Here is a 43,521-nt window from a genome sequence, read left to right as displayed (position 1 = left end):
CGGCACAGTCGGCCCTGCCCTCCCCCAGGCCACGGCGCTGCTGCTCCTCCCCACTCGTGGGCCGTTTTCTCTGTTCGCCCCCCCCGCCCTCCCCCCCCCCCCCCCCCCCCGCCACTCTTCGGTATGGCGGCACAGGATCGCCTGAAGGTGCCGCAAACCGCCACCCCGGTCGCCGTCCGGCCGGCGTGAGCCCCACAGAACCCGATGCCCTGACACGACGGACCGCGTCGGGCTCACCGACGGTCAGGCCGCGAGAGAGGCCTCGATTGCCTGCGTGCCCTTCTCAAGGGCTTCCTCGAGCTGAGGAGAGGCCATGCCGTTGACCGAGATGATCTCCACGTCCGTGATGCCGACGAAGGCGAGCGCGCTGCGCAGGTAAGGAGCGTGGAAGTCCATAGCGGCGAGGGAAGGGTCGGTGAAGTCGCTGCCGGAGGCACGGATCACGACGGTCTTCTTGCCGGTCAGCAGACCTTCGGGGCCCTCGGAGCCGTAGGCGAAGGTGCGCCCCGCCATGAAGATCTGGTCGATCCAGGCCTTGAAGGCGGCCGTCGACCGGGCGCTCCGCCGCGGCAGCCGCTCAGTGATCAACCACTGCGCGAACCGGCCCCGGGGGCCAGACGGTCACCGTCGAAGAGGAGTTCCTTGAGCGCCCAGTCCAGTTCCTTGGGCGCCCAGGCGGATCATCCGCTCCTGGCGGCGCTGCTCGCGCCGTTCGCGGAGGGGTGCGAGGGGGTCTCTCACCACGGGGAAGGGAGCGCCGAGCAGCAGGAGGGGGGTGAGCAGCGCCGCCCCGGCCACCATCACGCACCACTGCCGGAGGGTGGGGGACTCCAACAGCCGGTCCACAGCCCGGTACCCGTCGCGCAGGGGCCCGAGCAGACGGGTCAGGGCGATCGATCATCCGGTGGCCGTACCCGGCTCACGCTCGCGCCGTCACCCGTCCGGCCGTCATGTCATTCTCCCTGGCCTGTGGGAGTGCGCACCGTCCATGGGCCGTGGACAACCGCCTGTCCGGCCGCCACGGCCCACCTACTGGAGGCGTCTACCCGCCTTGTTCGAATTGACGCCGGGCTGCGGCGGGCTCGTACTGAACACGACGGGCTCTTGGCAAAAGTTTCCCCGTCAACTTCCATCATCCGCAACTCTCCCCTCTCAGGAAGCCACCATGACGGTGCAGCAACAGACAGCGGCGATCCCGACGGTTCTGGTGTACGAGGACGACCCCGGATTTCCTCCCCGGGTCAACATGCCCGTACCGCATCCCGTTCCCCAGCTCGACACGCAGCCGTTCCCGACGGCCATCGCCGACCCCGCGCCGCAGCCGGACGGTGCCGGACCGGGCACCGAGGCGTTCCGCTACTGGGTGGCGGCCGATGCCCTCAGCAGGGCCGCCCAGACCTGGGGTCCGCTGGTTCCCACCGGAACCCAGTGGCGCCCCACGGTCGGCCGCGCCCTCACCGCGCACCTCAACGCGGGAGTCGACCTCAACGCCTTCTACGACCGCAAGGGCCTGTGGTTCTTCCGCAGCACGGTAGCAGGGGTCACCGTCGCCGCCTGCGAGAGTCCCGAGATCGTCGCGCACGAGATGGGGCACGGGGTCCTCGACGCCCTGCGCCCCCAGCTGTTCAACGCCGCGAGCGCGGAGACGGCCTCCCTGCACGAAGCCTTCGGCGACATCAGCGCACTGCTGGCCTCTCTCCGGCTGGAACCGCTGCGGATCGCGGTACTCGCCGAGACTCAGAGCGACCTTGAGCTGTCCTCGCGGGTGTCGAGGATGGCCGAGCAACTGGGCGCCGCGATCCGGCAGGGCCACCCGAACGCGGTCGATCCGGACTGCCTGCGCAACATGTCGAACAACTTCTTCTACCGCGACCCGGTCCATCTGCCGCCCAGCGGGCCCGCGAACACGCTGTCCAGCGAGCCGCACTCGTTCTCCCGAGTGTTCAGCGGCGCGTTCCTGAAGATCGTCGCCGGGGTCTTCCGCCAGCAGGACCTACAGGACCAGGCCGGCCTGGCCAGGGCGGCCGAGATCGCGGGCCAGCTGCTGGTGGACGCCGTCGTGGCCGCGCCCGTGGTGTCCGGGTACTACGCACAGGTCGCGGGTCACATGATCGCCGCGGACCAGCGCCGCAACGGCGGCACATACGGCCCGACCCTGCGCTCGGCGTTCATCCGCCACGGCATCCTCGCCCTGGAGGCCGCCACGGCCATCACCGAGCCGGAGGTGGCTCGCCGAGGCGCCGGCATGGCTGAGGCGACGCCGGGCGGCAGTGAGGAGGAGGGTCTGACGGCCGTCACCGTCCACGGGGCGATGTACGGCATCACCCAGCCCCTCACCCTGTCCGCCCCGGCGCAGGAACGACGCTTCGGCATCGCGAGCTCCGACCCCGCAGGCGGCTCGGTGCGGCCCGCCGACCCCGAGCAGGTCGCCACGTCGTACCTCGAGGACCTCTTCCGGCGGGGCCGCGTCCACGTGCCCGAGGAGCACCGGACCGCCGCGGCGATCGTCGACGACAGTCCCTCCCGGCTGAAGACCCACGAGATCGCCCAGAGCACGACCGGTGAGGGCCTCGCCCTGGTCCGGCGGTGCTTCGACTGAGTGATCGGCCGGGTCAACGAAAGCGCAGACGACGGGCGGTGAGCCGCCCGTCGTCCTCGCTCGTGACGATGTGCGTGGTACGCGGCGTCGGCTTCTCGCCCTCGTACACCGCCTCGCCCCGCGCCAGCAGATCACTGATGAATTTCTCGGACGCCCGGCGCTCGGCGTCGTCCATCGGTCCGCCGTCGACCAGTTCTTGCAGGTCCACCGGGAAACCGGCGCGTTCGAGTGCTTCGGTGCCCCGCGTGGTCACCATCGCGAGCACGAGCCGTTCGGAGACGCTCCGCACGACAACGGCCTCCGTGTCGTTCACCGCTGTGGTCAGCTCGGGCAGGCCCCGGCCGTCCGGCAGCTCGATCCACGCCCGGTGCACTGGACGGTTCTCCGTCGCGGCGCGCGCGAACACCGGGTCGGCCGCCGAGCGCATCCCCGCCTCGCGGGCGAACGCGCGCTCCCGGGCGTCATCGCCCACGAAGACACAGTCGCCGACCGTGGCCTCCCCCGCGCCGGCGACCGCCCGGTCGAAGATCCCGCGGCCGTCCTTCGCCCCCCAGTGCACCAGTGCCTCGTCCGTGAACCGGCCGGGGAACGCCTCACGCAGCGCGGCCGCGGCACGTGACGCGGCATCGGCGCCCGGCCCGGGGTCGGAAATGATGCCGGTGCGTACGTCGCGGAGGGCGTCGAGCACGGCCATGACGCGCGGTCGGGGGCGCAGTGTCAGAGAGCCGTCGGGTTCCACACGGGCGTCCGCCAGAGGCGCCCCGATGTCGAAGAAGATCACAGGCATGCGAAGTGCCTCCCCACGACGGCCGCTTCCGAGTCGGGCCCACCCGGGTGAGACGTCGTAGCGCGACTTCACCCGAACGGTGGTGTCGGTCTGCCCACGGGAGGCCTCCCCTGGAGCCGACGGCGAGATGCGCGGGGCGCAGCAGGAACGCGGGCAGGGTGTGGCGCAGCACGGCGGTGTGCAGGCTGAGCGGGAGGGTGGCGGTGTCCTCGTACTCGTGGCGCAGCCGATCGAGGGCGGCCTGGAGGCGGCGCGCCGGGCCGGGTCGGGGCGCGGCAGCGGCAGCGGCAGCGGCAGCGGCAGCGGCAGCGGCAGCGGCAGCGGCAGCGGCAGCGGCAGCGGCAGCGGCAGCGGCAGCGGCAGATCGTAGGGGTACAGGCCGGAGGCCTCGACGGTGGGCCGGGCAGGGTGACGTGTCCCGGGGCGCTCGGGGGCCGGGCCGGTGGGCTGGACGGCGGATGGCAGTCGCGGAACACCAGGGAGCGCCCATCAGCAGCAGACCCGGTCAGGTTTGCGCGGCCCGCCGGCCGCGTGGTCGACGAGACCGGTGACATTGCCGGTCCCGTCATGCCCGCCCGGCGTCGACAGTGGCACCGCCAGCCCAATGGCGGTGCCCTTCGGCGTCGGACGCATGTGCGTGCCTGCGAGGCCGAACGGGCAGCTCGCCGCGACAGAGAGGACGACTCGTCGTGCAGCACCCACACACCGGCACCACGTCACCGGCCCACCGTCCGCACCCGGCCCTTCCTGAACCGCGTACCAGCCGTCGTGGCCGTCGTACCGGACGGCTCGCGGCCCTCGCCGCCGCCGTCAGCGCCGTCTTCGGCCTGACCACACTCGGCGGGCCGGCGGCCCACGGTGCGGACAACCCCTTCGAGCGTGGTCCCGCGCCGACCGAATCGAGCATCGAGGCGCTCCGCGGACCGTACGCGGTGTCGGAGACGACCGTCTCCCGGCTCGCCGTCAGCGGATTCGGCGGGGGCACCATCTACTACCCGACCAGCACCGCCGACGGCACCTTCGGGGCCGTGGCCGTCTCGCCCGGCTACACCGGCACCCAGTCCTCCATCTCCTGGCTGGGCCCGCGTCTGGCGTCCCAGGGGTTCGTGGTCTTCACCATCGACACGCTCACCACGCTGGACCAGCCGGACTCCCGGGGGAACCAACTGCTCGCCGCGCTCGACTATCTGACGAAGAGCAGCTCGGTCCGCGGTCGTATCGACTCCACCCGTCTCGGCGTCATGGGTCACTCGATGGGCGGCGGCGGCAGTCTGGAGGCCGCGAAGTCGCGTCCCTCGTTGCAGGCGGCGATCCCGCTGACCCCGTGGAACCTCGACAAGACCTGGCCCGAGGTCAAGACACCCACTCTGATCTTCGGCGCCGACGGTGACACGATCGCTCCCGTCGCGACCCACGCCGAACCCTTCTACAACACGCTCCCCAGCTCCCTCGACCGCGCGTACCTGGAGCTGAACGGCGCCACCCACTTCACGCCCAACACCTCGAACACGACGATCGCGAAGTACAGCGTCTCGTGGCTGAAGCGGTTCATCGACAACGACACCCGATACGAGCAGTTCCTGTGTCCGCTGCCGCGGCCGAGCCTCACCATCGAGGAGTACCGGGGGAACTGCCCGCACACCAGCTGACCGCGTGTGCGTACCCATGGATTGATCGTCCGTCCGTGACCCGGCGGCGGTCGCCCGTGACGGCGGCCGCCGCCGGCGTTGTGCCGAAGCACCGTTCGGAGCCGCGCGCGGTGTGCCGCGGCACAAACCGCTCCCTGCCAACTCGCCGGGAACGCGCAGGTGACGGCCCTGAAGCCTGGGACGGGAGGCCCGGACGCACGGCTTCCACGCTTCCTTACGCGTCAGTAAGGTCGTGGGATGACCGGACAGACGCCCCTGGGACTCGCCTCACCGCGGTACCGGCCGGGTCCACAACGGCACGTGATGGCAGCGTTGTCGGACCGGCTGCGTGGCGGCGGTGCCTGTGTCGTGACCGGCGAGCCGGGGGGCGGTCGCTCGGCTTTCCTCGCCCACGCCGCCCGCGCCTTCACCGCCGGGCCCGTCGTGACCGTGCGCGCCAGGGCCGGGGAGTTCCGGGAGCCGCTGACCGGGATCCTCTCGTTGTGCAGCGCGGCGGGGGCACCCGTCGTCAGCGCCGCCGACCCGGTGCGGGAACTCGTCGGTGCGCTGGAGTCCACGGCCGCGCCCCGGACCGTTCTCCTGTGCGTCGACGACGCCCATCTGTGGGACGCCGCCTCCCGGTCCGCGCTCGGCCGACTCGCCGCTCACTTACCCGAAGGGGGCCGTGTCGCCCTCCTGTTCACCGTCGCCGGACACCGTCCCGTGGATCCCGAGTTCGCCGGCCTGCCGCTGCTGCGCCTGGCTCCCCTGTCCCCGCAGGACTCCGCCGCCCTGCTGGACGACATCGCACAGGACGGGCTCGACCCCGGGGTGCGCGACGAGATCTCAGCCGCGGCGGAGGGCAATCCCGCCCTCCTGCTGCGTGTGTTCCACCGCCTGACCCCGGCCCAGTTGCGCGGGCTCGCCCCCCTGCCGCGGCCCGTGGTCGATGCCGAGACGCTGACCGCGCTGGTCGGCGGCCACCTCACCGGGGCGCTTCCGGGACAACGCGACCTTCTGCTGGTGACCGCCGCTGCCTTACGGGTGTCGGGAGAGGCCACCGTCGACGCCGATCTCGCGCGGCGCGCAGCCGCGCGGCTTTCCGCGGGCGCGTCCCGCCTCGGGCCACCGCCGCGGCCACTGGCCGACAATAACCGTTCCGCGCCGGGCTCCGGCCCGCCGTCCTGGCGGTTCGACAGCTCCGAGGGACGGCGTGGTCCGCGACGCGTCGAGCTGTGTGGGCCGCATGCCGCCGACAGCGGTCGGCCGGTGTCGCACCTCGTCCCCGCCCCGTACGGCAGCGGTGAAAGCGGTGGCAGCCCGTTCTCACCGTACGTCGCCCCGCTGCCCGAGGTGCTCCATGCAATCGACGGTCGGATCGGTTTCCGCAGCACGTTGCTGTGCCACACGGTGTACGCCGACGCGTCGGCCGAGCGGCGCCGTGCCGCCCACGACGAGCTGGCGTGTGCGTTGCCCGACCGGCGCGGCCTCATGGCGATGCTGCACCACTCCTGGGCCATCGCGGCTCCGGCTCCGTCGCTCGCGGCCGACCTCGCCGCCGCCACGGCCCAGGCGGATCCGGCGGCGTCGCCCGTACTGCGCTGCACGGCCCTCACCCGCGCCGCCGACCTCACCGGGGACAGCACTCAGCAGGTCCGGTGGTACACGGCCGCCGCCGAACAGGCGCTGCTGGCCGGGCAGTCCGACCGGGCCCTGCGGCTGCTCCACACGGCCCGCGGTCGCCCGGCGCCCCCGACGGTACGCGCGCGTGCCGAGCTGCTGCGCGGAACGGTGCTGCGGTGGGACGGCCCCGTCGACGACGCCCGCGAGACCTTGCTGCTCGCCGCGGAGTTGTTCGCTCCGCACGACCCTGAGCGGTCCGCCGAGGCCGCCTTGGCCGCCGCGGACGCCGCCTGGTCGGCGGGCGACCTGGCTGCGTGCCTGCGCGCGCTGGCGGAGGAGGGCCCGGTCCGGGGCTGCTCGTGGTCCGGCGCTCACAGCGCGGGAGACGCGAGCGGCCCGGGTGGCGGGACGCAGTCACCTGGGGGCCTTCTCCCGTTCGCCGGTCCCCGCCTCGCCTCTGGGCCGGCCGACACCGTCGTACCGTCCGTGGCCCTGCGCGACCACCGGGCGGGCATGCGGGCCGTCCTGCAAGGCCGCTTCGACCTGGCCGCCGCGCCCCTGCGGCGGGTGGTGGACCGCGCGTGGACGGCGGCCGAACGTGAGCGGCTCGCGCACACGGCCGACGACCACGACCGGCTCCCGCACACGGCCGACGACCGCCATGACCAGCTCCCGCACACAACCGACGACTGCCACGAAGAGCCGCACACAGCCGGCGACAGCCCCGGGCAGGCGCACACCGCAGCCGGCGCCGAACAGCTTCCGCCCTCGACCGCCGACCACCCTCCACAAGCACACATCACACACGGCCCCGACCAGCTCCCCCACACGGCCGACGCCTCCCGGCAGCCCCCGCGCCCACCGAAGGCCCCCGACACGCTCCTGCGAGCGGCCGCCGCGGCCCTGCTGCTCGGCGACACCACCGCCGCCCGGCGGACCGCTGCGCGGGCGCTCGCGGTGGCTCGCGCGGACGGGTCCGCCGTGCACGAGGCGCGGGCTCTGGAGTTCCTGGCCTACGGCGAACTCCGGGCGGGACGGCATGCGTCGGCCCGGGCCCATGCCGAGGAAGGCCTCGGCAGCGCGTACCGCACCGGGCAGCGCAACACGGCCGCCCATCACCACGCCGTGCTGGCCCTGGCGGCGTCGATCGAGGGCGAGGCGCACACCGTCGCCGAGCATGTGACCGCCGCGCTGGCCACCGCCCGACGGCACGGGCTGGCGCAGGCCGCCGCGCTGGCCCAGTGGGCCGCCGCCCGCGCCGATCTGGGCCACGGCCGTCCGCGCGAGGCCGCCGAGCGACTGGGCCCCCTGGTCCGGCCCGGCTCGGGGCGCGGGCACTTCGCCGTCTGGATGCTCGCCGTGCCGTGCTACGTGGAGGCGTGCGCGCTGGCCGGGCAGCCGGACGAGGCCCGGGAGGCGGTCGAGGACTTCGCGCGCTGGGCGGCGTGTGGCGCCGACCGCCAGGCCCCGGCCCAGCTGTTGCGCTGTCGCGCCCTGCTGGCGCCGCCCGAGCCGGCCGACGCGCTGTACCGTGAGGCCCTGCGGCGGCACGGGGAGGCCGCCGGGGACTTCGAGCGGGCCCGCACCGAGTTGCTGTACGGCAAGTGGCTGCGCAGACGCCGCCGGCTGCGCGAGGCGCGCGGCCATCTGCGGGCCGCTCTGCTCGACTTCGAACGCTGCGGTGCTCGTCCGTGGGCACAGCAGGCGGCGGCCGAACTGCGGGCGAACGGGGTGGCCAGGACGGCGGGGATGATCCGGACGGCGGGGACGGCCGCAGCGGGCGCGGCGATGGGAGGGGCCGGCGCCTCGGCCTCGAGCGGGTTCCTGCCGGACGGGCTGGACCGGCTCACCCCGCAGCAGTTGCGCATCGCCCGCCGCGTCGCCCAGGGCCTCACCAACCGCGAGGTGGCCCTGAGCCTGTCGGTGAGCACCCGCACCATCGACTATCACCTGCGCAACGTCTTCGCCGCGCTCGGTGTCCGCTCCCGGGTGGAGCTGGCACGCCTGGTGGAGCAGGCGGAAAAGACCAGTGCACAACTCTAGGGACCGACCGGACGGTATGTCATTCTTCGGAGCACGACGCGTCAGCCGACCCTGGGGGAGACTTCCATGCGCCCTGCCGTACGGCCACGACCCGCGTTCCGCCCGGGACCCCAGCCGGCGCCCCGGCCGCGCGCACCGCATCCCCGGTCGCTGATCGACGCCGAGGCCCTGCGGGTGCTGCACCGCGCCGCCCGGGCGCTGCTGGACGACCTGCCCGGTCTCACCGACCGGCTGGTCTCCGCCCTGCGGGAGCGGGAACCGGCCTACCGGGCCGCGCTGGACGACGACCACCCGGGTGTCTGGCAGGAGGTGCACCGTTCGTTGCGGCACAGCGTCTCCTCGCTGATCGACCCGCGCGGTACCCGCGAGGCCGCACACCGCTGCTCCTGGCGTATCGGTGTCGGCCGTGCCGAACAGGGGTTGCCCCTGGACGCGCTGCTGCACGCCTTCCGGCTGGGCGGCTCGCTGGTGTGGCAGGAACTCGTCGACGTCACCTCCCGCACCGCTCCGGAGGACGTACGGCTGCTGGTGCATGTGGCCGGTGACGTCTGGGACTTCGTCGACGAACACTGCACGCTCGTCGCGGACGCCTACCGGCAGACCGAACGACGGCTCGCGTGGCGGCGCGAGAACCGGGTGCGGCTGCTCGCCGCCGCGCTGCTGGACGGTACCGGCCGCATCGCCGACCTGCCGGAGACCGCGCAGGCCCTCGGTCTGCCCGAGCAGGGGCGGTACGTCGTCGTCGCGGTCGCGGGTGTGCGGTCCGCCGATGCCGTACGGGCCCTGTTGCCCCCGAGTGTGCGGGTCCACTGGCACACCGGTCCCGAGACGGACCATGGCATCGTCCTGGCCGAAGACGGCGTCGTGCCGGCGCCGGACCAGCCGCCGCCCGGGCTGCGCGTCGGGATCGGCCTCCCCTTCGACGGACTGGCCGGCGTCGGCGAGGCGCGCCGGCTGGCGGACACCGCCCTGCGGCTGTGCGGCGACAGGGGCGGCACGGTGCGGCTCGACGACCATCTCCCCGAGGCACTCGTCGTGTCCTGCCCGGAACTCGCCGGCCTGCTCGTCGAGCGCGCGTTCGGCCCGCTCGCCCGGCTGGAACCGGCGGACGCGGACGTGCTGCTCGACACACTGGCCGTCTGGCTGGCCTGCGACGGCTCCGCCCAGCGGGCGAGCGGACGGCTGTACTGCCACCGCAACACCGTTCTGAACCGCCTGCGCCGCTACGAGCAGCTGACCGGCCGTTCCCTGTCCCGCCCCGCCGACCTGGTCGAGATCGCCCTGGCCCTGACCGCCCGCCGACTCGGCCCTCGGCGGCCAACCTCCTGACCACCCGGCGACTCCACCGTCAACAGCCAACCCCGGCTCGCGTGAAGCCCTGCCTGGACCGGCCCGCCCCCCTGCCCCGCTACTGCGCCCGGACCGGCCGCTCCCCTGCCCCGCGTACCGCGCTCGGGCCAGTCGCCTCCGACCGCTCGCCGGGCCCGTGCCGACCGGGTGCGGTCGTACCTGGTCCACCGCCCCCGCAGCGACTGGCACGCCGCCACCACCAACCCAGCGCTCCGCCGGCCCGCCCGGAGCGTCCGGAGCGCCGACCCCTGCCCCGCCCGCCGACTCCGCCCGGACGGGCCCCCAACCACCCGCCGGCTCCAGCACCACCCGCCGGCCCACACGCACGCCACCGCCCCAACCGCTGGGCACCCGCACAACTCCCCCGGGTGCGCACTGGGCCGCCGCACCGACCGCGCCCGCGTGCCTGTCCCCGCTTCGGCCACCCGTGGTCTCGTGAGCTTCCTCCCCAGCGCAAGGACCAAGCACCGAGAACCAAGGACCAAGCCCGGGCCGTGCGCCGGTCCGGCCCAGAGGAGCCGCGATGCCCGAAGCACCACCGGACGACCTGCCCGCCCTGCGCGTCGAGCATGTGGACGTGACGTACGGGCGTGCCGTCTCCGCTCTGCGTGACGTGTCCCTGACCGTGCCGCACGACAGTGTGGTCGCGTTGCTCGGCGCCAACGGCGCCGGGAAGACCACGCTGCTGCGCGCCCTGTCGGGCACGCTCCGCCTGCACCGGGGCACGATCAGCGCCGGCCGCGTCCGCTACGGCGGCACCGACCTCGACGGCCGCGACCCCGTCGCCGCCGTACGGGCCGGGGTGGTGCAGGTGCCTGAGGGGCGGCGGGTCTTCACCGGCCTCACCGTCGACGACAACCTGCGCAGCGGCGGCCTCGGTCTCAGCCGTCGCGGCTCCGCGCAGGTGGCCGAGGCCCGCGACCGCGTCTTCACGCTGTTCCCGCGGCTGGCCGAACGCCGCCGGCAGGCCGCGGGGCTGCTGTCCGGCGGTGAGCAGCAGATGCTGGCCATCGGCCGCGCCCTCATGGCCGCCCCGCGTCTGCTGCTGCTGGACGAGCCGTCGCTCGGCCTCGCCCCGCTCATGGTGGACCGGATCGCCGAGGTGGTCCGCGAGATCCACGCCCAGGGCACCGCCGTGCTGCTGGTGGAGCAGAACGCCGGGATGGCCCTGTCCCTCGCCGACCACGCCCATGTCCTGGAGACCGGGGAGGTACGGCTGTCCGGCCCCGCCGCCGCTCTCGCCGGCACGGACGCGGTACGCCGCCTCTACCTGGGCGAGGAGGGGGCCGCATGACCGTTCCCGTTCTGAGCGTGCGGGACGTCACGGTCCGGTTCACCGGTCTCACCGCCCTGGACGGCGTCTCCTTCACCGTCGCACCCCACACGGTGCACGCCCTCATCGGGCCCAACGGCGCCGGCAAGTCCACCTGTTTCAACGTGCTGTCCGGTCTCGCCCGCCCCGCGAGCGGCACGGTCCGGCTCGGCGGCACGGACCTGACCCGGCTCGCCCCGCACCGCATCGCCGCGCTCGGCGTGGCCCGCACGTTCCAGAACATCGTCACCACCGCGGGCACGGTCGCCGACAATCTGATGCTCGGCCGGCACCTCCACGCGCGGTCCGGTTTCCTGGCGAGCGCGCTGCGTCTGCCGTGGGCGGTGCGCGAAGAGCGCGACCACCTCTCCCACGCCCGGCGGATCGCCGAACTGACCGGCCTGGGGGCGCACTTCGACAGCCCGGTGGGCCTGCTGTCCTACGGCGACCGCAAACGGGTGGAGCTGGCCCGCGCGCTGTGCCTGGAGCCGCGCGTGCTGCTTCTGGACGAGCCGGTGGCCGGCATGAACGCCGCCGAACGCGTCCGCACCGCCGAGGTGATCGGGCGGATCCGCGCCGAACTCGACCTGTCCGTCCTGCTGGTGGAGCACGACATGGGCCTGGTGATGCGCCTCGCCGACGAGGTGACGGTCCTCGACTTCGGCCGTCGTATCGCCCACGGCACGCCGGACGAGGTCCGCCGCGATCCCGAGGTGCTGCGCGCCTACCTCGGCACGCCACAGGAGGGAGCCGCGTGACCGGTCTTCTCGACGACCTGCTCGGCGGGCTCGCCCTCGGCGCGGTCTACGCCCTGGTCGCACTCGGCTTCGTCGTCATCTTCAAGGCGTCGGGCGTCCTGAACTTCGCCCACGGTTCCCTGCTCCTGCTCGGCGGCTACCTCACCGCCGTCCTGCACGACGACCTCGGCTTCGCCGGGGCCCTCGCGGTGGGCGTCCTCGCCACCGCCGTCGTCGCCGGCGTCATCGACCGGCTGCTGCTGCGACGCGGAGATCCCGACCCGCACACCGCGCACGTCCAGACGATCGTCACGATCGGTGTCGACATCGTGCTGCTCACCGACCTGTCCCGGCGCATCGGGGGCGACCTGCTGTCGCTGGGCGATCCGTGGGGCGACGCGGTGACCAGGGTCGGGCCGGTGACGGTCGCCGACAGCAGGCTCGCCGCGATCGCGGTGTCCGCGGTGGCCATCGCGGTCGTCTTCGGCCTGTTCCGGTACACCCGCTGGGGGTTGTCCCTGCGGGCCGCCGGCGAGGACCTGGAGGCGGCCGCGCTCATGGGCGTACGCCTGTCCCGGGTGCGTACGCTCGCCTGGTGTCTGGCGGGTGCGCTGGCCGCGCTGGCGGCGGTGTTCCTCGCCGCGTTCCCCGCGCCGGGCCTGGAGCGGACCACCGGTCAGATCGCGCTGAAGGCGTTCCCGGCCGCCATCCTCGGCGGCATGGCCTCGCCGCCCGGCGCGCTCGCCGGCAGCCTGCTCATCGGGCTGACGGAGGCACTGGTCGCCGGCCATCAGTCGGAACTGCACGGGCTGGGCGAGGGGTTCGGCGATGTCGCCCCGTACGCCGTGATGATCCTGGTCCTGCTGGTCAGGCCCACCGGACTGTTCGGCACGAGGGGAGCGGCCCGTGTCTGACCGCCGTCTGCCGAAGCCCGTCCGGACGCTCCTGGTCGCCCTCGTCCTGTGCGTTCCTCCGTTCTACCTGGACGCCTTCTGGCTGCGCATCGGTCTGTTCTCGGTGGCCGCAGCCATCGGCGCCGTCGGGCTGTCGCTGCTCAGCGGCACGGCCGGCCAGCTCTCCCTCGGCCACGCCTTCTTCCTCGCGGTCGGCGCCTACGGCTACACCTGGCTGGCCGGCGAGCCGGGCCCGGGGTTGCCGACGGCCGTCGCCGCCGTCCTCGCCGTACTGCTGGCCGGCGCCGCGGGCGGTCTGTTCAGCCCCGTCGCGGGCCGGGTGCGCGGCATCTATCTGGGCGTCGCCACGCTCGCCCTGGTCTTCCTCGGTCACCATCTGCTGCTCACCGCGGACTCCGTCACCGGCGGCTTCAACGGCCGCTCCGTGCCGCCGCTCCGTCTCGGCGGTTTCGGCTTCACGGCGGACGAGCCCGAACTGACGGTGCTGGGAGTGCCGTTCGGTGCCGAGGAGCGCCTGTGGTTCCTGGCCGTGGCCCTGTTGGGGCTGACCTGGTTCACCGGCCGGGGCCTGGTGCGCTCCCGACCCGGCCGGGCCCTCGCGGCGCTGCGGGACAGCGAGATCGCGGCCTCCGTGATGGGCGTGGACGTGGCCCGCCACCGCGCGGCGGCCTTCGTGGTGTCGTCGATGTACGCGGGGACGGCCGGCGTCCTGCTGGCCCTGGCCTTCCGGCGGATCGTCCCCGACTACTTCTCCCTCGCCCTCTCGGTCGACTACCTCGCCATGATCGTGCTCGGCGGCCTGGGCTCGGTCGCCGGGGCCACGGCGGGCGCGGTCTTCGTCACCGCGCTGCCCCTGCTGCTGACCCGGTACGCCGACCAGTTGCCCCTGGTGGCCGTCCCGGGCTCCGCCGACGGCACGGTCGGCCCGACGGAAGCGGCCCGCTACCTCTACGGCGCCGCCATCGTCGTCGTCCTGCTCTACGCCCCCGACGGCCTGCACGGCCTCACCCGCCGCCTGCGCGCCCGCGTCCGGCCCGGCCGACGGCCCGGCCCGCATGCCCGCCCGTCCGCGCGTCCGTCCGGACATCCTTCCCCTCATCCGTCCACGCGTCCCTCCGGACGTCCGTCCCCTCATCCGTCCACGCGTGCCTCCGGGCATCCGCCCGCCCCTCCGTCCGCGCACCCCGTCGCACCTGTACGACCCGAGGAGCAGACCCCGTGAACACCCCGCACCCCAGACGCCGTGTCACCACGGCCGTCATAGCCGGAGCCCTGGCCCTGCTGGTCGCCGCCACCGGATGCAGCGCCAAGGCGGGCGGCAAGAGCGGCACCGAAGGCGCCGACGGCGTCCGCACCGGCCCCGGAGTCTCCGCCGAGACCATCCGGCTGGGCGCCCTCACCGACCTGACCGGCCCCTACGCGACCCTCGGCAAGAGCATCGTCCAGGCCCAGCAGATGTGGGCCGACGAGACCAACGCGGCCGGCGGCATCTGCGGCCGCAAGGTGGAGATCATCGTCAAGGACCACGGTTACGACGTCCAGAAGGCGGTCACCGCCTACGCCGACATCTCCCCCGACGTCGTCGCCCTGCCCCAGGTCATCGGCTCGCCCGTGGTCGCCGCCCTGCTCGACGACGTCCAGCGCGACCACCTGCTCACCTTTCCGCAGGCCTGGGCCGCCTCCCTGCTCGGAAAGGACTCCGTCCAGGTCCTCGGCACCACCTACGACCTCGACATGATCGCCGCCGTCGACTTCCTCACCCGCACGAAGAAACTGCGGAAGGGCGACACCATCGGCCACGTCTACTTCGAGGGCGACTACGGCGCCAACGCCCTGGAGGGATCCACCTGGGCGGCGAGGAAGGCGGGCGTGAAGGTCGTCGGACAGAAGATCAAGGCGACCGACACCGACCTGTCCGCCCAGGTTTCCGCGCTGCGCAAGGAGGGGGTGAAGGCGATCCTGGTCAGCGCCGGGCCCGCGCAGACCGCGTCCCTCGTCGGTGTCGCCGCCTCCCGGGGCCTGCGCGTCCCCGTCGTCAGCAGCGCGCCGGGCTTCGCCCCGCAGCTGATGAAGACCCCGGCCGCCCCGGCCCTGAAGGCGATGCTCCACGTGGTCAGCTCCGCCCCCGCGGTCAGCTCCGACCTCCCGGGCGTACGAAAGATGGTGACGGCCTATCAGGACAAGTATCCCGGCTCCCCCGTCGACTCGGGTGTGCTGTCCGGCTACAACGCCGCCAAGCTGCTCGGCGCCGACCTGAAGAAGGCCTGCGCCGCGGGAAGTCTCGCCCGCGAGGACGTCGTGAAGGCACACCGCTCGCAGCGTGACGCGGACACCGGTCTAGGCGTCCCGCAGGACTTCTCCGACGTGCACCGTCCCGCGAGCCTCTCCGCGTACACGCTCAAGCCGGACGCGGACGCGCCGGGCGGCCTGGTGGACGCGGAGGACACGCATCGGATACCGGGCGCGGAGGAGTACCTGGCCGATCACGGATCCGCGGCGCCGCAGGCAGGGTGATGCCGAACCCCGGGTGAACGAAGGCACTGTGGAGCACCCCTGGTGGCCGTCTTCGCCACCGGGCAGGTGCTCCACGGTTGTTCGAGGCCGCTTCCACCACCGGTGAGCGGCCTCGAACACCGGTCCCCCACCGAACGCGGCGCCCGCCTTCTGGCAGACCGGCCCACGCGGCAGAGGTCCCGGCAACCGTCAACCGCCGCAGGCGCAGGTCCGCTGTCGAGGGATCTGCCGACGCCGAGGACACTTACGGATGGCGCACCGTGTGCCAGGCTGCCGCTCGGGCGCATGCCCCCGCTTCTCCCGAGGCTCCGCCATCTTGGAGTGGCTTGCCAGGGGGATGGGGTGACCTCCTTTCGGGGTGCTCGCGCTGGTCGTGGCCGGCAGTCTGTGTCGTGGATCGTCGGGCGGAGTGGTTTGCCGATGAGTTCACCGTCCTCGAACGGTCTACCCAGCGACCCGACCGTTCTCGACAGGAGTGCCATGTCCACCATCCAGCCAGTGATCGTGACTGCCGACCAGAACGTTCTGCTCGGCTTCTATACGAAGTTGTTCGGCGCTGAGGAGATCTTCCGGGTACCGGCGGAAGGCCCGGCCTTCTACCTCGGCTTGCGCATCGGCGACACCGACCTCGGGTTGGTGGCCAAGGCGGACCCGGGGACTGGGGCGGCGTCGCGGATCCTGCTCAGCATCGGTGTCGACGACGTCGACGAGACGCTCGGCCGGGTGGAGGCGCTGGGCGGCTCGGTCCGCGGCGGCGCCAACGACATGCCGTGGGGACAGCGCGTCGCCCACATCCAGGACCCCGACGGCAACCCGGTGAACCTCACTCAGCCGATACCGGCCCGGTGACGCTGTTCCGGGGGCATGGGCTGATCACGGGCTACCTGCGGTAGACATCAATCGCCGGTAGTGGCCTCGATGTTCGTCAGAACGAGCAACGCGCGAAACAGGTGGGTGGCGCGGCGGGGTCAGTACGGAGCTTGGTGGGGATCCGCCAGTTCTTCATTCAGGTAGACAAAGCCGCGTGCGACGGGGACGCGTCCGGCGGCCAGGGCCCGGTCGGCCTCCTTCTCGGTGGTTGCGAGCCTGCGGGCGCGGGTGGCCTTGAAGCCGGTGACGACCACGGGATCGTCCCCGTCGCCGTCCAGGCCGACGAAGCCCGGGTGGTGCGGGGCGCCGAGGCCGGCAGCAGGCAGGTGGGCATGGATGCGGTCGCGGCGGGCGGCGATGACGTCGTGGGCGCGGCCGGGCCGAGCGGCCGAACACCTTTGGCCGGGGCGAGGGCAAGTACCGGATGGTGCCAGGCTGGCCGTACTCGATCGTGGCCGCGCTGGAGACAGCCCGCCTCCTGGTCGTGCTGGGCGCCGGATACGACGCACGCCGCATCGCCCACCTGCTCAACGACCTGCCCATCGAGATCCTCGGCCGGCTCCGCTCCGACCGTGTCAGCGACGGCCGACGCCGCCGTGGGTCTACCGGCGCCACCACAGACGACGTGGACCGCCGCTGGCAGTCCTTCCTCGCCGTTTCGACCTGGAGCACACGTTCCACCTGTTCCAGCAGACCCTTGGGTCTCGGGCGGCCACCCGGCTCGAAAAACCGCCGCCCGGCCGTCGCTCACCATGTGGGCTGGGTCCTACAGGTGAGACGTCGGCAGCGTTTCTCCTCGGCAGAATGAGCCACATGGCCGTAGACAAGGACGCAGCGTTCACACTGCCGCGAGGCGCCACGGGCTTCTTCCAGCCGAAGGACGGGCCGCTACCGGAAACCGACCAGCGGACGTTCCGGGCAGCGCTGTATGCAGCAGCCCGGGCGGCCAAAGGCCATGTGGGCGAGATAGAGGAACAGACGTACCCTCGTACGTTCCACACCGCGACGGTCATCGAGGGCACAGGCGAGTGCGTCATCCTGTGTCACGCCTACCACCCCTGGATCGCATTCGCTCAGGAACGCCGGGACTGGTACACCGAGGAGTTCCTCGCACCACCACCGTGGGCCCATACCTTTACGGAGCTGGGCTTTGTAGTGCTTGATCGCGCGCAGCTCACTCTGTCGCTCTCGGACATCGACACCTCGGTCCTAACGGAGGACGAGTGGCGGGAAGTTCGCCTCTACGGCATCACCACATTGGGCGGAGTGCTCTTCAACGCGTGGGACTGACGTCCAAGCGAGACTCCGTGCTCGACGCTGGACGTTCACGGGGCAGCGCACCGCGCCGGACGCGACCGAGTGGCTCGCCCTCCGGCTCCGGAACGGCCACCCGGCGCCGGCCACGCCTCGCGCCGGACCAAGACCACCGCGATCGACTCCTCGCGGCTGGCGTCCACGCCGCCAAGCCGACATCCAGCTACACAGTGCCGCGGACCGACGCGGCGGCCGCACTGCCGGTCGCCGCAGAGGACCGTACCGGCTACGACCGCGAGCCGTCGTTCGGAGACTGAGTCGACGCCGACCACGCCGTACAGCTCGCCGAGGCATGGGACTCCGGCGCCAAGTACTGGTCCCAGCAGGATCGCGTCGGGTACGCCAACTACCTGGGCGCTGATCCACTTCAAGCCTCTCGACCTGCCCGAGTGATGGCTACAGGCCGGCGATGTCGCCGGCCTGCCGTCCATGCGCGCGGCTGCTTTACGGGCGGATGCCGAAGGGGCCGAGGAGGCCGCCGTCGATCCTCTGGGATTCCAGCAGCGCATAGGCGTTGTCGACGGTGAAGACGTCGGCCGGGCGTCGGGTCCACCGTTGCCGAGGCATTGCGGACGGCTTCGTCGAGGTCGGCCATGTACTGCATCTGGAGCCGGCCGTCGGCCCGGACGCCGAGGCGCCCGAGGTGGCCGCCGACCAGCGTCTGCCAGGGGTAGTCCATCGCCACGTCGTGCGCCTTCACCCAGGCGGGGATGTCCTGGGAGACGGCCAGGTTCTTGAACGGCACCCAACCCGGGTAGAGCACGTCCACGACCATGAGCGTCTCGTGCGCTGGGGCATGGATGAAGATGTTGTCGGGCGAGTGGTTCGGGCCGTGGTAGGCGAGTTCGAGCCGTTCGCCGCCGACCCGGAGGACGTAGCGGTCGTCGAACGTCTCCGTCGGGACGGGCCGGTTGGGGTCGCGGTCCAGGCGGAGCAGACGACGGTTCTCGGTGTGCCCGATGCGCACCACGTCCTTGCCCAGCAGGACCGAGGCTCCGAGGTGGTCGGCGTGGGAGTGGGAGTAGATCAGGTGTGTCACCTTGCGCGGCATGCCGTTGGCCCTGGTGACCTGTTCGATGGCCCGCAGGAGGTTGTGTCCGATCGTGGGTGGCGCATCGACGAGCACGACGCCTTCCACGGTGGTGAGGAACATGGCCTGGTAGTAGGCGTCGGTCACCCAGTAGAGATTGCCCCGGATCCGGCCGACGTAGTAGCCGTCCGCGTTCAGGGCCGGACCGGCCGCGGCCGCGGGGACCGGCGCGAAGTCCGGTAGCGCGTCCGCCTCGCTCGCGTGAGCAGATCCCGCTGTGGCCGCGCCCAGCAGCCCCAGCGCCGCTGGGGTACCAGCCACAAGTGCCGCGCCCTTCAGCAGAGTTCGACGTCTGCTGGGCTCAGGGCCTTCAAAGCTGGTCGTCATGGCACTCCCTTTCGAAGCAGGAGGTACGGGTCCGCACCGCGGCGCACATGCCACGGTTCCTCCCGCAGATGCAGTAAGTTGAACAGTAAACTATCTCGGTCTCTGTGAGGAGTAGCTCGTGAAGTAGCGTCTGCTGGGCCGTACCGCGGTCTGGGTCTCTGAGGTCTCCCTGGGGGCGATGCCCTTCGGGGGCAAGGGGCAGCGGGTGTACGCCACTCGATGACGCGGTGCGGCAGGGAGCAGCAAGGCACTCGGCATCTCCGCGCTGCACACCCAGGCCAGGTTTGTCGCCCACCAGATCCACTACTCGCTCCTGTCGCGCGACGCCGAACGCGACTCGGCATCCCTGGCCGAGAACGCGGGAGTCAGTCTCACCGCACCGAACAGGACTCCCGACCGGTGCCGACGGGCTCATCCCGGCCGCTCTCCAGTCGTCGCTCCGGGAAGCCGGTGCACGATGGTCGGAGGCGGGGTGCCGGGGAGTGTCGTCGGCCCAGTCGAGGTGGGCCGATTCGCTGGGGCGGGTCGTAGAGCGAGTCGGCCCAGTCGAGGTGGGCCGATTCGCTGGGGCGGGTCGTAGAGCGCCCGACCGCCGCCGCGAACTGCCCCACCTCGGTACGGTGGACAACGCGACGCCGATGTCGACCGAGTAGTCGTCAAGACCTGTGGATCGTGATCGTGCGGTCAGCTGATGGCCAGCTGCCACCTGATCTCTCCGTCGTGCCAGTGGTCGGTGGGAGTGAGTCCGGCTGCGGTGGCGACGGCACTGGACGCCTCGTGATCGGGGTGGATGTGGGCGACGACCGTGTGCACCGGCTGCTGCCGGAGCCAGGTGACAAGGCCTTGGGCCGCCTCGGTGGCGATGCCGCGCCGCTGCCAGGGGATTCCCACCACCCAGGCGATCTCCGCGGCGGCTCCGCGGTCGTCGGTGGTGATCGTCGCCTGCATCGTGCCGGCCAGGCAGGCAGCGTCGCGGAGCTGGATCACCCAGTTGCACCAGGATTCGTCGGGCTCGGGCGACCGGCGGCCCAGCGTTCGTAGCGGGCGCGCAGAGCCTGGGCGGTGTCCGGAGTGCCGCCGATGAAGGTGTGCAGGCCGGGGTCGGACAACACGACGGCCATCTCGTCGGCGTGCTCGACCTGCACGGGCAGCAGGGTCAGCCGGTCGGTGTGGATCGTTTCGGGCTTGAAGGCGCTCACACTGCCTCCTGATGGGAGCGTTCGACGAGTATGCCGCGTGCGAAGCGGGCGCCGGCCTGGACCAGGGCGACCAGGTGGGGTACGTGCGAAGGCGTCGGTCCTGCGGTGGAGTGCCGGCGCGGAGCCGAGAGCCGGATACGCGGCCGGCACTGCATCCCGCCTGAAATCACTGTGCAGCCTCTCGACGAACACGGCCAGGATCAGAGGGAGGTACAGGCTGCGTGGGTGGCAGCCGAGGTGCTCTGGACGGCTTCCGATGGCTGTGCCCGAGCGCCGCCTACGACAGCGTGATCGCGTACACCTCGACCCGCGGATCGTCCGGCAGTGTCAATGAGCGGATCACCTTGGCGTCGTCCAGCTCGATGGAATGGCCGAACAGCCGGACCGGCGGCCCGTCGACGCCTTGGCCCGCCTTGATGCGGTGGGGCATGTCGAGGACGACGGTACTGCCGTCGGGGGCCGGTCCGGCCCAGTCGCCGACCTTGAGCGGAACCTCGGAGGTGTCGCCGTCGGCGTATCGGACGGTCAGCCCGGTCGTCACCGGCCCGTTGTGCGATGCCGCCACAAGGCGCAGGGTTTTGTGGCTGCGGGCGGGCAGCAAGAGTGTCTGGCCGCGGGCCTCGACGAAGTTCGCCGCGGTCCCGGTCGGATCCGGTGCCTCGTACCTCACGTCGCCCCAGGTGACAGGACCGGCGGCCGGAAGCAGGCCGGCGTCGTAACTCCAGCCGGATCCGTCGAAGTCGCCCTGGCCGGGCTCATCCGCGGTGGCCGTGCCGTCGCGCGACATGTCCCTGCTCAGGTCCACTGCGCACTCCTTGTCCGTGGCTGTCGCACATTCCGCGGCCGGACGCACCTCTACGGTGGCGTCCAGGATGACGCGGCCTGCTCCCTTCGCCTCGACCGTGACGCGCACCGGGTAGGACCCGGCGGCGGTGCCGGGGGGCACGGTCACCTCCGCGGACACCGTCTTCTGCACGGGGAGGTGCAGGGACCGGATCCGCAGCGGCGAGCGCGGCTTTGTCGTCACCTGCCAGCCGGTGGGTTCCTGCGCCGTCACCGACGCCCGCAGCTCACCAGGGGCCTGACCGAGGACGTCCAGGGTCAGGTGGGCGGTTTGCTCCCTGTCCCCGACCGGGACGACGTCGGAGGAGCCGCGCAAGGACGCGTCCAGGTGCCGTCGGCCGTCGGCGTCCGCCCGGTTGACCGACGGCGGCTGGGCACCCGCATCGGTGCCCCAGTCCGACGGCGTCGCACCGAGCCGGTGGACCAGGGTGCCGCCGTGCGCGACCCTGGCCCAGTCCAGCCATGTGCGCCGTACGTCCCGCCCGTCGAACGACACGTGTCGTACAGACCGGTTGGTGTCACTCGCGCCCGGCGCGTTGATCGTCAGTGTGCCGCCCTGCCGCTTCCCGTACCCGCCGATCGTGATGACAGCCGACTCGAACTGCGGGCTGGACAGCGCCAGGAAGTCTCCGCCGCTCATCGTCGGGTACAGGCCGAGCGAGGAGAACACGTACCAGGCCGACATGGTGCCCAGATCGTCGTTGCCGGTCATGCCGTCCGGACCGTTGGAGAACAGGGTCATCGCGGCGCGCACGACGGTCGCCGTCTTCGCCGGCGCGCCCGCCCACAGATACATGTAGGGCGCGAGCAGGTCGGGTTCGTTGTTGGGGTTGTAGGTCGGCTTGCCGTAGTAGTCGTACGGCTGGGAGATCCAGTCCTCGCGCGCCGTGCCGGCCGGGTCGGTGAGCAGCTTGTCGTAGGCGAAGAAGGAGTCGAGGCGCTTCTCGGTGGCTTTCCGGCCGCCCATGAGACCGATGAGACCGTCGGGGTCCTGCGGCACGAGCCACTGGTACTGGTGCGCGCCGCCCTCGTGGAACTGGTGGCCCGCTTCGACCGGGTCGTACGGTGTCATCCACGTCCCGGCGGTCGTGCGGGGCCGGAACTGGCCGATCGAGGGGTCCCACAGGTTGCGGTACCACTGGCCGCGGGCAGCGAGCTTCCGCGCATCGGAGTCGTGCCCGAGCCCCTTGGCCATCAGGGCCAGTGACGCGTCCGCCGCCGCGTACTCCAGGGTCGCCGAGGCCGGGTGTGCGCAGTCGTTGTCGCCGCCCTTGTCCGCGCAGTCCTTGTTCAGCTCCAGGCCGGACGGGATGTATCCGCGCGTGCTGTACTGGTCCACGGCGGAGCGGCCGTTGTACGGGGAGGCCGCGGGCGGGGCGCTGGTCGCGTTCTTCTTCAGCAGCGCGTAGGCCTCGTTCTCGTGCCCGGCCAGCAGGCCCTTCGACCATGCCTCGACGAGGAACGGCGTCACCGGGTCGCCGGTCATGATGTTGGTCTCGCTGTTGGCGAGCGCCCACCGGGGCAGCCACCCGCCGTCCTTGCCGATCGCGACGACCGACAACGCGACGTCCCGGGCGACACGTGGCTCCAGCATCTCCAGAAGCTGGTTCTGTGGCCGGTAGGTGTCCCACAGCGACAGGTTCTGATACGGCGTGAAGTCGGCGGCTGTGTGCACCGCGCCGTCGAACCCCATGTAGCGGCCGTCGACGTCACCGGCCAGGTTCGGGTGCAACTGGGCGTGGTAGAGGGCGGTGTAGAACACCTTCTGGCGGTCCGGAGCCCCGCCGCCGACCTTGATCGAGGAGAGCTGTTTCTCCCAGGTGGCGCGTAGCGCCGCGCGCGTGGCATCGAAGTCGTACGAGTCGCCGGTTTCCTCCGCGAGATTTCTGCGGGCTCCGTCCATGCCGGTGTACGACAGCCCCACCTTCAGGACGACGTCCCGGTCGTCCGTGGTGTCGAAGGTCACCCAGGCGCCGTTGCCGCTCTCTCCTTCGGCGTCGCGCGTGCCGGGGCTGCGTGTGGAACCGCGCCAGGTGCCGTGGTCCTTGAAGGGCCGGTCGAAGGTGGCGGTGAAGTAGACGGTGTGCTTGTCGTGTCCGGCGCAGAACTCTCCGGCACGCACCCGCCCCTCCACCGTGCGGTCGCCGACCACGTGAACTTCGGAGTCGAACACCTTCTGGTTGGCCCTGCCGGTGTTGAACAGCACATTCGCCGCGCCGGTGGACGGGAAGGTGTACCGCTGCCAGCCGGTGCGCCGCGTGGCGGTCAGCTCGGCATCGATGTCGTACGTCGACAGCCCCACCCGGTAGTAGCCAGGGCTGGCTTCCTCGTCGTCGTGGGTGTACGTGGACCGGTACGTGTCGGGGTTCACGCTGTCGACCGCTCCGGTGGTCGGCATGACGGGCAGTTCGCCGGAGACGCCACAGCCGACTCCTGAGAGGTGGGTCTGGCTGAACCCGAGGATTTTGTCCTGCTGATAGTCGTATCCGCCCTGCCCGCCCGTGTCCGGGCTGACCTGGACCATGCCGAACGGGGCGGCGGCACCGGGGAAGGTGTTCCCGAAGTTCTGGGTGCCGACGAAGGGATTCACCAGCGCGGCAGGATCGGAAGCCGGCTCCGCAGCCGCCACGACAGGCGGAAGCACACCTCCGAACAGCAGACCTGGTATGAGCGCGCTGACGCCCACAGCGGTTGCGCGGGCCGTTATCCGTCTGACGGACAGCCGCATAGGGCACACCTCCGTGACAACGTTGTCTCGGCTGGGGCAGATTGAGAACGTGTCATGCCGACCGGATCGCTGTCAATGACCCAAGCACCGTCGCACGCCGCTGAGTTCGCCTTCCCGAGGCGCATGCGACGCTCAGGACGAGGCGCTGTCGTCCCCGTCCGCAGGCGGGATGAAGGCACGTAGCCACGGCTCAGTCCGGCCGGCATGGGCCTGAGCGGCGCCGGCGGCCACGACGGGACGCGGACGGCGGTGGCCGTCACCAAGACCTCGACCTATCGGGGCAACGCACCCACCCTGACGTCACGCCGTCAGCCTTCCGCGCCCGCTTCCGCAAGGCGAGCGCCGTGGGCGCGGACGGCCTCCAGGTCCACGCGGTGCCCTGCACAAGGAGTTCGCGAATGAACTCGGCGAGGGCCACGAACACGTGGAAGACCGGGCGCCCGCCGAACGTGGTCATGTCGAGCCCCTCCCGCATCCGGGTGAGGCCAAGTCCGCGCTTGCCAGGCGGACATGATCGCCACGAGATTCTGGAGGGAGCGGCCGACGGGTTCGGCGACGGACCGACGAGCATGCCGCTCTCGCGGACGAAGTCGGCCGATGGACCCCAGCCTCTCACCACGACGCTTGCCGATGATGCCGCCGATGTGGAACCGCGCGCCCGGCGGCACCCAGCGGCAGGACACCCGGCGGCATCCAGCGGCAGGACAAGCCGGGGATCATCTCTCGGGCGCGCCGCGCACTGCCATGGCCATTTGCAGCGGCAGTTGCACAACGTCTTTACCGGAGGCGGGTCCGGAGATAACGTCACGTCGTACACCGGGAATGAATCGTTTCAATCCAGCCATGAGGGATGGGACACTCCATGACGTCGAGCGGTACTCCCGAGAACACTCCCCCGTCAGGACCCAGTCGGCGCGCCATCGTCGCTGCCGGGTCAGGCGCTGTGGCCCTGTCCGCAACCGGCCTTCCGCTCGCGCACGCGTCCACACCGCCGACAGCAGGAGAGGCAAACCCCGCGGCAGCGACTTCGAGGCCGCCCCGGATGGGGCGAGGGTGGCAGCGCTACGTACAGGCCCCCTCTTCCGCCACCGTGCGGCCGATCGGAGTACTTGCCACCTCGGGCGATGTCCGAAACGCCGAAGCGCTGCTGAGAGCCGGCGGCCCTCGCACGATTCTCCACCGCGAGGAGCCTTCACCACCGCCCCGCTGGCCCGACGGAACCACGGCACAGGCCTCGTCGTCGCACGCGGGCAACAACGGCAACGACGGACAGCCACGCACCTACGACGCCGGCAACGCCATCGACGGCGACCCCGACACCTTCTGGAACGACGACACGGTGGCTGCCTATCCGGACACGCTGACCATCACCCTTCCTGCCGCCAGAGAACTGAGGGGGATCACGCTCGTCTCCAACAGCGACGGCGTTCCTGCCGACTTCACGGTCGACGTCTGGCGGGGCGACTCCTGGCAGAACGTCGCAGCGGTCGAGGACAACGATGTCATCCAGTGTGCTGTTCCCTTCACGACGCCGGTGAGCACCACCAGGGTCCGTATCACCGTGACGGACGTGCAGGACACTCCCCGAGGAGCCTTCACCCGCGTCAACGAAGTGTGGCCCGAGCCCATCGCCCCGGTCGCGGCGCCGAGTGTCACAGTGGACTTCGGCAAAGTCGTCGTGGGGTTCCCGCGGATCCGTTTCACCTCGGCCTCTGACAACTCCCCAGGTGTGAGACTCGCCTTCTCCGAGACCAGGCAGTTTCTGACCGACCGGTCCGACTTCACCCGCTCCGACCAGGCCGGCGGGGCCGGCCAGGGAACCGACCAGTTCGCCGTGCCGGCCGCGGGCGCCGACTGGGTCGACCGCAAGGGCTTCCAGCACGGGGACAAGGTCTATGCGGACGGCCTGCACGGCTTCCGCTATCTCAAGATCACGCTTGACGCGTTGGCGACCGATGCTCCCGCTGCGCAGGCCTGGGGCACGGTGGAGATCGACTCCGTCAGTCTCGATTTCAGTGGCTACCTGGGCACGCCCAGCACCTACCGCGGATGGTTCCTGTGCTCCGACGACGATCTCAACCGTTACTGGTACGGCGCTTCCTACACCAACGAACTGGTCACCGACACCTTCCGCCAAGACGATGTCGATCCCCGCAACGCCTGGAGCCGGTCGCTCGAGGGCAAACTGGTGCTGCACGACGGGGCCAAGCGCGACCGGGACCCCTACGTCGGCGACCTGGCCGTGTCGGCGCGGACTCTGTACCTGACCCACGACGAGGCGGCTGCCGCGGCGCGGGATGTCCTGGCCGATCTGGCCGAGCACCAGCGTGCCGACGGGTGGATACCTCCGGCGTCCATAGCCGACTACACACTCCCGTTGTTCGACTATCCGCTGTGGTGGGTGACCTGTAGCTGGGATTACGTGCTGTACACCGGGGACCGTGCCTACGCGGCCCGCTACTACCCGCATCTGATCAAGGTGCTTGATGTCTGGTATCCGAGTGTGACCGACGACGCCGGGCTGCTCAGCAAGGGCCTCAACAACACAGGCGGGTACGGCGACTACGCCTTCCTGGGCCGCACGGGAAGAATCACCTATTACAACGCCGCCTACGTCCAGGCCCTCAACGACGCGGCACGGCTGGCACGCTGGCTGGGCCATGCGGCCGATGCGGATCGCTGGACTCGTCGGGCAGACAGAGTGAAGGAGGCGATCAACGCCCACCTGTGGGACGACGACGCCGGCGCCTACCTCGATTCAGCGACCGGGCCGGTGCGTCATGCACAGGACGGCAACGCCCTCGCCATCACCGCAGGCGTCACCGACAGCGCCCGCGCCGCATCGGCCCTGTCGCACCTCGATGCCACCACCCAACGGCCCTACGGCAACGCCTTCATGGACAACGACACCCTCTTCGGCGATGCCTCACAGCGCGTGTACGCCTTCACGTCGTACCCCGAGATCGTGGCGCGGTTCGAGACCGGTCGGGCAGAGTCCGCCCTCGATCAGATCCGGCGGACCTACGGCTGGATGGACAGCCATGATCCCGGCATCACGCACTGGGAAGGCATCGGCCCCGGCGGGTCGTTGTACGAGGGCGCCTACACCAGCATGGCCCACGGATGGTCCACAGGTGTCTTGCCGGCTCTGACGCATCAACTGCTCGGAGCCAGGCCGACTTCACCTGGCTATGCCACGTGGGAAGTGCGGCCTCATCCGGGGGATGTGGCCTGGGCTCAGGGCCAACTGCCCACTCCGCAGGGGCCGCTGAGGGTCTCGTGGGAGGCTTCCGAGAGGACCTTCCAGCTGACCGTTCTCGTGCCTGCCGGAACTCGGGGCACCGTCGCGCTCCCAGGAGACAGCCGCCAGATGATGGTCCGGAGCCGAGGGCGCGTCCTCTGGGACGGGTCCAAGGCGTTGGAGGGTGACGTTCGGGTGGCGAACGGCCGCGTCACCGTCTCGGATCTGGGCGCGGGTACCTACCGGTTCACCACCGTTCGCAACGGATAGCGCATCCTCGCCATGCCCGGCCGTGGCCGGCAGCGCCCCCGACGAGCGGCGAAGCACCCGCTGGTGGTGGTCACCACTCGTCGGGGGCCGCGATGCTGCATCTCGTCCTGGCGGGACGGGCCGGCCCACTCGGAAAAGGGCTGCGGGGTATGAACGCCTGGTCTGCTTCACACCATCCGCAGCACCGAACCTGACCGTCCCTGTCCGCAGTCCATTTCGCAACAGACCCCAGGCGAGTGGCTCCGTGGCTTCCGGCCACGGAGCCTCCGCAAAAACCCGTTGGCGGACCACGGCGACCACTGCTACTTTTCCGGAGGCCGTGCGAGAGACCGAGGAGGTGGTACCCGTGAACGTATCGACATGGGTGCTCCCCTGCGGGGTCACGGTCGGGCGATAGGTCGTCCGGGAGCGCCGTTCAAGAGCACTCCCGAAAGGCACGACCATGCGATTCACTTCTGAGCAGCGCCTCGACGACGGCCTGCTCGAGCGCGAATTCACCCTCGGCGAGATCCCCGGCACCCTGTGGACGTCCGGGTCCGAACCGGCCCCGCTGATCCTGATCGGCCACAACGGCGGCCTGCACAGGCGGGAGCCGCGGCTGGTGGCCCGGGCCCGGCAGTCCGCGGCGTACGGCTACGCGGTGGCCGCCATCGACCACCCCGGGCACGGGGACCGGCCCCGTTCCGCCGCCGATGAGCAGGCGCGCGCCGACCTCCGCCGGGCTATGGCGGCCGGCGAGCCGGTCGACGAGATCTTCGAGTCCTTCGTCGGCCCGCTGGTCGAGAAGGCGGTCCCGGAATGGCAGACCACTCTGGACGCCCTCCTTTCGCTGCCCGAGATCGGCGGCCCGGTCGGCTACTCGGGGATGACCGCCATCGGCATTCGGCTGGCGGTGGTCGAACCGCGCATCGCGGCCGCCGGCTTCTTCGCCGGGGGCTACGTGCCCCGCGCCCAGCGCGAGGAGGCCCGGCAGGTCACCATTCCGCTGCTGTTCCTGCTCCAGTGGGACGACGAAGGGAACCCCCGGCAGCGGGCCCTGGACCTGTTCGACGCCTTCGGCACCAAGGAGAAGACGCTGCACGCCAACATGGGCGGGCACGCCGGCACCCCGTGGTTCGAGGTGGACGACGGGGACCGGTTCTTCGGCCGGCACCTGAAGTGAGGCCGGGCCGTCAGGCCGGTCGCTAGACGCTAGGCGGGGTCGGCCAGGATGCCGCTTATCGAGGGCAGGCCGCGGCCCTCCTCGATGGGCGGTGTCGGCCAGGCCGCCGCCCATCGCGGGCAGGCCGCGGCCTTCCTCGACAGCGGTGGCCGGCGGATGCGCGACCGCGCCGATCGCGGCGGTACCGGCCATCGGCGGGCGCCGGCCGGTCAACCGGCCGGTCGGGGCGGTGCTCGGCCACCAGCGCCTCCGGCATCGCCATCGTCGCCGACCGTGAAGCCGCCCAGAAGATGTGCGCCCTCATGCACGACTTCGCCGCCGACCCCGCCGGTGCCTACCAGCTCATCGTCAGCGACCACGCCGACTTGCCCGACCAGTGGTAGCAAGAATGCGTCCGGTACAGCGGGCGCGACGGCGAAGCTCTCATCCCGGAAACCCGGATCACTGAACACGGCAGAGGCTGGCCCCATGTCGGTCTCTGCCGTCCGTGTGGGCTCGGCCCGCCGGAAGACCATCAGTCGTCAGAACGGCAACAGCGCGACATCGTGCTCCGCTACGGCAAGGACGGCACCCTAACCGGCCCGGACAAGGAGCACGCCGAGAGCTTGATGCCCACCCTGCACCTGCTCCAGTCCGCGTTGTGCAGGTCAGCCCCAACCCGGACACACAGAGTGTGCAGTCGGTACCGCTGGTGAGCGGATACGGACAGGGTTCCGGTGTCTGAAATATCCCGTAAGTGTGCGGGGTATGAAGAACGGGTATGCGCGCCGTCTGGCCGCACTGCACCACTGCCGGGAACACGTGTCACGCGTTGTCCCGCCGAGATGGACAGGGCGTGGCGGCCCGGTAAGAAGGAGAAAATCATGCACATGACCGGACGGATCGCGATCGTCGGCGCTTCCACGGTGCTCGCCGCAGGCGCCATGGCGATCGGCAGCGGTCCCGCGACGGCGACCACGTCCCAGACACCCGAGCACCATCCGACTGTCGGCGTACCGGGTGGCACTCAGCACTTCGCCGACTGCCACCATGCCGCCCGGCAGCCCACGGACCCGTGGATCGAGGACCAGCTGGCGACCTTCTACCCGTCGTCCAAGCAGCGACTCGCGGTGTTCGACCCCTGGGTCAAGGACCAGCTCGCGCTGTCCCAGAAGACCGGTCGGTGAGTGGGGCGACGGCCGCTGTTGAGGCTCGGCGGCGGCAGGGGCTGGAAGCTCAGAGCCGCTTCCCCCTCCCCGGCAGCTGAGTATCGGCCGTCAGCGCCAACGCGGTGGCTGCTTTCACGGGTGATTGCCAGCGGCGGGTAGTCAGAATCGACCCGGTGGGTGCGTCATCTGGCCATGCCCGGAACCGTTCGATGAAGTGCACATGCCGGAGCCGGGCTGATCGTCGCGGACGTCGCGGCCGGCGACGATGAGACGGCCCTAGTGTCTCAGGAGGCGATCGCAGCGCGGTGGGCGACCTCGGTCACGGATCCCCCCCCGGGGAGCCGGGGCGGCCCGGTGTGCGGCTGCGCTGCTACGTCGACCTGCGCGAAACGCTCGACAACCAGGCGCCCGAAACCGTCTGGCCCACTGCCGGCCTGCCGAGATTGGGGCTTCGTCGGCACATGGCCAGGTCAGTTCATGTCACTCGCTTGGTTCATGGTCTGCGTGGAAGGCATGGGCGGTGACGTGGACGCTGCCGGAGTCGATGCCGAGCACTCCCGCGCCCGCGCCAGATCTGCCGCCGGGCGGGGCGGCCGAACCGAAGCGGGACGGATTCCGGGCCCTCGTCTGCGTGGAGGCGGGATGGGTGACGCTGCGCTCCAGGCGCGGCACCGAGATGACGGCCTCACGGGTGTCTCACGTGCGCGGCGTCTCAGACCAGCAGGGATCAGGGGCGACTTCTTCGCCAGTGTGATCGCTTATAACTGCAGATACCTGGAGCGGGGATGCGGTGCGCCGGAGCGCCCGGACCTGGGGTGACGCCAGGGCAGCAACAGTGGCGAGTACGACGACAGCTGCGCAACCGGCCAGCGCCGTGCCCGAACCGACACCTTGAGCAACAGGGCCAGCGGCGAGCAGGCCAAGCGGGGCGAAAGCCAGAGATCCGAACAGGTCATAGGAACTGACGCGAGAAAGAACCCGTTCAGGAATCTCGCGTTGCAAAGTGCTGGCCCAGAGAACATTGAAGACGTCGCTGGCCACACCTGCGCAGAACATGGCGGCGGCGATCAGCCAGACCGGTGCCGAGGTACTCAGGAACACCATGGGCAGAGCTGCCGGGAACGTGGCGATGACCGCGACCAGAATCGGTCGGCTGACCCGGACCCGCACAGCCAGTCCGGCCCCGGCGATGGCTCCCAGAGCCTGGGCGGCCACGATGATCGACCAGGACTTGGCCCCACCCAGATGCTGCTGGGCCTCCAACGGCCCCAGAACTCCGAGAGTCGCGCTGAAGACGGCCACCACGGCCGTGCACTGGACGACCACCACCCACAGCCACTGCCGCGAGGCAAACTCCTGCCAGCCCTCACTCAGGTCCGTCCACACGGACGACGTCTTGACCGGCCTTGCGGGCAACCGCAGGCGGCCCGTTAGGACCGCACTGACCACGAACGAGACGGCGTTCAGGGCCAAGGCCCAACCTGCACCGACCCACGCGACGACCACACCCGACAGCGCCAGCCCGAGAAAGAGGCAAGTGTTCGTGCTCATCCGCAGAAGACCGTTGGCCTGCTGCAAACGGTCCGCAGGGACCACGAGCGGCACGACACCGTCCATCGCCGGCGCGAAGAGAGCGGTCGCCAGCCCCGCCATCACCGCCAGCGCGCACATCAGAGCCAAGGGTGCATGCCCGGTCAAGGCCATTGCGGCCAGTCCCGCATAGGCGAACGCCCCGACGCCATCGGCGATGGCCATGAGGCGAGATCGTGACATCCGGTCAGCGATCACACCGCCGAGCAGGATGAACACCAGTTGGGGCAGCGATTGGCAGGCGAGCACCAGCGACAGCCTCCCGGGGCTGGCTCCGGGAAGTGCCAGCACAGAGAAGGCCAAGGCCACCCGAGCGAACCCATTGCCCAGAACCGAGATGGTCCGAGCCGAAGCAAGCAGAACAAACCGCTGGTCAAGCCACAGCGCTGACCTTCCCGAAGTGATCACCATGAAAATGAACTCTAGGACGCCAAGCAGATGACACATACTCAACCAGCCACCGGCTGAAGGAGACTGAGCGATCAGTGATCTCAAAGCTCTTGGCATCAGCCCCGTAACCGCCGCCCGCTGGGGACAGCTCGCAGGCGAGAACTGGTCCGTCGTCGTGGTGGCCGCTACGCCTGCTCTACCGTGCGATGCCCGTTTGTGGCTCTCGGCTGATCGTCTGGTGTCAGTCGGTTGATGCGATACACGTCCGGGACGCAGAGGTTCAGGACGGTCGCAGCAGCGATCATTCCCGCGCAGGTCAGCAGTACTGCCTGGCTGCTCCATGAGTGGGCCGCAAGGGCGGTGATGAGGTAACCGACGGGGATGGCGAGGCGTTCCCCGACACCGTTGAAGGCACTCATGCGGCCCTGTTCCGCCTGAGGCACACGCTGTTGAAACGCAGTGGTCCAGGCGACGATCGCGACATCCAGCCCGACCCCGGCCAGTGCGGCGGCCAGCAGGACGAGAACCAGTGGCACCGTGCAGGCCATGGCCGCCAAGGGGAGCGCCAGAGCACCACCGGCGACGACCGCGACCGTGAGCAGTCGGTACGGCTTCCAGCGCAGGCAGAGGAGGGTCCCCGCCAGCAGACCACACGTGAAGGCCGCCTGAATCAGGCCCCAGTCGCGGGCCCCGGCGTACTCCCCCGCGGCCACGAGCGGGCCGAGAAGCTGGAAACCCGCCAACCAAGCAGCGACCAGGACCGCGCCTGCGGCCGTGTAGGTCGACAGCCAGGTACGCGACCAGAAGCCCGCCCAGCCCACCCGCAGGTCGCTCAGGAAACCGCCAGGTGCAACGAGCGGGGCATCCAATCGCAGGCCGAGAAGCAGGACGGCCGCGGCGGCGAACGTGAACGCGTCCCAAGCCAGTGCCCATGCCGCGCCGCTGGCAGCGACGATGACACCGCCGACGACCGGCCCCAGCACCTTGACCGCGTTGCTCGGCAGCCTGAGCAACGCGTTGGCCTGCTGCAAATGCTGCTCCGGAACGATCTGTGCGACGGCGCCCTGCGCAGCCGGCACGATGAACGACGCCGCCGTTCCCGAGACGAAGGCGCACGCTGCGATCGACACTGTCGTCGCATGTCCGGTGGCCACGGTGACGGCCAGCGCACCCTGTGCCCCGGCGGCCAGCAGATTCCCCACGAAGAGGAGCCGACTGCGGGACAGGCGGTCCGCGAACAAGCCGCCCGCGAGCAGGAACACGATCGTGGGGACGGTGTTCGTGGCGAGCACCAGCCCGAGGGACCCCGCTCCTCCGCCCTGCTCAATCACAGAGTAGGCCAGGGCGAGAGGGGCCATCGCAGACCCTGTGGCCGAGATGAGATTGGCCGACACGAACCGCCGGAAACTCGCGATCTTCAACAGCGTGCTGATCGGCGTCGGTGACTCGTCGGCGGCTTTCATGATCTCCCTAGGGCTCAGCGCAGCGAGCACCCTAGTGCAGAAGTAGCCGCGCGCCGAACGGCAGTGACCGGAGTCGGCCGACACCTCGACCTCCCCGAAGACCAATCACCACGCGTCAGCCAACGGGGAGTTCGGCCACCAGCACGCAAGGGCGGGGCCTGCCCCAACGATGAAGAGCGCACTGCTCGAATACCGCCCCGACCTCTCCCCCACCTGACGTCACCGGCCGCACGTGCGCCCCTGGGTTCGCAAGCGGTCGACGGTGTGAGCGGCGGTCACTCACCAGAGGTGACCGAAAGACGCACGCCGGGGCGGTTTCAGAAGGGACCCTCGCCCCCTCGGCCGCGCCGCCCCGCCCACCCTGCCCACCGTGGCCCCGGCAGCGAAGCGGCAGGTGCTGGGTCGACGGCACTGCCGACGCCGGCCAACGAACTACCTCTCACCTCGCTGCTACTCTTTGCGGGTTCAAGTGACTGAGGGGGAAGTCCGTGTTCACGTCGGTCACCACGGATTGGCCGTGGCTGTTGGCTGTCGCTGCCCTGGTGATCCACTGCGCCGCCATGGCGAAATGGATACCGATCCAGAGGTTCTGGGCCGTTTACCCCTTCATCTGGGTGGTGTGCGGCACTGGAGCAGTGGCGTTCGGATCCTGGCGCGGTTTCCCCCTGGCAGACATGCTCGTCCTGTGCTCGTTCGCGCTCATCGGGCTGACCATCGGCATGTACCCGACTCGCAAGCTGTTCGCGGTGTGGGCGCAGGAGATCAACAACGGAGTGACGCGCGAGCGGTACGACTATCCGCGCTCACACCTCGCATTCTGTGGCGCCTCCGTGCTCGTCACGCTGGCCGCCGCGGTCCTGTTGGCCCACTGATACGCCGTAGCGGGGGACCGGCCGTTTCCGGCACACGTGTCACCGCCTGTTCGACACGGCCGCGCCCCCGTGTCCCGCCTGCACTCCGGCCGCCACGCGACGTGGCCGTGCGCTGCTCCCCAGGTGCCGGCCACCACGTTCGCCAGGCCGCGTGTCCACGTGAGGGTGGACGGGCTGCGCCCCAGAGGCAGTACCCCGAGCCTGCGACCTTCCTCTGGACGCTCCTTGGGTCGCAGGGCGGCGACCGTGGCCGTAGACCGGACCCAGCGAGCTGCGATTCCCGGTGACGCCGATGCGGGGATCAGTTGCCCGCGCGCGGCGCGCTACCCGGCGACCTCGCCTTCGAGTTGAAGCTGGACGGGCACCCCGGGCGCTGGACCTCACCCCCGACGGTGGCCCTGAGCCAGTGTAGGCTCAGTCCCGGCGCGGCGCGCTGATCCAGGACCGCTTCCCGGACCTGGTGGCAGTCGCGAAGCGTCTTCCCGGCGGCCTGATGGTCGCATGCGTAGGCATGTGGGACCTCGTCAGCGACGCCATCCAGAAGCGGGGCGCCTTCCGGGCACAGGTATGTGACCTGGTGTGGCGCGAGACGGAGACGCGCATGAGCTTCCTGGGCTTCAGCGAGCGGCAGTGCCGCCACCCCGAATGCGCCCGCACCCACTTCCGCAGCCGCCAAGGCGGTGCACCTGATGTATGCGGAGGTCATCAGGTAAGTCGGTGACGCTGCGCGGGACCGCGGCTGCCGAGACCGCTGTCAGCACCCAATGGGCGCTCTACCTCCTGACCGGCCAGAGCCGCCCGCCCGCACGGCATGGCCGTCCAGGTGCTCCGCAGCACGGCGATCGAGACGGGACGCACCACAGTGGACGAAGGCGCCCTCGCCGACGGCGGTGCCGTGAGTGCCGTCGTCATCGACTCCGCCCGCCAGGTCGTATGGACCTGCTACTTCAGCGACGGCACGTACACGCCCGAAGAGATCACCCTCCCCGAGGACCTTGACACCGCCCCCTCGCCCCGGCGACGAAGGGCACAGCGACTGGGCTGCACCGTGGGAACGGCACATCACCCGCCTGCTCTGAGCTTGTCTCCTAACCTCTGTCCGCTTGGGTCTGCGGGCGCCTCCGCAAGGCGGTTTCTGATCATGCGAAAGGGGGGAGCTGTTCGCGCACCCATTCGGGATCGGGGTTGGTGTGTGGCTGGCCCGCCACGACGACGGTCGGCACAGTCTCGTTGCCTTCGTTGGCTGCCCTCACCGCTACAGCTCCTGCCGGGTCAAGCCAGATGTTGACCCAATGCAACTGGCGGGCGCTGCGGCCCAGCCGGATACGCAGTCGCATGCAGTATTTGCAGCCCGGACGCCAGAAGACGACTGGCCGACCGTCGGCCACGCTGCGACGTTGTGCCTCCCGCGCACCGATCGACCTCGGGAAGATCAAGGGCGAGTTCACGCCTGCGAGCGCCAGGAATGCCAGCAGGAGTGCTACGGCTGTACCGGGATTCCCCTTGAATACCAGCCCAGTTGCGACGGCTGAGCCGCAGAGCACAAGCAGCATCGGCAGGATCCAAGCGCGCATCATGATGACAAAGGCTATCGATGAGTCGAGACGCTCCTCTAGCCAGGCCGCTCACCTGGGTGTTCGCATGAGTCTGCTGCCTGATCATGGTCCAGGGGAAGCGCTCGTGAAAGCGTCAGGCTTCCGGGAGGACTTATGCAACTGTCTGACCGCTCGCGTCAATGAACTGTTCGACCTCATGGATGCGTTGCTGTTTGCGGACGGGCCGGTGAGGGCGCCGGTGGACCTGACGTCGGTGGCCGAGCACCGGCGCGGGCACGGCGCGATGTACGACGCCATGAACAGCGGGAACATCGACGTGCCCCGGCTGCGGCAGGTGTTGGCCGGCCTGCCCGTGCCGCAGGCCGCCGGCGGCCGCCTGGTCCTCGCGGTCGACATCAGCAACTGGCTCCGCCCCGACGCTTCCCCCCAGCGCCGACCGCCTGTTCTGCCACGTCTACGGCCACATCGGACGGTCTTCGGACCAGCTCATACCCGGCTGGCCGTACTCGTTCGTAGCCGCCCTGGAATCGGGCCCGCACGTCCTGGTGTCGGCTCCTGGACGCCATCCGTCTCAGCCCGGCCGGCGACATCGCCGAGGCCACCGCCGCCCAGGTCCGCCGGGTGGTCGAAAGTCGGCCGCCTCCCCGGCCGAGCCGCGCCCGGCGGTGTGCACGGGACAGGCCGAGCGGGACGCTGGGCCGTGCGATCCACCTGGTCGGCCGGACGGGCCGGCTACCGCGCTTCGCGCAATCGCAGTTACTCAGCGCGGCCGCCCCCGGCGTGCCCAGGACGGGCGGGCGAGAGGATGCGACGCTGGAGTGAGGGGCCCGCGAGTGGAGGTCCGAGTGTGTCTCATCCGGTCCGGGACTCTCTCCTTCGGCCTGGCGGCCTTACCTCGTGGATCCGGCCGCCGTGACCAGGACCGCGCGACCAACCCGGAAGGCAGGTGCGTCCCATGCGCACGTCGACGCGTATCGCCGGTGCCCTCACCGGCCTGACCCTCACCCTCGGCGGTGCGGTCCTCGCCGCTCCCGCGGTCCGGGCGGACATCCCCGCCTGCACACAGATGGCCGAACTGGCCGGTGCCACCGCTTCCGACTCCGTCACAGCGGCCTGCACCCGTGGCGTGGTCGGAGACCTGCAGAGTTGTGTGACCGGGCTGACCGAGGCCGGAGTGGCGGGCGGCGCCGCGACCGGTGCCTGCCGGGCGGCGGCCCACGAACCGCGTTAGAGGACCGCGCGCGGCAGCCGCCCGCCGGCACCGGTCGGAGGCAGGTACAGCCCGTCTCCTCCTCGACCTCCCGGCCTGCCCGGACACAACGCGGCCTCGGTGGGCAGTCTCGACGCCAAGGACATCGACGTCGCCCCGCTCCTACCGACGCGCACGCGACGTACCGATGCGGCCGGTCGAGGTCGGTGACATCATGCCTCTCCGGGAGGCCGGGCAGTCACCGCCCGGGCGGCACCCCAGCCTCGCCTCGCGGGCCTCATGCGGAGCGTCCATGCTGAGTAAGAGGGCGCCGTCGTCTTGAGACTTGTCCTTCCCGAAGGCCGAACGAAGGCGCCTGAGAGGAGGAGGAAGTCATGCGCATGCGAAGAATCCTGGGCCTCGCCCTGGCCGCGGCAACCCTTGCCGGCGTGAGCGCCGTCGGCGCTGTCAGCGCCGAGGCCGCCTCGTCTCCGAACATCTCCAGAGACGACTGCACGGCCGCCGGCGGACAGATCGTTTCACGCCCCTACGCCGGCGACGCCTGCGCGCTGCCTGACGGGACCAGGCCGGCGATCACTTGACCGGTCGACGCACGGCTGGGCAACCAGTCCGGCCGGTGCACCCGGCGCGGTGGGTATGGGGTGACGGCACCCGGTCCACCGTTGGGTGGATCGCCGCGCCCGTCTCGACATCGCGGGACTCGCGGTGATGGACACCCTCTCCTGGCTGACCGGCTACCGCCGGTTCAACCACCGCTACGAGCGCCATCCCCGCAACTACCTCGCCTTTCCCGCGCTCGCCGCAGCCATCTGCTGCTACAAGCGACTCCTCCGCCTCACCACATAGGACGCGGTCTTGGTCAGTCCGCATTCTTCTTCCGGGCCATCTTCTGACGAACCTCGTCAGCGTTCCGGGACTTGTCGGATCGCTCGCTGGAGGGGGGCGCTCCGCTCTTGCCACGCGATGCCGTATCGGACGTTCGGGCGACCCCACTGGCTGGTGTGCCCTGTGCGGTGTTGCCTGCGGGTGGGCCCGTGGTGCCGTGGGCGCCTGTGTCGGCTGCCGGCTCCCGGCTCGGGACAGTGGGGGCGGGGCCGGAGGCTTGCTCGGGACTGGGGTCGTGAAGCTGCCCGGCGGGGACGTCGCGAGGGGAGGGCTTGGCAGGGACAGATCCCGCCTCGTCGCTGGGAGCGGACGCGCCTGGTGCGTCGGCTTTCGCGGAGGGGCTGCTCACCGCGCGTGTCGCTTCGTGGTGCGCAGATCCGTCGGATACGGCAACAGTGGCGGCCACGGCAGCCGCCAGCGCGGCGGCCGTACCGGCGATCAGGTGGCGTCCGCGCGCGGGCGCGGCCTTCGGTGCGACCGTGCCATCGACGTCCGGCGCGTGCGGGTGTGTGAGGTCGGCCCACGCCGGTACCTGCTCGGGAACCAGGCTCGTGACGTCAGCCGGAGGTGGGACGGGCCTGCGACCGATGGTGTCGGCCAGGGTGGCCAGAACCCGGGCGCAGTCGTCGGCTGATGGGCGGGCCTGGGCTTCCAGGGCGGTCATCTCCCCCAGCAGGGCTGCGAACTCCTCCGGCAGGGACTCGGGAAGTTCGGGCCGCCGGTGGAGCCGCGCGATCGCGGCCTCCAACGGGGCACCGTCATATTCGAGTCGGCTCGTGACGCATTCGAGGAGCACCAGCCCGAGGGCGTAGACATCGGCGGACGGGCCGACGGGCCGGCCGAGCACCTGCTCGGGAGACAGGTAGGCGGCCGTGCCGATGAGAGTGCCGGTGGTGGTACGGGTGGTGGCGTCAAGGAGCCGGGAGATGCCGAAGTCGGTCAGGTGGGGGCGGCCGGACGCGTCCAGGATGATGTTCGAGGGCTTCACGTCACGGTGAACGATCCCTGCCTCGTGCGCGTGGGCCAGAGCACGCGCGAGGTCGGCCCCGAGGGCAGCGGTCTCCCCGGGCGCCAGGGGACCCGCGGCGATGCGCGCCTTCAACGTAGGGCCTTCGATCAGCTCCATCACCAGGTAGGTACGTCCGTCATGCCGACCGGCATCGTAGACGGTGACCAGCCCGGGGTGCCGCAACCGGGCAAGGATCACCGCCTCGTTGTGGAAGCCGTCCTCAATGTCGCCACCGGTACCGGCGCGGAAGACCTTGACGGCCACCGGTCGTTGCAGACGCAGATCGAAGCCACGGTGGACATCGCCGGCGCCACCCGAACCGATGACCGTGTCCAGGCGATAGCGCCCGCCCAGCACTTGTGCGGAACACCGGAACGGCGCCAGAGCCGACTGGCGGAGCCTCATCTCATCTCCCACTGCTTCTCCAGGTGCTGCCCACAGGTGCGCCCACAAGGGGGCACTGCACCCGCGTACCCCTGAGGTGCTGGAGTACCCCTGCACCAAGTCCCGCTGGAACAGGTAGCCCAGGATGACGCCCACGTCTCTCGTTCTCTGCGCGGCGGCCGGGAGACGATCCGGGCGGGTGACGGCAGCACCATCCGCAGCAGGCCTTCCATGCACTCGCGAAGGACCGGCTCGTCGGCATCCGGGAGCGGGGCTCAGCACTGGGCGGCCAGGACATCACCGTCACCGCCTGTCGGACGGTAGGCCCGGTACGCCGGGAAACCCGCACGCACGCCGAGGACGGCACCGACCAAGGTCGCTACCGTTGCCGCCGCTGCGGCCGGTCGACGGCCATGAAGACTTCCCCACCCGACGGCTGGCTATGTACCCGACTACCGGTTCTGGCTCAGCTTGTGTGGTGTGGCTACGCTGGATGATCAGCGGATGCATGGGGGCACTGCGTGACCCTTTAGCACGACAACGACACTTCGTGATGGCCGCGTCTTCGGTGGTGGCTGATGCGGGCCCTCACGCTGCTTCTTCGTCGCCAGACCGACCATTTCTCTGCCCGTTTCGGTGAAACCTTCGGCTCCTGCACGATACGGTTCCAGATCTTCCGGACTTCATTCACCGTGAGGGGAAGGGAAGCCGGTCTCTCGCCGGATTCGGAGCCCCCTTTTGGGAGGCGCGGCGGAGGATGACGAGGAAAGCAGCGGCGGTCATGGACAGGGTGATGTGTCGGTACCAAGCTTCGTAGCCGCGGACCTGGTAGTGGTCCAGCCCGGTCTCGTTCTTCGCGGTCTGGAAACATTCCTCCACCGACCAGCGGGAGCCGGCGACGCGGATCAACTCCTCGAAGGCGGTGCCTTCGGGGGCGAAACAGATGTAGTAAGCGATCTCCGAGGGCTTCGACCGGCTCCGGCGAGCCAGTAGCCAGTGGTCCCAGCCTGAACGGCGCAGGGGCCGAATGGGCTCGGCCACCCAATCGTAGATGCGCGGACCTCGGACACCGTTCCCGCAGCTCAGCGATCTCCAGGCGCCATCAGGCACCCGTGCGATGAGGTGGTGGGCCCGCTCCTTGAGCAACCCCATCGAGACGACCGCCTGCGACTTCGTCACTGCCAAGACATGGGGTATGTCCCGCGATTCGAGCCACAGACGAAACCGCCCGTCGCCTCCGTATACCGCGTCAGCGGTCACCCAGCCGAACGGAACCCCCGCTGCCAGAGCGCGTTCGACCATGCGACGAGCGAGGGCAGGTTTTGTGGCGAACTCGACACCGTCCGGAATGCCGGCCGCGCGACACCGCTCACGATCGGAGGTCCATCCTTTCGGGAGATACAACTCCCGGTCCACCAGGGCCCGTCCATGTCGAGAGGCATAGGCAAGGAAAACGCCGATCTGAGAATTCTCGATCCGTCCGGCCGTGCCTGAGTACTGGCGAGCCACACCGGCGGACTTGTGGCCCTTCTTCAGGAAGCCCGTCTCGTCTACGACCAAAACGCCGTCGTCCCCGTCTTCCAGCTCTTCTACCGCGAGGGCGCGTGCGTCATCCCGGACACCATCGACATCCCAGCAGTACGAGTTCAGCAGACGCTGCATTCCCTGCGGACCGGCGTCACCCACCGCCTCGGCCAGCGTCCAGCCGTTCTTCCGCTCAACCTCGCTGAGCAGTCCCAGCAGGTAGGACCGCATCCGGCGTCGAGGCTCAACGCGGCCGAACCGTCCAGCAAACCGCCCCACGAACTCATCAAACAGCCCTGACCAACCGTCAAATACCCCCACTACCACACCTACGACAACGAGACACTCGGACCGTAGTCACGAAGTGTCGTTGTCGTGTTAGAACTCCTAACGAAATGATCTTCGAAGTGGTTGGATCACTCCGGGACAGGTGATCCGGGGGTGCGAAGTGGCTCGGCCGAAGCCGTGGGAAGTAGACGACGAGCTGTGGGCGGTGATCGCACCACTGTTGCCCAAGATTCAGCGTCGAGCCGTGCATCCGGGACGTAAGCGGCATCCGGATCGGCTGGTGTTCCAAGGCATCTTGTTCGTGCTGCACACTGGGATCGCCTGGGAGCACCTTCCTCAGGAACTCGGCTTCGGCTCGGGCATGACGTGCTGGCGCCGCCTGGCCGAGTGGACAGGGGCAGGGGTCTGGCCCCGGCTGCACGAGGTTCTCCTCGCTAAACTCCGCAGCGCGAACGCCCTGGACCTCACTCGGGCGGCAGTCGACGGCTCCCACATTCGGGCGCTAAAAGGGGACCCAAGACCGGACGAAGCCCCGTTGACCGGGGCAGGACGGGCAGCAAGCATCACCTGATCACCGACGCCACTGGCATCCCGCTCGCCGCCACCTTGACCGGCGGCAACCGCAACGACGTCACCCGGCTCGTCCCTCTTCTGCAAGCCGTTCCTTCGATACGGGGCAAGCGCGGCAGACCCCGCCGTCGCCCGGACGCGGTGCTTGGCGACCGCGGCTACGACCACGACAAATACCGCCGCCTGGTCTGGGACCTCGGCGTGAAGCCACTGATCGCCCGCCGCGGCACCGCGCACGGCTCCGGTCTGGGAACTCAACGCTGGGTTGTGGAGCGCGCGTTCGCCCACCTGCACTGGTTCCGCCGGCTTCGGATCCGCTGGGAGATACGCGATGACGTTCACGAGGCCTTTCTCATCCTCGGCTGTACTCTGATCTGTTGGCGGCGTCTGAAAGCGCTGCCGTAGCAGCTCCCATCGATGGTTCAGATCAGCCCTGTGCCAATCCCGTTCGGTCGTTTCGCAGCTCGCCGGAGGTCAGACCTGCGAGCCCAACACTGATCAGCAGGACGGCACAGCCGACAACGATGACGGTGGCGCCTTCGAGGTCGACGAGTGCGCCGAGCACGTTGTTCATGAGCAGCAGGGCCAGGCTCTGCACGAGGACGAGCACCGCCTGGATGCGTGACAAGTGGGTGTCGGGTGACGAGGCGAGCACCAGCGGCGCGATGTGTGCGGAGAAGGTGCCGTTACCGACGCCGATGATCAGGCCGGCGGCTGTGGCTCCGGTCGCGCTGGTGGAGAGCCCAAGCGCGAGGACGCCCGCACCCGCCAGGACGAGCGCGCTCGCCGCCAGCAAGCCGGGCCGCCCCAGCGGCCCGCGCTTCACGACCACCAGGGTGACCGCCACCATGCCCACTCCCTGCGCGCCGAGCACCAGCCCGGCGGATCCCGCGCTCCACTGCTCCTCCCGAGCGAGCAGGGGGACCAGCAGGGACATCACCGGCAACAGGAAACCGGCCGCCGCTCCGGTGAGCCACAGTCCCGGGCGCAGCACCGGATGGGAGAAGGCCACCTTCACCCCACTCAGGGCTTCCTTGAGAAGACCGTCCGACCTTGGGGCCGGTGGCGCGTCGTGCTGCGGGCGGATGACTATCAGGACGACGAGGGTGAAGGCGAAGGTGAGCGCGTTGACGACAGCGGCGCCCGCGAACCCGGCCAGGCCGACCAGCACACCGGCCAGCGGACCGCCTCCCATGTTGATCACCTGGCCGCCGACCTGGCGTAGAGACAATGCGCGAGGCAACTGGGCCTTGGGTACCAGTCGACGGGGCATGGATCCCGAGGCCGGTAGATAGAACGCGTCGACGACACCGATCGCGATGCCCGTCGCGATGAGCAACAAGGGCGGAGCACCCAGGGAGTAGGCGACGGCCGCGAGAACGACGGAGAACACCAGCATCGCCGCGTCGCCGGTGATCAGCACATGGCGCGCGCTGACACGGTCGCTGACCGCACCCCCGACGAGGAGGAGCAGAACACGCGGCAGCGTGATTGCGCTCAGGACCAGCCCCGCGACACTCCCGCCGTACGCACTGGCCGCCCAGCCGAGAGCGAAGTAGAAGAGCGCATTGCCCACGAGCGAGACCAGAATCCCGACGAGCCACAGTACGTAAGCCCTAGGCAGCCGAACCTGCGCCTGCCCCCCGTCACCTTCTCTCGGGCTCGGGACACCGCTGGCTTTCATAGTCGCCTCAGCAGTCTCATCGCTAGGCCGTTTCCTTCAGATCATCGGATCGTTGGTCTGGTGTGTCGTTGACTGACGCCCAGTGGGCACGCATCGAGCCGTTGCTGCCGGACCGGACTCCGAAGCGGGGAGGGCGGGGGCGGGATCACCGGCAGGTGATCGACGCGATCGCGTTCAAGTACCGCACCGGGACGCCATGGATGGACCTGCCCGAGCACTTCGGCTCCTGGAAGGGCGCCCACAACCGCCTGCGGAAGTGGGCCGCCGACGGCACCTGGGCGAAGGTCTTCACCGCCCTGCTCGCCCAGGCCGACGCCGAAGGCGACCTCGACTGGGTCGTCGCGGTCGACTCCACCATCGTCCGTGCCCACCAGCACGCCGCCGGGGCCCGTCAAAA

31 protein-coding genes and 6 pseudogenes are annotated in these 43,521 nt (G+C 70.4%); 24 read left to right on the top strand and 13 right to left on the bottom strand.

All coding sequences use genetic code 11. The features are described from left to right. Positions 1 to 243 precede the first annotated feature (243 nt). The gene (locus ACZ4WH_RS38450; protein ID WP_468189743.1) at positions 244 to 588 is read right to left on the bottom strand and encodes an NAD(P)H-dependent oxidoreductase; all 345 of its coding nucleotides are present in this window, start codon (positions 586 to 588) and stop codon (positions 244 to 246) included. 577 nt (positions 589 to 1,165) lie between these two features. Here ACZ4WH_RS38450 and ACZ4WH_RS38445 point away from each other — a divergent pair. After that, on the top strand, positions 1,166 to 2,599 hold the full coding sequence (locus ACZ4WH_RS38445) for a gluzincin family metallopeptidase (RefSeq protein ID WP_468189741.1): 1,434 nt from the start codon (positions 1,166 to 1,168) through the stop codon (positions 2,597 to 2,599). Positions 2,600 to 2,612: 13 nt separating this feature from the next. On the opposite strand, the gene ACZ4WH_RS38440 is transcribed toward ACZ4WH_RS38445, so the two are convergent. Together ACZ4WH_RS38440 and ACZ4WH_RS38435 are read right to left on the bottom strand one after the other, a co-directional pair. After that, on the bottom strand, positions 2,613 to 3,386 hold the full coding sequence (locus ACZ4WH_RS38440; protein WP_468189739.1) for an HAD family hydrolase: 774 nt from the start codon (positions 3,384 to 3,386) through the stop codon (positions 2,613 to 2,615). Between the two features lie 78 nt (positions 3,387 to 3,464). Continuing rightward, positions 3,465 to 3,788 (bottom strand): annotated as a pseudogene (locus tag ACZ4WH_RS38435) (hypothetical protein); the annotation flags it as partial. A gap of 287 nt (positions 3,789 to 4,075) precedes the next feature. Between ACZ4WH_RS38435 and bdeA the strand changes: the two are divergent. The 9 genes from bdeA to ACZ4WH_RS38390 all read left to right on the top strand — a co-directional run bounded on the left by bdeA (position 4,076) and on the right by ACZ4WH_RS38390 (position 16,356). Further along, complete coding sequence (bdeA, locus tag ACZ4WH_RS38430) at positions 4,076 to 5,035, top strand: bis(hydroxyethyl) terephthalate hydrolase (protein WP_468189738.1); 960 nt, start codon at positions 4,076 to 4,078, stop codon at positions 5,033 to 5,035. A gap of 300 nt (positions 5,036 to 5,335) precedes the next feature. Continuing rightward, positions 5,336 to 8,680, top strand: a complete 3,345-nt coding sequence (locus ACZ4WH_RS38425) for a helix-turn-helix transcriptional regulator (RefSeq protein ID WP_468189745.1) — start codon at positions 5,336 to 5,338, stop codon at positions 8,678 to 8,680. A 66-nt stretch (positions 8,681 to 8,746) separates the two neighbouring features. Then, positions 8,747 to 10,009, top strand: a complete 1,263-nt coding sequence (locus ACZ4WH_RS38420; RefSeq protein WP_468189736.1) for a PucR family transcriptional regulator — start codon at positions 8,747 to 8,749, stop codon at positions 10,007 to 10,009. Between the two features lie 544 nt (positions 10,010 to 10,553). Further along, positions 10,554 to 11,324, top strand: coding sequence for an ABC transporter ATP-binding protein (locus ACZ4WH_RS38415; RefSeq protein WP_468189734.1), 771 nt, complete (start codon positions 10,554 to 10,556; stop codon positions 11,322 to 11,324). Beyond that, positions 11,321 to 12,100 carry an ABC transporter ATP-binding protein gene (locus ACZ4WH_RS38410; RefSeq protein WP_468189732.1) on the top strand — a complete coding sequence of 260 codons (780 nt, stop codon included), beginning with the start codon at positions 11,321 to 11,323 and terminating at the stop codon, positions 12,098 to 12,100. The genes ACZ4WH_RS38415 and ACZ4WH_RS38410 overlap by 4 nt, the downstream gene beginning before the upstream one ends. Continuing rightward, the gene (locus ACZ4WH_RS38405) at positions 12,097 to 12,993 is read left to right on the top strand and encodes a branched-chain amino acid ABC transporter permease (protein WP_468189730.1); all 897 of its coding nucleotides are present in this window, start codon (positions 12,097 to 12,099) and stop codon (positions 12,991 to 12,993) included. Before ACZ4WH_RS38410 ends, ACZ4WH_RS38405 begins: the two co-directional genes overlap by 4 nt. Continuing rightward, entirely contained in the window at positions 12,986 to 14,215 is a 1,230-nt protein-coding gene (locus ACZ4WH_RS38400; protein ID WP_468189729.1) for a branched-chain amino acid ABC transporter permease, read from the top strand. The genes ACZ4WH_RS38405 and ACZ4WH_RS38400 overlap by 8 nt, the downstream gene beginning before the upstream one ends. Further along, positions 14,212 to 15,507, top strand: a complete 1,296-nt coding sequence (locus ACZ4WH_RS38395; RefSeq protein ID WP_468189727.1) for an ABC transporter substrate-binding protein — start codon at positions 14,212 to 14,214, stop codon at positions 15,505 to 15,507. Before ACZ4WH_RS38400 ends, ACZ4WH_RS38395 begins: the two co-directional genes overlap by 4 nt. Positions 15,508 to 15,987: 480 nt before the next feature. After that, the gene (locus tag ACZ4WH_RS38390; protein WP_468189726.1) at positions 15,988 to 16,356 is read left to right on the top strand and encodes a VOC family protein; all 369 of its coding nucleotides are present in this window, start codon (positions 15,988 to 15,990) and stop codon (positions 16,354 to 16,356) included. A gap of 119 nt (positions 16,357 to 16,475) precedes the next feature. On the opposite strand, the gene ACZ4WH_RS38385 is transcribed toward ACZ4WH_RS38390, so the two are convergent. Next, positions 16,476 to 16,631, bottom strand: a complete 156-nt coding sequence (locus ACZ4WH_RS38385) for a hypothetical protein (RefSeq protein ID WP_468189724.1) — start codon at positions 16,629 to 16,631, stop codon at positions 16,476 to 16,478. A 137-nt stretch (positions 16,632 to 16,768) separates the two neighbouring features. Between ACZ4WH_RS38385 and ACZ4WH_RS38380 the strand changes: the two are divergent. Then, positions 16,769 to 16,980 (top strand): annotated as a pseudogene (locus tag ACZ4WH_RS38380) (NF041680 family putative transposase); the annotation flags it as partial. A gap of 210 nt (positions 16,981 to 17,190) precedes the next feature. Next, on the top strand, positions 17,191 to 17,667 hold the full coding sequence (locus ACZ4WH_RS38375) for a hypothetical protein (protein ID WP_468189722.1): 477 nt from the start codon (positions 17,191 to 17,193) through the stop codon (positions 17,665 to 17,667). 391 nt (positions 17,668 to 18,058) lie between these two features. On the opposite strand, the gene ACZ4WH_RS38370 is transcribed toward ACZ4WH_RS38375, so the two are convergent. The 3 genes and pseudogenes from ACZ4WH_RS38370 to ACZ4WH_RS38360 form a co-directional block, all read right to left on the bottom strand. Further along, the gene (locus ACZ4WH_RS38370) at positions 18,059 to 19,042 is read right to left on the bottom strand and encodes an MBL fold metallo-hydrolase (RefSeq protein ID WP_468189720.1); all 984 of its coding nucleotides are present in this window, start codon (positions 19,040 to 19,042) and stop codon (positions 18,059 to 18,061) included. A 750-nt stretch (positions 19,043 to 19,792) separates the two neighbouring features. Then, positions 19,793 to 20,307, bottom strand: a pseudogene (locus ACZ4WH_RS38365) (GNAT family N-acetyltransferase). 277 nt (positions 20,308 to 20,584) lie between these two features. Beyond that, entirely contained in the window at positions 20,585 to 23,878 is a 3,294-nt protein-coding gene (locus tag ACZ4WH_RS38360) for a GH92 family glycosyl hydrolase (RefSeq protein WP_468189718.1), read from the bottom strand. Between the two features lie 1,090 nt (positions 23,879 to 24,968). Here ACZ4WH_RS38360 and ACZ4WH_RS38355 point away from each other — a divergent pair. From ACZ4WH_RS38355 to ACZ4WH_RS38335, 5 genes and pseudogenes are all read left to right on the top strand, one after another. Then, positions 24,969 to 27,389, top strand: coding sequence for an alpha-L-rhamnosidase-related protein (locus tag ACZ4WH_RS38355; RefSeq protein ID WP_468189716.1), 2,421 nt, complete (start codon positions 24,969 to 24,971; stop codon positions 27,387 to 27,389). A gap of 442 nt (positions 27,390 to 27,831) precedes the next feature. Continuing rightward, entirely contained in the window at positions 27,832 to 28,551 is a 720-nt protein-coding gene (locus tag ACZ4WH_RS38350) for a dienelactone hydrolase family protein (protein WP_468189714.1), read from the top strand. 863 nt (positions 28,552 to 29,414) lie between these two features. Next, positions 29,415 to 29,717, top strand: a complete 303-nt coding sequence (locus tag ACZ4WH_RS38345; protein WP_468189712.1) for a hypothetical protein — start codon at positions 29,415 to 29,417, stop codon at positions 29,715 to 29,717. 216 nt (positions 29,718 to 29,933) lie between these two features. Continuing rightward, a pseudogene (locus ACZ4WH_RS38340) lies at positions 29,934 to 29,978 on the top strand (hypothetical protein); the annotation flags it as partial. 26 nt (positions 29,979 to 30,004) lie between these two features. After that, positions 30,005 to 30,223: a DUF6207 family protein gene (locus tag ACZ4WH_RS38335; protein ID WP_468189710.1), complete on the top strand. Its 219-nt coding sequence runs from the start codon at positions 30,005 to 30,007 to the stop codon at positions 30,221 to 30,223. A 172-nt stretch (positions 30,224 to 30,395) separates the two neighbouring features. On the opposite strand, the gene ACZ4WH_RS38330 is transcribed toward ACZ4WH_RS38335, so the two are convergent. Beyond that, positions 30,396 to 31,700, bottom strand: a complete 1,305-nt coding sequence (locus ACZ4WH_RS38330; protein WP_468189708.1) for an MFS transporter — start codon at positions 31,698 to 31,700, stop codon at positions 30,396 to 30,398. Positions 31,701 to 31,864: 164 nt separating this feature from the next. Next, on the bottom strand, positions 31,865 to 33,142 hold the full coding sequence (locus ACZ4WH_RS38325; protein WP_468189706.1) for an MFS transporter: 1,278 nt from the start codon (positions 33,140 to 33,142) through the stop codon (positions 31,865 to 31,867). A gap of 488 nt (positions 33,143 to 33,630) precedes the next feature. On the opposite strand from ACZ4WH_RS38325, the gene ACZ4WH_RS38320 reads away from it, so the two are divergent. Next, positions 33,631 to 34,014 carry a hypothetical protein gene (locus tag ACZ4WH_RS38320; RefSeq protein ID WP_468189704.1) on the top strand — a complete coding sequence of 128 codons (384 nt, stop codon included), beginning with the start codon at positions 33,631 to 33,633 and terminating at the stop codon, positions 34,012 to 34,014. A gap of 1,139 nt (positions 34,015 to 35,153) precedes the next feature. Here the strand turns inward: ACZ4WH_RS38320 and ACZ4WH_RS38315 are convergent. Then, positions 35,154 to 35,591: a glutaredoxin domain-containing protein gene (locus ACZ4WH_RS38315; RefSeq protein WP_468189702.1), complete on the bottom strand. Its 438-nt coding sequence runs from the start codon at positions 35,589 to 35,591 to the stop codon at positions 35,154 to 35,156. 64 nt (positions 35,592 to 35,655) lie between these two features. Here ACZ4WH_RS38315 and ACZ4WH_RS38310 point away from each other — a divergent pair. From ACZ4WH_RS38310 to ACZ4WH_RS38295, 4 genes and pseudogenes are all read left to right on the top strand, one after another. Next, positions 35,656 to 36,197 (top strand): annotated as a pseudogene (locus ACZ4WH_RS38310) (transposase); the annotation flags it as partial. A 328-nt stretch (positions 36,198 to 36,525) separates the two neighbouring features. Next, complete coding sequence (locus tag ACZ4WH_RS38305; protein ID WP_468189700.1) at positions 36,526 to 36,801, top strand: hypothetical protein; 276 nt, start codon at positions 36,526 to 36,528, stop codon at positions 36,799 to 36,801. 353 nt (positions 36,802 to 37,154) lie between these two features. Next, positions 37,155 to 37,361: a hypothetical protein gene (locus ACZ4WH_RS38300; RefSeq protein ID WP_468189698.1), complete on the top strand. Its 207-nt coding sequence runs from the start codon at positions 37,155 to 37,157 to the stop codon at positions 37,359 to 37,361. Between the two features lie 133 nt (positions 37,362 to 37,494). Beyond that, positions 37,495 to 37,626, top strand: a pseudogene (locus ACZ4WH_RS38295) (IS5/IS1182 family transposase); the annotation flags it as partial. A 13-nt stretch (positions 37,627 to 37,639) separates the two neighbouring features. On the opposite strand, the gene ACZ4WH_RS38290 reads toward ACZ4WH_RS38295, so the two are convergent. Both ACZ4WH_RS38290 and ACZ4WH_RS38285 read right to left on the bottom strand, forming a co-directional pair. Further along, positions 37,640 to 39,079 (bottom strand): serine/threonine-protein kinase, encoded by a 1,440-nt coding sequence (locus tag ACZ4WH_RS38290; protein WP_468189696.1) that lies wholly within the window; start codon positions 39,077 to 39,079, stop codon positions 37,640 to 37,642. 666 nt (positions 39,080 to 39,745) lie between these two features. Next, the gene (locus ACZ4WH_RS38285; RefSeq protein ID WP_468189694.1) at positions 39,746 to 40,903 is read right to left on the bottom strand and encodes an IS701 family transposase; all 1,158 of its coding nucleotides are present in this window, start codon (positions 40,901 to 40,903) and stop codon (positions 39,746 to 39,748) included. Between the two features lie 127 nt (positions 40,904 to 41,030). Between ACZ4WH_RS38285 and ACZ4WH_RS38280 the strand changes: the two genes are divergently transcribed. Beyond that, a protein-coding gene (locus ACZ4WH_RS38280) for an IS5 family transposase (protein WP_468189692.1) occupies positions 41,031 to 41,845 on the top strand; the annotation gives its coding sequence in 2 pieces (ribosomal slippage) (positions 41,031 to 41,373 and positions 41,373 to 41,845; 816 coding nt in all). A gap of 22 nt (positions 41,846 to 41,867) precedes the next feature. Here ACZ4WH_RS38280 and ACZ4WH_RS38275 read toward each other — a convergent pair. After that, positions 41,868 to 43,124 carry an MFS transporter gene (locus ACZ4WH_RS38275; protein WP_468189690.1) on the bottom strand — a complete coding sequence of 419 codons (1,257 nt, stop codon included), beginning with the start codon at positions 43,122 to 43,124 and terminating at the stop codon, positions 41,868 to 41,870. Between the two features lie 62 nt (positions 43,125 to 43,186). Between ACZ4WH_RS38275 and ACZ4WH_RS38270 the strand changes: the two genes are divergently transcribed. After that, on the top strand, positions 43,187 to 43,521 hold a 335-nt coding region (locus ACZ4WH_RS38270), incomplete at its 3' end, for an IS5 family transposase (RefSeq protein WP_468189688.1).

The sequence above is a fragment of the Streptomyces sp. NPDC029138 genome, assembly GCF_055564375.1.
The sequence above is the reverse complement of the archived record's forward strand: the minus strand, read 5'-3'. Positions and strand labels throughout refer to the sequence as shown.

Excerpts from the sequence above, each read along its gene's own strand:
- ACZ4WH_RS38350 (WP_468189714.1), top strand. The coding sequence starts at position 27,832 with ATGCGATTCACTTCTGAGCAGCGCCTCGACGACGGCCTGCTCGAGCGC.
- ACZ4WH_RS38390 (WP_468189726.1), top strand. The coding sequence starts at position 15,988 with ATGTCCACCATCCAGCCAGTGATCGTGACTGCCGACCAGAACGTTCTG.
- ACZ4WH_RS38440 (WP_468189739.1), bottom strand. The coding sequence starts at position 3,386 with ATGCCTGTGATCTTCTTCGACATCGGGGCGCCTCTGGCGGACGCCCGT.
- ACZ4WH_RS38315 (WP_468189702.1), bottom strand. The coding sequence starts at position 35,591 with ATGATGCGCGCTTGGATCCTGCCGATGCTGCTTGTGCTCTGCGGCTCA.
- ACZ4WH_RS38305 (WP_468189700.1), top strand. The coding sequence starts at position 36,526 with ATGCGCACGTCGACGCGTATCGCCGGTGCCCTCACCGGCCTGACCCTC.
- ACZ4WH_RS38330 (WP_468189708.1), bottom strand. The coding sequence starts at position 31,700 with ATGGTGATCACTTCGGGAAGGTCAGCGCTGTGGCTTGACCAGCGGTTT.
- ACZ4WH_RS38300 (WP_468189698.1), top strand. The coding sequence starts at position 37,155 with ATGCGCATGCGAAGAATCCTGGGCCTCGCCCTGGCCGCGGCAACCCTT.
- ACZ4WH_RS38410 (WP_468189732.1), top strand. The coding sequence starts at position 11,321 with ATGACCGTTCCCGTTCTGAGCGTGCGGGACGTCACGGTCCGGTTCACC.
- ACZ4WH_RS38275 (WP_468189690.1), bottom strand. The coding sequence starts at position 43,124 with ATGAAAGCCAGCGGTGTCCCGAGCCCGAGAGAAGGTGACGGGGGGCAG.
- ACZ4WH_RS38290 (WP_468189696.1), bottom strand. The coding sequence starts at position 39,079 with ATGAGGCTCCGCCAGTCGGCTCTGGCGCCGTTCCGGTGTTCCGCACAA.
- ACZ4WH_RS38375 (WP_468189722.1), top strand. The coding sequence starts at position 17,191 with ATGGCCGTAGACAAGGACGCAGCGTTCACACTGCCGCGAGGCGCCACG.
- ACZ4WH_RS38445 (WP_468189741.1), top strand. The coding sequence starts at position 1,166 with ATGACGGTGCAGCAACAGACAGCGGCGATCCCGACGGTTCTGGTGTAC.
- ACZ4WH_RS38325 (WP_468189706.1), bottom strand. The coding sequence starts at position 33,142 with ATGAAAGCCGCCGACGAGTCACCGACGCCGATCAGCACGCTGTTGAAG.
- ACZ4WH_RS38420 (WP_468189736.1), top strand. The coding sequence starts at position 8,747 with ATGCGCCCTGCCGTACGGCCACGACCCGCGTTCCGCCCGGGACCCCAG.
- ACZ4WH_RS38415 (WP_468189734.1), top strand. The coding sequence starts at position 10,554 with ATGCCCGAAGCACCACCGGACGACCTGCCCGCCCTGCGCGTCGAGCAT.
- ACZ4WH_RS38360 (WP_468189718.1), bottom strand. The coding sequence starts at position 23,878 with ATGCGGCTGTCCGTCAGACGGATAACGGCCCGCGCAACCGCTGTGGGC.
- ACZ4WH_RS38345 (WP_468189712.1), top strand. The coding sequence starts at position 29,415 with ATGCACATGACCGGACGGATCGCGATCGTCGGCGCTTCCACGGTGCTC.